Below are 57,671 nucleotides of genomic sequence, written 5' to 3'. Positions count from 1 at the left end.
GTTTTGACGATGCCGCGCATGGTGGCGTTGAGCGCCTGGCAGTCGCCGCCACTAGTAAGAAGACCGATTCTAAGCATGGTGAATCCTTCCGGGCAAGTTATAACATGCGCATAAGTTTACCCCCGCACACTGTTGATACGGGGGTAAAACGTGTTAGCTCAAATGTATGGAAATGTAAGCAACGTCAGGCCAGCGTAAGGACGACGGTGCCAGCTCCTTACAGCGCGAAGGCATCGATGTCGCCCCAGTGGCGGCGCAGCGTGATGGCGGCAGCGGGCTCGGTGTTGTCAAAGACGACCGACCACTGCGTGTTGCTGGTGATGTCTTCCGGATTGGGCTCTTGCGCCGCAGCGCGTAGGGCCTTCCAAGCGACTGCCTCGTTCTGGGCACCGACATGGGCGTCAAGGACATCGGCGATTGCGACGGCGCGCTCTTTACCATGGCCCAGCTCGCCATTCTTTTGGTTGGGCAGCACTTCGTCGCCATAGCAGGCATAGAAGTTCGTAACCTGGCGTACAGGAGTCGCTTTGAAAGCGCGGTCCGGATCGCGCGGATCCCACTCTACTACGCGCGCGTCACCGGCGGCGTCGTTGATAAAGAAGTGGTAATCGCGTCCTGCCATAGCGTGCATGTCGTAGGCGGAAAGCAGGTCGACAGCTTCTTGCGTGGTGGCGGCACGGTCGAGCACCAGGCGGATGGCGAGCGAGGTATTGATGGCGGGGCGTTGCGTGTCCTGGTCACAGGGCTTGGAATCCAGGGTGAGTACGGCAATGGACACGCCGCATTCGTTAACACCGTCGAGCTGGGCAAACGGGCCCATCAACGCCGCGGCGCGTCCGGTGATGGAGTCAAGCGGAGTGTTGGCGCCCAGGTTATTGAGGGCGGCAAACCCGATGGAAGCATAGCCGCCGCGTGGGTGATTGCGCACCAGCAGCGCCGAGGTGTCGTCTTTAAAGTCGTAATTGCGACCGGTGCGCACGCGGCCTTCGGCATCTACGGCGACAAAAGCGCTGCAGGCAAACTGGGGCGCCTGGACATGTACCGGCACACCGGGCAGCACCTGCGCCACCACGGCATCGATGTAGGCCTGGTCGTCGCGCACGCCAGCGGCGATGATGCGATCAAGATCGTAGTCGTAGGCGATGTCGATTGCGTACAGGTCATAGCCATCCGCGTAGCCGGTCAAGCGTTTGAGCGACGCGGCGGACTTGATTTGCTTGTGATAAACGATACCGGTGGCAGCGGCAAGGCCGACGGCGACTCCCGCGACACCGCAGGCGATGGCAATGTTACGTGGCTTCATGACGGCTCCTCTCGTCCTGTTAGCGCAATTGTCGCAAAGGGAGCGCGGGCATGAGGGCTCAACTTGGTGAGCGGCGCGGAATTAAGCATGGAATGAAGAGTGCGGCACTGGCGCGGCGGGGTATGCTGGAGGGGACCATCAGCCCAGCGAAAGGGGAGAGCATGACGGATCAGGAAACGCCCGAGCGCGTGCACGTGACGGCCGACGATATCGAGGCCGCCAACGACCTTATCGACTTTATCGAGGCATGCCCCAGCATGTTCCATACGGCGGCGACCATTATGGCCGAACTCGACGAGGCGGGCTTTACCTACCTGCCCGAGAACGCGGCGTGGGATATCGAGCCGGGCGGGCGTTATTACACGCAGCGCAACACTTCGAGCGTTGTTGCCTTTAAGGTGGGCGAGGACCTGGCTGCTACGTGGGGCGAGGACGGCGTTGCCGGCGACTATCATTTTCAACTGACGGCGTCGCACAGCGATTCGCCGACGTTTAAGGTCAAGGCCGTGCCCGAGCTCGATGGCGCAGGCGAGACGCTGCGCCTGAACACCGAGGCCTACGGCGGCATGATCGACTACACCTGGTTCGATCGCCCGCTGGCGCTCGCGGGCCGCGTGCTGGTGCGCGAGGGCGACCGTATTGAGAGCCGCTTGCTTGCCACCGAGCGCGAGGTCGCTATCATTCCGAGCCTTGCCATCCATATGAATCGTGGCGTCAACGAGGGCTTTGCGCCCAACCGTGCTGTCGACCTGTGCCCGCTCATCAGCGCCGGCGAGCTTAAGCAGGGTGACTTTGACGCCCTGATCGCCGAAGAGCTGGATGTTGAGCCCGAGCAGATCCTGGGTCGCGATCTGTTCCTGGTTAATCGTCAGGATGCGCGCATTTGGGGTTGGGCCGACGAATTTATCTCGACGCCCAAGCTCGATGACCTGGCCTGCGCCTACACCTCGCTGCAGGCATTTTTGGGTGCCGAGAACGCGCACGACGTCTCGGTCTTCTGCTGCTTCGATAACGAGGAGGTTGGCTCCGAGACCAAGCAGGGCGCCATGTCGACGTTCTTGGCCGACGCGCTGCGCCGCATTAACGGCTCGCTGGGCTTTGACGACGAGTCGTATCATCGCGCCCTTGCCGCATCGATGCTCGTGAGCTGCGACAACGCGCATGCCGTGCACCCCAACCACGCCGAGAAGTGCGATGTGCGCAACCAGGTGGTGCTCAACGGCGGCATCGTTATCAAGGAAGCTGCCAACCAGCACTACTGCACCGATGCCTTTAGCCGCGCGGTGTTTCAGGCTATCTGCGATGACGCCGATGTGCCCACGCAGGCCTTCGCCAACAAGAGCGACATGGCCGGCGGTTCCACCCTCGGCAATCTGTCTAATATGCAGGCGAGTATGCACGCCGTAGACGTGGGCCTGCCACAGCTGGCCATGCACTCGAGTTACGAGACCGGCGGCGTGCGCGACGTGATGTACGCCATCCGCGCCCTCACCGCCTTCTACGAGCACGACCTCCATATCAACGGTGCCGAAAGCGTGGAGCTCTAAACCTGCCAAAAAGGGATGTTAATTTTGGCAGGTTTTATCTGGGCGAATGCAAGGGGTAAAACCGAACTAGATTGGTGATACGTGGCCGCCGAGGTGCAGTGTGCCTCGGCGGCTTTTTGTGTACAGAGTACGGCTAATGCTTATAAATGCTATACATGCTTTACGTATCTACCATAGAGTTTTATGATAGTTTTGAAGTATTAAGGAGGGGTCATGACCACAACAGCCGCTCAGATCAACGTGCGTCTCGATGCCGATCTCAAAAGGAGTGGGGACGCCGCTCTCTCCAGGGCCGGTATGACGCCGAGCCAAGCGGTGCGAGCGCTCTGGCAGCTTGCAGCGTCGCTGGCCGATCGCCCCGGTGCGCTCGAGGATATCCTGCTGCCCAGTCGTGCCCGGGCGGAACAGCGCGAGCGCGAAAAGGCCGCCAAACGTAAGCTCGAGCTCATGGATCAGGGGTCGAAGCTATTCGCTGCCGCTTGCCGTGAGTCAGGAATCGATATGGTCAAGGCTCAGCCATCGGACGACGAAGAGCTCAAACGGAATGCCTATGCTGATCGCTATGGCGAGGAGATGAGCTGGCTCTATGAGTGAGAATCCTAAGCGTATCTTGGTTGACACCAACGTCTGGCTTGATTATTTCATCCCTTCACGACGCGGTCGTTCGGCGGCAATTGAGTTTTTGCGTGATGCGTGTACGGCTCAGGCTGAGCTGATGTATGCGGCGACATCGTCCAAAGACCTGTTCTATTTGATTTCGAGTGAACATAAGGCGTGGTATCGGCGAGAGCACGGTTCGCTGTCTCAAGATGCCGCTTCGGCGGCGACATCACTCGCATGGGATTGTCTTGATGTGTTGTCGCAACTTGCTACGCCCGTGCCCTGCGACCTGAGCGACATATGGATGGCGAGTAAGCAGCGTGAGCTCCATGGCGATTACGAAGACGATTTAATCATCGCGGCAGCGATGCGCGCAAAGACAGACCTTCTGGTCACCAACGATGTCAAGCTCTGCTCACACGCACCAGTCGCCGCAATGAGCGTAGAAGACGCAAAGAATTACTTAGCAACGCTCTAACAATTTGAAGACCCCACAGGTTGAACAAAAGTCAGCGAGAGCTCGCCAGAGCGAGCAAGGTGACGTGAAAGAGGAGGGCATTGGCCTTTTGGCCATGCCCGACGATTGAACGCCAGATTGCCGCTCTGGCGGGCTCGTAGCGTCGAGGGGTTCCGGCGTTTGGTAAAACGCCGGAACCCTAATGTTCGATCCAGCAGCGAAGCGTCTCGCCGGCCTGCAGATGACGCAGATTCTCCGCGGCGATGTCTACGACATTGTTGAGCGTGGCTGCCAGGTGGAACCATCCGGAGACGTGCGGTGTGACGAGCATGTTGGGCGCATCCCACAGGGGGCTTGTCGCAGGCAGCGGCTCGGGGTCGGTGACGTCGACCGCGGCGCCGGCAAGGTGTCCGGACTCAAGAGCGGCAACCAGATCGTCGGCAACAACAAGGTCACCGCGGCCGCCATTGGCAAAGAAGGCGCCCGGTTTCATCGCGGCGAAGAACTCGGCGTTCGCCAGGCCGCGGGTCTCGGGCGTGCTCGGCATAAAGGATGCGACGACGTCGGCTTCGGCCAGGCGCTCGGGCAGGGCATCCATGCCGTCCATGTCCTCAAATACAATGGGGTAGACGAGCGGATGGCGCTTGATGCCGCGGACGTGCGCACCCATGCTGCGGCAGAGCGTGGCAAAGTGGCCGCCGATATCGCCTGCGCCCAGCACCAGCACATTGGCGTTTTTGAGCGAGGTAACCGGCCCCAAATCCTCCCAGCGATGCTCACGCTGCAGATCGTGATAGCCGGGCAGGCGCTTCATCATGGAAAGGACCATGGCAAACATGTGCTCGCTCACGGCTTGGCCGTAGGCGCCGATTGAGCAAGACAGCTTGGCGTCGGCTGGCACGGTACCGGCGGCAAGGTAATCGTCATAGCCGGCAGTCTGCAATTGCAACAGCTGGAGATGTTCGCATGCCGTGAGCATGTCAGGGTCGATGTTGCCCAAGATCACGTCGGCGTTGGCGACCTGCTCGCGCGTGGCGGCGTCGGCACTCGTGTAGAAAAAGTCCTCGCCCGGAGCACTCGACTCAAGAATTGCGCGATGACGGTCGTTGACGGGCAGCAAAACCAGGATGTTCACAAGCAGTCCTCTCCGCTCGACCTGCCAAAAAGGGACAGGTTTATTTTGACAGGTTTTATCAGGCAAAACGTTCAAATAAAAACGCCGGATGCAAGACGAGCGTGCCCGTCAGCATCCGGCGTATCTACAGCTACCAGCTCAGCAGCTCGTAACCATCCTCGGTCACCACGAGCTGTACCTCGCACTGGGCCGAATCGCTGCCGTCCTTGGTGCGCACGCACCAGCCGTCGCCCTTGCTAATCTTGATGTCGGGTGCTCCGGCGTTGACCATGGGCTCGATGGTAAAGACCATGCCCGGAGCCATGATGGTGTCCACATCGGGCGCCTCGGTGGTAAAGCCCACAAATGGGTCCTCGTGGAACTCTTTGCCAATGCCGTGCCCGCCGTACTCGCGCACCACGCTAAAGCCGGCGTCCTCGACGGTCTTTTGCACAGCCTCGGCCATAACGGAGAGCGGTAGCCATGGCTTGACGGCTGCCAGACCCGCCTCCACGCTGGCACGGGTGACGTCGACCAGGCGCTGGCGCTCGGCCGAGACCTCGCCGATGCAGAACATGCGGCTCGAATCACTAAAGTAACCGTCCAAGATCGTGGAGCAGTCTACGTTGATGATGTCGCCCTCGTGCAGCACATCCGCATCGCAGGGGATGCCGTGGCAGACGACGTCGTTGATCGAGGTGCACACGCTCTTGGGATAGCCCTCGTAGTTAAGGTCGGCCGGCGTGCCACCGTGCTCGACGGTGTAGTCGTAGATCATCTGGTCGATCTGGTTGGTGGTCATGCCTGCGGCGATATGCTCGCCCACATAATCGAGCACGCCCACGTTGATGGCTGCCGAGCGCTTGATGCCCTCGATATCGGCGGGAGTCTTGTAGAGCGTACGGGGCAGAACCTCCCAGCCTTCTTCCCACAAGCGCTCGAGGCGCTCATCAAAGGCGCTATGGCATTTCTTGTATTTCTTGCCGCTGCCGCACCAGCAAGCGTCGTTGCGGCCGGGCACGGGTCCTTTGTCATACATGGCTAACTTCCTTTCATTCGCAGCTAGTATAGCCCACCCACGCGGCCATAAAAGTTGCAGTGATATAGTTCCGATTTAAGCGGTTTAACAGCACAAACAGGAACTATATCACCGCAACTGATGGAGCGGGGTGGCGGGCACTAGCTGCTGCGTGGTTTTGCTAGTAGCTCACCTGGCAGGGAATGCCGAGGGCGCGCACGCGCGCGGCAATGGCGTCGAGCACCTCAGGCGCCGCTTTGGCAAGGCCGGCGATCGGTGTCTCGCGCGCCACCGTGTAAATGGTTGCTTCTTGTGGACGAATGCGCTCAAGCGCCACGAGCCAGGGGGCAACGTACTCCTCGCCGGTGTTGTCGATGGGCTTGCCCTGATACTCACCGGTCAAAAAGATCGTCTGGATAATAACGTGACCGTCAAAGCTTTCGAACGTCTCAATCTGGTGCTCGACGTCGTAGGGGCCAACAGGCTGGTCGAGCAGCTGGATAAACGCCGGGTCGACGGTATCGAGCTTAAGAATGTTGTCGTCGACCATCATGAGCGCATCGTGTACCTGGGGACGGTCGGCGCGTGTGCCGTTGGAGAGCACGGCGATCTTGGAGTTTGGGGCAAGCTCGTCGCGCAGCGCGACGGCGCCGGCGATGGCCTGCGGAAACTCCGGCGCGGCGGTGGGCTCGCCGTTGCCTGCGAAGGTGATCACATCGGGGAGCTCGCCCTCGGCTGCCATCTCGCGCAGCTTTGCCTCGAGCGCGTCGAGTACCATGGCAGCTGTGTTATACGGCTCATGGCAGGGGCGCTCGGCGTTGAGGCCGTTTTCGCAGTAGATGCAGTCGAACGTGCAGATTTTGCCGCTGGCCGGCATCATGTTGACGCCGAGCGAGAGGCCAAGGCGACGGCTGCGAACGGGCCCAAAGATAGGGCTGGCATTCAAAAACGTAGACATAGGCATATGCTCCTCAAGACAATTGTGCCTAAGCATAGCATCGGCTCCAAAGCAAGGTGCGGGCTCTTGCTTTACAAGTTTCGTTTTTTCACGTCGCTCATTATGCCGTGCCATGAAAAGCCTCGGGTCGGGTAAAGTTAATCTGTTAACAAGGTGTAAAGCAATGCGGGTCCATCCAATCGTGCTGACGTGCAACTGGATGAGCATTGATGATGGGGGCACAACATGGATTTTACGGTCGAGAATGCGGGCACCACGATTGCCTGTCGCGAATATGCCGGCCCGGATGTGTCGCCTGATGCTCCTGCCTTGGTGTGCGTGCACGGCGCTTGTGTCGACGGCACATTTTTCGACGGCATCGCTTGTGAGCTCAGTCGCAACTACCGCGTAATTGCCTACGACCGCCGCGGCTGTGGTGGCAGCAGCGAAGCGGCAGACGGCAGCTATGATCTTGCCGCTCAGGCCGCCGACCTGCAAGCCGTGATCGAACACGTTGGCGCTTCGGCAAATGTGCTTGCGCACAGCGCCGGTACGTTGGTGGCGCTGGAGCTTCTTCGCACCGAGCCCCATCTCGTCGCCCGTGCGATTCTGCATGAGCCGGCTGTGTCGGCCGAAGGCGTCGGCATGGGCGCAGCTCCGGTTTTGCTCGATATGATTGCGGCTGGAAAGGTTTCAAGGGCGCTCCGGCTTTTCTTGGGAGCCCTCGGCGACTTGGACCCCGAGGCTCCTGGAACGACCGAGGCAGAAGCCAAGCATGCCCTGCGCAACGGCCGCAGTTTCATGGCAAACGAATACGGGATTACTATGACCTGCGTTCCCGATTGGGATAGCGTTCGCGCGTCGAAAACGGTGGCCGCCGTGCTCCTAGGCGAGCTCTCGATTGGCACGCCCCGCGAGGCTGGCACGCGAGCGGCTGCCGAATATCTCGATTGCCCTCTCGTGACGATCCCGGGCGCGCATAACGGTCTGCGCGATCGCCCGGCAGCGGCTGCCCGGGCTGTCCGTGGCATCCTGTGGCTCTAGCATCTGCAATAGCCAAAGCAGGCTTCATCCGCAAACGTTTCGGCCGTATTAACAAACGTGCTCAAAACCTCGCGTCTGCGGCTTCAATCGCGCCGTCTGCCAACTCATAAGAATGTGGCAGCATTCACGTACTTACCTGCATCGACAAGGTGTTACCCTTGTAACATTTGGAACCCACCGCTACCATGCGAAACTATCGAAAGGGCCCCATATGCTCAATAATCACGAGGTCAATCTAACCGACGAGGAGGCCGCCGCTGAGGTCGCCCGCGTCGCGAAGACCTACCCCGTGGTACGTTTGCTGTCGGCCGATCAGATTAAGAGCGAACCTAACTGCCTGCTCGCCGGCGATCGGTGTCCTTGTTTGCGCCAGTCGAGTCTTGAGGCTTTGGCAGATTCCGATGAGGTGTCGGAGCAACTGCTCAATGATGGGACTGAGTACCGCGCCCGTCTACGCCCTCTGAAGGTCGAGGGCGAGCCTCACGTCTTGCTGATGGTGCGTCCGATTGATGAGCAAGAGGCCGCAGAAGAGGACCTTGTCTACACCGACGTGCTGACGAGCGTGCGCAATCGCCGATATTACGAGGAAAAGCTCCGTAGCGCCCGCATGAATGCCGGCGTTGCGATGATCGACGTTGATGATTTTAGGGCCTTCAACGATACGTGTGGCCGTCATGCCGGCGACCTTGCGCTCGGTGCTGTGGCGACAGCCATACGCAGCGGAATTCGTTCGACTGACGAGCTTGTGCGCTATGGCTGCGACAAGTTTGTGGTTGTCATGCCCAATATTCCCTCCGATGACTTCACCCGTCGCCTGCATCAGGTGTCCGATGCCGTTCATTCCACGATTATTCCGGGCCATGAGTACGTGAGCTTGACGGCATGTGTTGGTGGCGTTCGCATTCATGGCGAGACGGTCGATGAGGGCGTTGGCCGCGCTGCTCAGTTACTGAGCCGCGCTAAGGCAAAAGCCGGTACGGTCGTGACCGATGCCGATTCCATCGAGGCCTTCCAAAGCGAAAAGCCTTTGGTGCTTATCGCCGATGACTCCGAGATGAACCGAGCCATTCTCAGCGAGATGCTCAAGGACGAGCATTGCATCCTCGAGGCCGATAACGGTCGTGCGGCGCTCGACATGGTCGACCGCTATGGCGATGAGTTGTCGCTCGTGCTGCTGGACATTGTGATGCCGGGCATAAGCGGCTTTGAGGTGCTGGCCGATCTGTCGCGCCGATCGGGTATCGATAATCTGCCTGTCATCATGATTTCGAGCGAAGATTCCGATGATGCGGTTCTGCGCGCGTACGAGCTGGGCGCCTCGGACTATATCAACCGCCCGTTTGACTCCCGTATCGTGCGCCGCCGCGTAAGCAACACCATCCGCCTGTACGCCAAACAGCGCCGCCTGACGAGCCTGCTGTCCCAGCAGTACAACGAGCGCGTCAAGAACAGTCGCATGCTCATCGACATCATGGCTGGCGTCATGGAGCTGCGCAATGGCGAGAGCGGCAGGCACGTCACGAACATCGAAAAGCTGACCGAGCTGCTGCTTGGCTGCCTGGTCCAGCGTAGCGGCACGATCTCCCTCGACAATGAGGAACGCTCCACGATTGCCCTGGCTTCGGCGCTGCACGATATCGGCAAGATGTCGATTGACGATGCGATCCTCAACAAGCCCGGACGCCTTACGCCCGATGAGTTCGAGATTATGAAGACGCATACCACGATCGGCGCCGACATGCTGCTTGAGCTGGGTAGCCATCACGCCGGTAATGCGCTTATGGAATATGCGTACCAGATTGCGCGTTGGCACCACGAGCGCTGGGACGGCAAGGGTTATCCCGATGGCCTTAAGGGCGACGATATCCCCATCGCCGCGCAGGTGGTTTCGGTGGCCGACGTGTACGATGCGCTGACGAGCGTGCGCGTATACAAAGACGCTATCCCGCACAAGGAGGCAATCCAGATGATCCTGGACGGTAAGTGCGGCACCTTTAACCCGCTGTTGCTCGACTGCCTGCTCGAGGTGCAAGACCGTATTGCCGAGACGTTGGCACGCCCCGCCGACGTTGTCGCGTTTCCCACGATTTAGTTTGACCAAAGGAGCTTTAATCCATGATTTCCATGCGTGAGGCGTATGAGAAGATCGGCGCTAATTATGATGACGCGTGCGCTCGGCTGATGGGCGAGGAAATGCTTGCCCGCTTTGCCCTCAAGTTTTTGGATGACGAGAGCATGGACAAGCTGGAGGCCGCCATGGCGGCAGGAGACGCCGAAGGTGCGTTTATGGCAGCGCACACGCTCAAGGGCGTGAGCCAGAACCTGGGATTCGATAATCTGTACGAGCCGGCGGTCGTGGTGACCGAGGCGCCGCGCGGCGCCGATGCCGTTGACGGCGCTCGCGAGGGAATGCATGCGTTGCAGCAGCAATATGCGGCTACGATGTCGGCCCTGCGCGAGGCGGCCGAGTAAGAGGCTGTGAGCCTTGATGACTATGAGCGTGGATAATCTCCCGTTTTAGGCCCGGTGGCGGCCTCAAAGTGGGAGATTATCCACGCTCGTTCGGTAAGTGTCCGAAAATCCACGCTCACCCCTTCTGATTAGTGAATGGCCCATGCGCACTGGCGGGGCTTTCCGCATGCAATCCATATCGTTGTTCGATAAACTGTTCGAATAACGATAGAGTCGATGAGGGTGAGTTATGTCCAACAACGTTCAGCGTATGGCCAAGGCGGGCGAAAATATCAGGAAGCTTGGTTTTTGCATGGCAGCCGTTTTTGCAGGGATGCTCGTCGCTTTTGCCGCGTTGGTTGTTTACGTGATCTGGTATGCGGTTGCAAACGTTGTTTCTGTCGATTCTTTCGGTGTCGTGACGCTTCTCAATGGCGGGAGCATCGTTATCCCAAGCGGGCTGTGCCTGGCACTCGCCGTGGGTGTTTCGCTTGTCGTTTTGTGCGGAATCAGCCATAACATCTCTCGGGGCGTCTCGCCCTTTACCAAGGCGCATGTGCGGCTTATCCGTGTTCTCGCGCTTGCCTTTGCTGTTAACGCCGCGGTTTCGCTTGTTGGTGCCTATGGATCGGTCAATCTCACCATTGGCGGACTGGAGCTTTACATTGTGCCTCATTCCTTCGTTATTGAGATTTGCCAAGGCGCTACCTTTGATGCGGGGTCGTTTATCGGCGCAGTTGTCTGTTTGTTTATCTCGGCGATCTGGAGTTATGCCTCGCTGCTCCAAGAGCAGTCTGACGAGCTTGTGTAGGAGGAAACATGAGCTATCTCATCATCGAGCTTGAGACGCAGCTGCTTAAGACCGGAAAGACCAGCGCTGATCTGATTCGGGCGACGGGGCATACTCCGGCTAATATTTCAAAGCTTAGAAACGGAAAGATAAAAGCTATTCGCCTAAAGACGCTTCTCGATATCTGTGATGAGCTTGATTGTCAACCGGGAGATATTATTCAGCGCGTGAGCGAGAAAGAGCTTGAGGAGCTTATTGTCGAGCGTGCAAAAAACGTTGTGAGGCAGATGCGGGACGGCGGAGGCAATGAGGCGTCGCTTCCGACATCAGTCTTTGCTGTCGATTTGAGCGACGAGTAGCTTAGGGCGAACAACTAAAACGAAATATCAGCGTGAAGGGACCCGTGTCTAACACGGGTTCTTTCTTTTAGATTATCTTGACAAATATGAGTTATCGAAAAACAATAATAACTATGGAAAACGATAAAGTAAAGAAGGAACGATATGAGCGGTTTTGCTATCAAGCGGAACGGGAGGCCGATGAACGCATCAGCGATAAAGCTATCAAAGGTGTCAAAGCGCTATGGGAAACGGCGTGTGTTGCAAAACGTTTCCTTCGAGGTACACCAGTCTGAGCTCTGCGCCCTTGTTGGTGCAAACGGTGCGGGCAAAAGCACGCTTATTAAAATCGTCTTGGGCCTCTGCGAGCCATCGTCGGGGAGCGTGGAGCTCTTTGGAGGCAAATCAAAAAAAGAGCTTGGTCTGATGCGGACGCGTGTCGGCTATGTGCCAGATTCCAGCGGAACATACCAATCTCTCAACGCGGTTGAGAATCTTCAAATCCGATGTGCGGAATGGGGACTTGATGAGAATCGTGAGATTCCTCGCGTTTTGAGCCTAGTCGGGCTGGACGTCGATGAAAAAAAGAGCGTAAGCAGTTTTTCTCTGGGAATGAAGCGGCGGCTGGATATAGCTACGGCTTTGTTGGGTGACACTGACTTGCTAGTTTTCGATGAGCCAGCAAATGGATTGGACCCGCTGGGCATCGAGAGTATATGGACCCTTATCGGCCGATTGAATCGAGAGCAGGGTAAGACCATGCTCATCTCTAGTCATGATTTGGATGAGTTGGCATCGGTTGCAACAAGTTGCCTGTTTATTCATGACGGTAAACTGCTGAAAAAGGAATCGATGGATGTCATAAGGGACGAGGCGCCGTCCCTAAAAGAATATTACAGGCGCTTGATGAAGGCGGTCTCGCTATGAAGCGGGCGATTCATCCCATAAAGGCGGACATGATACGTTTACACAGGATGTTTCCGGCGAAGTTTGGTCTTGCGCTTATGCTGGCGTTCGGCCTTCTCTTCGGCATCTTTCTAAAAAACGGAACAACGTTGCTCGCCTTTGGCAATAGCGTTTTTGGGGAGGATATTGGCTTCTGCTGGAATGTAATCGATCCTTCTGCACCCGATGAGTCCCTTGTGCGTAGCGCCTTTGCCGGCACATCTCTGCTTGTGCCGCTCATCGTTTGCCTGGTAATTCTACAGGAGCGTGGCTATGAAGAGGGCTGCCGAATTTCTTTGGCAAGAGGTCTCAACCGCTTTTATGGGGCTCTAGCCCATGCATTTTCGTCTGCTTTAATAATTGGCGCAGCATATAGTGCGCTTTGCCTTCTTCTTTTTGCAATAGCCATAATACGTGGAGGGCATAACTACTCGCACGACATGCTAACTGTATTTTTGCCTGCAATGATAGTCAACGCCGTATTGGTGATATCGGTTGCGTTGGAGACGACGACCATCTATCGGATTACAGGCAGCGCCGTATTGAGCGGGGCTGTGGTAATAATCGGATTTGTCATGAGCTTGACGCTCTACGGAACTTACCTTCAGACGCCCATACCGTCCTTGCGATGGATCTTCTTTCTTCCGGGGCCGTACCTTGGAGTCGGATGTGCCCTTGGGTATAGCGATATGGGGCAGCTGACGCTTCTGGGATATGGCGCGGCAGCCAGCTGTCTATCGGTATTGATTTACGCTCTCGTGAGCTTTCGTGCTGGGGGTGTGCTCAATGGCTCGTCAGACTAGAAGATTCCTTCATTCAGAATTGAAGCATGTGAGCAAATGGACGTACGCCTTAATCCTGGTAATTTATTCGTGCATGGTGGTATTGCAGCTTAGTTCTTTCCCGATGTGGTTCTGTAGCCTCCGTGAGAACAGTTTCTTAGGCTTTTTCCCAGACCCGACGCTTCGGCTATCGGCAGAGGATGTCCTTCTATTTGGTAATGCAGAGGTTTTTCGCGGTCTGCTGTTCAACGTAGCCCCGTTGGCTCATGCATTGTTCTTTCCGTTCATCGCGGCTTGCATTGTGCCGCGCTTTGTCAGTTCGGGCTTTATTGAGGAACCGTGGGGGTTGTCGGAGGCTCGGGGAGGGAAGCGTGTGTGCGCTATCGTTGCGCGAGTGGTGCTGTCTTCTTTTGCCCTTTTGGGCGCGTTTATCCTGTCGAGTGTCGTTTTGTACTGCCTTAACTGCGCGATCGTTTTAGATGCTCAACAGTATTTCAACCTGAATATTTTTTGCTATCGACTTCTTCTGGCGAGTGTCGTCTGCCTTGCATACGTGGTCTCTGGCGTGATTGCCGTTTCCTATTTTGGATCCGGCTTCGGTCCGATTGGCATGCTGCTGCTTGTCAACGTTGTAGCGATCTACATACAGCTCGGGGCCAATTCCATACTTCCGCTTCCGTCCTCGATGCTCATGTGGATTTGTGGCGTGACCCCGTTGGGGAATAGTCAATGCATTTCGATTCTAATTGACTGCCTAATAAACGTAGCAAGCGTTTTTGCCATTTGCTTTGCCGTCGACCGATTGCGGTCGAGATTTCTTTGATTGTTTGTGAGGGATAATCATACCGAGCATACCAAATACAGGGGGGCGCGGGCACCGTGGCTGATGTCCGCCCCCCTCGGCATGGAAGGTTTAAGCCTGTGTGATTCGCGAGCTATCGCGCCTGCTTAACCTTTGCCGCTGCCTCGACAAACGACTTCCACAGGTTAAAGTCGGTCTCGAGCGTCTTCCACGTGTACTCAGGGTGCCATTGCACGCCCAGGCAGAAAGGCTGGCCTTCGACTTCGATGCACTCGGGAACGCCGTCGGTTGCCTTGGCGACCAAGCGCGTGCTTTTATCCAGACGATCGACGCAGCAGTGGTGTGCGGAGTTGGTCTGGATCAGCCTGTGCCCGCCAACCGCGCGTTCGAGCAGCGAGCCCGGCACAACCTCGACGGGATGCACGGGATCGTTGAGCACGTGGGTATGGCGCCACTGCGTGCGGCCCTCGCGCGCACCCAGGCTCGGCACGTCCATGCACAGGGTGCCGCCGGTGGCGACATTGAGCAACTGCGTGCCGCGGCAGGTGGTAAAGAGCGGCTTTTTGGCGCGAAGTACCTCGTTAACCAGCTTAAACTCAAAACGGTCGCGAATCTCGCAGCACAGCGTGGGGTCGTAAGGACGCTCGTCGCCCCAGCGTTTGGGGTTGACGTCCGGACCGCCGGGAATGGCGATGCCGTCGGCGATTTCCACGTAATGACGGATAACGTCGACGTCTTCGGTAATGGACATCTGCAGCGGCAGACCGCCGGCGGCAAGAATGGCGTCGACAAAGACACTTGCGATTTCTTCGTTGGGGGAGAGCATCTCGGTTAAAAACGGCTCTGCCTCTTCCCAGCGCGGCGCGACGAGGATGAGCGGACGGTCGGCGGGGGCGACGTCGACATGTGGGGTGTAGGACGATGAAGTGCGAGTTCCGATCATAGGTGTAACTTTCGAGTTTGGATGGGCATGGCTGGCGGGTGGGCGGTCTGGCTAGTGACCCTTGATGGAGTTGAGGAAGTCCTGGGCGCGCTTGGTCTGGGGGTGGTCGAAGAACTCGTCGGGCGTGCCGGTTTCTACGATCTGGCCGTCGGCCATAAACACGACGCGGTCGGCCACGCGGCGGGCAAAGTTCATTTCGTGCGTGATGACAATCATCGTCATGCCCTGCTGGGCCAGACGGACCATGACCTCGAGCACCTCGTTGATCATTTCGGGATCGAGGGCGCTTGTGGGCTCGTCAAAGAGCATGGCCTTGGGTTGCATGGCAAGCGAGCGGGCGATGGCTACGCGCTGCTGCTGGCCGCCCGAAAGCTGTGCGGGCACCTTATCGGCCTGCTCGGCAACGCCTACGCGGCTCAGCAGGTCCATGGCGCGCTCACGGGCCTCATCCTTGGAGACGCCCAACACGTCGACCGGCCCCAGCATGACGTTCTGCAGTACGGTCATATGTGCAAACAGGTTGAACTGTTGGAACACCATGCCCAGTTCGGCGCGCATGCGGGCAAGGTCCTTGCCTTCTTGCGGCAGGGGCTCGCCTTCGATGAGGATCTCGCCCGAGTCGATGGTCTCCAAGCGGTTGATGGTGCGGCACATGGTCGACTTGCCCGAGCCCGAGGGGCCAATTACAACAACGACCTCGCCGCGGTCGACCGAGAGATTGATGTCGTTGAGGACATGTAGATCGCCATAGTGCTTATCGACGTGTCTGAGCTCGATCAGCGGCTGATTGCCGGTTGAAGAGGTGCTCTGTGCCATGGTGCTCGGCTCCTTATGATTCGAAATGGTAAAGCGTTAGCGGATGATGGTCGCGCCGGTCTTGTGCGAAACGTAGACAGCGGCCTTGTTGATCGCGACGTTGATGAGGATGTAGATGACCGCGATAACCAGGTAGACCGACACGAGGGCGTCGTAGTTGGTAATGAGCACGCGGGCGTTTTGCATGAGGTCGGGGTAGCTCACCACGTAGGCGACGGTGGTGTCTTTGACTACGACCACAAGCTGCGAAATCAAGGATGGAATGATAAACCGAATAGCCTGCGGCAACACGATTTTAAAGGTGATTTTAGCCTTGGAGAGACCGAGTGCCTGGGCCGCCTCGACCTGGCCGCGCGGCACGGCGTTGACGCCGGCGCGGAAGATCTCGGCCAGCACGCCGGCGGCAGCGAGCGCGACGGGAAGCGTGAGCATCCAAAACGACGGCAGCGCAATTTTGTACTGGGGCAGCACCAAAAAGAAGAAGTAGATGAACAACAGGCTCGGTACGCCACGGAAGAAATCGGTGAGCACGCGGCAGACCAGCTGCAGCGGCTTAATTTCGCTGGTACGGCCGAGCATAAGGGCTAAGCCCAGCACCAGCGCGATGGCGCCGGCGGTGAGTGCGACTTTAACGGTGCCCTCAAAGCCGGCAAGCAGGAACTTCCAGGTGGTGAGGTGCGTAAAGAAATACCAATAGTGGACCGAAAGCTGACCGGTCACATAAAAGCGCTGCAGTACCAGGATGGCGAGCGCGGCGACAGCGACGAGCGAGATGGCGGTGCCGATGCGAATCTTGGCGCGCATCTTGGGGCCGGGAGCCTCGTAGAGTGCATCGCGCATGGTGAGTGCAGGGGAGGAATGCTTGCTCATCGGAGGATCCTCACCTTCTTATCGATGTAGTTGCCAATGTGGCTCACCACAAAGGCCGTGCCCAGGTAGCCGAGCGCCGAGATAAAGAACGCGGCGACGCCGCCGAGCGAGCGTGTGTTGATGTAGCTCACCACGCCGGTGAGCTCCTGCGGTTTAAGCGGCACCTGGCTGCCGAGCGCGGTGGTGAGCATGACGGCGATAAAGAGGTTGGTCATGGGCAGCACGCTCGAGCGCAGTGCCTGCGGAATCACGATCTTGGCGAGGATGCGGTTAAAGCTCATGCCGAGCGAACGGGCGGCTTCGACCTGGCCGACGCCGACGGTGTTGATGCCGCTCATAAAGTTCTCGGAGCCAAAGGCCGAGCCCAAAAGGACTGTGGCGACGATAACGCAGGTGCGATAGGGCAGGACGACCTTGAGCGGCGGTAGCGCATAGACGACAATGATGAGCAGCGCGATGCCGGGGATGTTACGGAAGACTTGGACATACAGGTCGCCAAAGACGCGCAGCGGCTTGAGCGGCGACACGCGCATCACGGTGACGGCGACGGCCAGCACCATGGCGATGGCAAACGACTCAAGCGTCATGCCCCAGGTCGCTAGCAGCGCGTCGATATAGTTCTGGCCATAGAGCGACCAGAGTTCGGAGAGACTCATGCGGACCTCCTGCCGATAAGGAAAGGGGCTCCCGTGTGTACGGAAGCCCCGACAACTCAGTGAGGAAACAGTTTACCGCAATAAAGCGCATCATGCGTTTCCATATGGTTTCGTTGCGGCCGTTACCAGGCTCGCTGCCTAGGCGCCGATCTCGGGCAGCTCGGGAACGTTGGTGTCGCCCGTACGGTCGCCGATGCAGATCTGCCACAGCTCAGTCCAGGTGCCGTCGTCCTCGATCTTCTTAAGGAAGTCGTTGACAAAGGCGACGCCGTCGGAATCGAGCGGCAGACCGATGCCATAGGGCTCCTTGCTGCCGAAGGGCTTGCCGGCGATCTTGTACTTACCGGGCTCGCGGACCAGGGCGCTCTGCTGCATGTTGTTATCGATGACGTAGGCGTCAACGCGGCCCTGCTGGAGTGCCTGGCGGGCCTCCTCGTCGGTCTTGAACTCCTGCTGGCTGGCCTTGGGGGCGAATTCCTCCAGGATGGCGGGGCCGTTGGAGCCGGACTGGACGGCGACGTTCTTGTCGGCCAGGTCGTCAACGCTCTTGATGTCGTCGTTATCGGCGAGCACCAGGATGGCCTGCTGGGTGTAGTAGTAGGGGCCGGCAAAGGAGACGAGCTTCTTGCGCTCGTCGGTGATGGTGTAGGTGGCAAAGACAGCGTCGACCTGGCCGTTCTGCAGGACGGACTCGCGCGTGTCCGAGGTCACCTGGGTGATCTCGACCTTGTTCTCGCCCAGGATGTAGTTGGACAGAAGCTGCGCGATGCCGGCATCGAAGCCGCGGGTCTGACCGTCTTTCTCGTTGAGGAGGGAGAAGAGCGTGGAGGTCTGAACGCCACCGATCTTAAAGACGCCGGCGTCCTTGACGGCCGTCGCCCAGGTGCTGGCGGCGATGGCATCGTCATCGGCCTTGGGGCCGTTGTCGACGAGCTTGTCGAATGCCTTAGCGTCGAGCGTGGTGGAAGCCTCGGTATCCTCGGAGCCCTTGGAGGAGCCGGCGGCGGAACCCTTGTCGGCCTCGGCGCTGGTGTCGGAGCAGCCGGCAAGACCAAGGCCGGCGACGGTTGCGAAGGTGGCGGCAACGAAGCCGCGGCGGTCGAGAACGACCTGCTGGGAGAGGTTCTTGCTCATGGTAGAACACCTTTCTCAATAAAATCCCTAGCGGTTGAGTAGAGTTATACCCTATCGCGCTCAAATGGGTCAACACGAAATAACTCAGAAACATACTTACCTTATGGGTAATTCTATCTACCAAAAAGGGACAGGTTTATTTTGGCAGGTTTTATCTGGGAAAACGTCAGTTATTGCAGCTGAAATAGCGTTTTGCAGACGGCATGATCGCTCACAGCGGTCGCTATAATGGCGGCAACGAAAACCACCACAAAGGTGCCTGTCCCCTTTGTGGTGGTTTTCTCTAGTGCTGATTGAGTAGTCTTACGGCTTCGGCGGCCATGTTCTCGACCGTCATGCCGTTCTGTGCGAGCAATTCGTTGGGGTCGTAGCGGTCGGGGAAGCCCTTGGCGATGCCGAAGGTGCGCGTGCGCAACGGCGTGCATGCCAGATAACATGCCACGCGCTCGCCCCAGCCGCCGTCCAAGATGCCGTCCTCGAGGGTGACGACGACGCGATGCTCGGCGGCAAGGCTGTCGAGGAACTCGCGGTCGAGCTCGGTTGCGAAGCGCGGGTTGACGAGCGTGGCCTCGATGCCGTACTCGGCAGCCAAGCGGTTTGCCACGCGCTCGCCCAGCTCAAAGAAATCGCCAAGCGCGAGCACGGCAACGTCGCGGCCCTGACGCACCACGTTGTAGCGAACGGCGCTGTAGTCGGTGTCTTCGGCGGGCGCCAGATCGGGACGGCTCACCAGGCCGATGCCCGGTACGCGGATCGCCACGGGATGCTCGCGATGGTCGAGCGACCAGCTCAGCATGGACAGATATTCCTCCATGCAGACCGGCGCTAGGTAGCGCATGTTGGGAAGAGCGCCCAGCATGGAAATATCGAAGAACGAGAGGTGCGTCTCGGATGTGGTGCCAAAGATCGACGCGCCAAACACCAAGATGGTTGCGGGGGCATCGTTGAGGCACAGGTCGTGCCACAGCTCGTCGTAGGCGCGCTGCAAAAACGTGCCGTACACACCAAAGACTGGCTTGGCGCCCGAGCGCGCAAGCGCGGTGGCAAAAGTTACGGCGTGCTCCTCGGCAATGCCCACGTCGACAAACTGTTTGCCGGCGGCAGCGCGAAGCTCGGGTGTAAAGCCCATGATGTAGGGCGTGGCGGCTGTGATGCCCACGACCTGCGGATCGCGCTCGATGGCGGCGCTGAGCGCCTCGCCCGTGATATCGGCATAGGTGCGCGGTGCGGGCTCGCTCGGATGGCCCGGGCAGAGCTTGCGGCCGGTCGCCATGTCAAACGGACCCACGTGGTGCCAGCGTTCCGGGTCGCTCTGGGCCGGCTCAAAGCCCTTGCCCTTGGCGGTCGAGACGTGCAGCACGATGGGGTGGTCGATGTCGCGCAGCTCCTGCAGCGCGTCGACGAGGGCCAACACATCGTTACCGGCGTCCAGATAGCGGTAGTCGAGCCCCATCGCGCGGAAAACGTTGCGCTCACAGGTACCGTTGCTGGCGCGCAGCTCGGCCAGATTGCGATACAGGCCGCCATGGTTCTCGGCAATGGACTGGTCGTTATCGTTGACGATGATGATCAGGTTGCTATCGAGTTCGGCGGCATTGTTGAAGCCCTCAAACGCCAGGCCGCCCGAAAGCGAGCCGTCGCCAATGATGGTGATGACGTTGTACGCATCGCCCGCCAGGTCGCGCGCGTGGGCAAGGCCGCAGCCCAGGCTCACCGACGTGGAGGTATGGCCCATGGCGAACAGGTCGTGCTCGGACTCGTCGGGATTGGCAAAGCCAGAAGCCTCACCATAACGCTTCGGATCGATATAAGTGTACGCGCGCCCCGTCAGCGCCTTGTGGGCGTAGGTCTGGTGCGAAACGTCAAAGACAATCTTGTCGATGGGGGAGTTAAACACGCGATGAAGCGCAACCGTAAGCTCAACGACGCCCAGGTTGGGGGCAACGTGCCCGCCGACGGCGGCGGAGCTTTCGAGGATTGCCTGGCGGATCTCGCCGCAGAGCTGCGGGAGCTCGGCGCGATTAAGAGCCTTGACGTCCTCGGGCGTTGTCGTTTGCGTAAGCAGCATCGTTGTGGGTTACTCCATGCGAATCGAGCGCCGGCGCTCCCTCGGCCGGCACAATTGCACAAAACAGTCTCGCACATTTTGGCGTTTGATATGTGACGGCGGCGCGGTAATTCGCCAACCGGCGGGGCAAAACGTTTTGTCCGATGCCATACTGATAGATTCGATGATGATTTTATTTCATGCGTGTAGGCCGTGGCTTGCCGCCGTGAGCCGCTGGAAGGAGGCAGCATGTCCGATGCCGTTCGTGCCGAGAAAATCGCGCACGAGGTCGACGATGCCGCCCGCCAGCTCGCCCAGGTGGGCCGCTTGGACCTGACGCGCGAGTTTATCCAGCATGGCGACGTGACGGTCTATGCACATGTGACTTCGGTAGCGCGGGCGAGCCTGTCCTTTGCCGAGCGCTTGGGCCGTGCTGGCATTTCGGTCGACCGTGCCTCGCTGCTGCGCGGAGCCTTGTTACACGATTACTTTCTCTACGATTGGCATGACCCCGACCCGAGCCATCGACTGCACGGATTTCGGCATCCGTTTTTTGCCCTAGCGCGTGCGGAGGAAGATTTTGAGCTGACGTCGCGCGAGCGGAATATTATCGTGCGGCATATGTTTCCGCTGGTGCCGGTGCCGCCGACGTGTCGTGAGGCATGGATTGTGTGCCTGGCAGATAAATGGTGCGCGCTGCGCGAGACGGTCGCCGGCCGTCTGTCGCGCAAGGACGAGGCAGACGATGGCGTGAGCAGCGAATCGAGCGAAAAGAGGAGGGGGTAGACGGTGGGAACCGCGATTGATATGGCTTTTGGCGGCGCGACGCTTGCCGCCTGCCCGCTCTCGGCGCTGGTGCTTTCGTTTGCCTTCTACGGTTTTTGCGGTTGGGCATGGGAATCGACGGTCTGCGCCATGCTCAACCACGGACGCTTTGCCAACAGCGGCTTTTTGCTGGGGCCGTGCTGCCCCATCTATGGTGTGGGCGGCACGGCCTGCTGGCTTTTGCTGCGCGGGATTCCGGATGCCTCGAGCCAGTTTGTCGCCGCGGCGCTTGTATGCAGCGTGATTGAGTACAGCGTAGGCGTGCTGCTGGAAAAAACAACGGGGGCTCGCTTTTGGGACTATTCGCACCTGCCGTTTAACCTACACGGACGCATCTGTCTGTACTGGGCATGCGCGTTTGGCTTGGGTGCGTTGTGCATTTGCCGTTTAGTGGAGCCGGCATTGTTGGGGCTGCTTGGCCATCTGCCGGTGCTGATTGTGCGGCTGTCCGCCTTTATCGTCGCGGTTGCGATGATGGTCGACGCGGTGTGTTCGTTGGCGAGCTGGCGGCGTCTGTCCGATCAGCTGGAGCGCGTCCGGGCCGACCTTGCCGACCGCATCAACGAGTCGCTCGCCGATGCGTCCGACTCCATGCTCGAACGTATTCCCGATTCGGCGATCGACTCGGTGGCACAGACGCATATCCGCAGCCGTGCCGTTAACGCGTGGCTGGCGGAGCTGGGCGATGCGACGCTCGATGCCCTTCGTGAGAAGGCTTCGATGCCGACGTTTATCTCGGATGGTGCTCGCGGCCTGGCGCTCGCTGCCCGCCGCGTGGCCGATGCCGCGCCGAGCATGCCGCGTCCGTCGCTCAGCCGTCGCCTTGCCGGTAAGCGCATGAGCCGTCCGGTACCGAGCGTGTCACTCAGTCGTCGTGACCTGCGCTTTTTCAATGCCTTCCCGCGTCTGCGCATCAATCGCTACGAGGGCGTCATCCGAGCTACCGACCTCCGCGACCGAGCCCGCGAGCTGTTCCGCCACTAGCCGGGATGGGCGCGCTCACGGCTCCCTTGCTCGCGTATTTCCCGTTCGTTTCGCGTCCGTTGCCGCGCCGTTTCCAAGATTGCGGCACCGTTTCCATTCGACAACGCAGCGTTTAACAACGCCGTATCTGGTCTATACCAGTTGCCCCTCGGCCGCATTATGGGCGCCGACAACGTTCATGTGACTAAGGGGGAGCGAATGTACGATACGGGATCGACAACGTTTATGCTCATCTGCACCATGCTCGTGTTTTTAATGACACCGGGTCTGGCGTTTTTCTATGGCGGCCTGTCCAGGCGCAAAAATGTCATCAACACCATGCTCATGTGCTTTGGCGCCATTGGTCTGGTTGGTGTGCTGTGGATTGTTGCCGGCTGGTCGCTGGCCTACGGCGGCGACGGTTCCAGTCCGTTTATTGGAGGCCTTGACCAGCTGATGTGCCTGCCGGTGCTCAACCAGGTGCTGCAGGCGGCCGAGGGCAATGCCGCGGACGGCGCCGTCTACCCTCAAATCATCAACATCGCCTTCCAAATGGCGTTTGCCATGATCACGGCTGCTATCGTCACGGGCAGCCTGGCCGGCCGCGTTAAGTTTGGCGCCATGACGGCCTTCCTGGGCATTTGGCTGCTTGTAGTCTATGCGCCGCTTGCCCACATGGTTTGGGGTGGCGATGGCTCCTTTATCGGCGACATCATCGGCGCACTCGACTTTGCCGGCGGCGACGTGGTGCACATTTCGTCTGGTCTTACGGGTCTGATTCTCTGTTTAATGCTCGGCCGTCGTCGTGGCTTTGGCATGGTGAGCTACCGTCCGCATAACGTGCCGTTTGTGGCGCTGGGCGCCGGTCTGCTTTGGTTTGGCTGGTTTGGCTTTAACGGCGGCAGCGAGTTTAAGGCTGACGCCGTGGCGGCGCTCGCCATCCTCAACACCGTGACGGCCAGCGCGGCGGGTATGGTCTCGTGGCTTGTCGTCGAGCGCGTGCATACCGGTCGCCCCACGCTGGTGGGTGCCAGCACCGGTCTGGTTGCGGGCCTTGTGGTGGTCACGCCCGGCGCGGGCTTTGTCGAGCCGTGGGCGGCGCTGGTCATGGGCCTGATCGTCTCGCCCGTTTGCTACCTGGCTATCAGTCATCTCAAGACCAAGTTTGGCTATGACGATGCGCTCGACGCGTTTGGCTGCCATGGCGTCGGCGGCATCTTGGGCGGCGTGCTCACGGGCCTGTTCTGCGTGCCGGAGCTTTCGTGGACCGGTAAGGGCGGGCTGTTCCACACGGGCGATGTGTCACTGCTCATCTCACAGATCTTGGGCATTGTGGTGACGGTCGCTATTGTACTGGTACTCGATTTGGTGATCGCTGCGGTGGTCAAGGCGCTGTTCCATGGCAGCCTGCGCGTGGATGAGGCCGACGAGGCGTTGGGCCTGGATGCGAGTCAGCACGGCGAGAGCGCGTATCCCTCCTTCTCGGGACTCGATTAGCAGCTTCCCCAGGCTCCGCACCTCGCCGTTCAATCGTCGCGCGGCTTTCCCAGGCACCCGAGATTGCCCCTCAAACCGTCGCTTGCGTACCGAAGTACGCGGCGCTCCTCTTTCGGGGCAATCTCGGGCACCTCGAAAACCCGCGTCATTGAATGGCAATTCATTTCTTTATTAAAGAGAGGAATTCATTATGAAAAAGATCACGGCTATCGTGCGCCAGGAAAAGCTTGAGGTTCTTAAAGATGCGCTGTTTGCTGCTGATGTTCGTGGCATGACCATCAACCAGGTGCAGGGCTGCGGCGCGCAGCATGGCTGGAAGGAATACGTGCGCGGCAACGAGTTGCTTGTCAACACGATCCCTAAGGTACAGTTCACCCTTATCTGCGCCGATGAGCATGTCGACGGAATTGTCGAGATTATCTGCAATGCTGCTCGCACCGGTGCCGTTGGAGACGGCAAGATTTGGGTCGAGCCGGTCGAGGAGGTCATCCGCATCCGTACCGGCGAACACGGCCCCGCCGCGGTGTAGGACAATCTCTCGCCTGACGGGCGCGCCTCTCTTGGGGTGCGCCCGTTCTCGTCTACAATATCGTGCAGACGAAGGAGAGGCATGTCCATGATCAAGATGTTTGCGAGTGACTTAGACGGAACGCTGCTGAATGCCCTACACGAGGCCGACGGAACCATCCGCCGCGCCATTCGCGAGCTGACCGAAGCCGGGCTGCATGTGGTTCCCGCGACCGGACGCTCGACGCTGCCGATCGGCGAGCATGGCTTCACAGGTCTGGCACTCGACGCCTGCTGCTCCAACGGATCCATCGTGCGTGACAGCCATGGTGAGGTGCTCAAGACCTGGACCATCGACCCGCAGGTTACCGAGGAGCTGCTCAAGGCGTTCCCGGACATTTGCTTCGACTGCTCCACGCCCGACGGCATGTTCTCGAGCGGTTCGTTCGAGATGCACCAGGCGGGTTTTAAGAAGGACAGCCCTATTAAGCGCATCGTGATGCGTGGCATGCGCGCGCGTGGCGGGTATCACGAGGAGCAGTATTTCGATCAGTCGATTGGCGACATCCTGCGCCACGATGTGTGCAAGATCAACTGCCGCGTGACCTCGCCCGAGCTGGAGCGCGACCTTAAGGCATATTTGGCCGAGCGATCGGACCGCGTGGTCAACGCGCCGTTCGATCCGGTGATGTTCGAGATCACGGACGTGGCGTGCAGCAAGGGCGAGAGCGTGGCCTGGCTGGCGGGCTACTACGGTATTGCCGAGGACGAGGTCGCGGTTTACGGCGACGGCGGTAACGACATTGCCATGCTCAAGCGTTTCCGCCACAGCTACGCAACCAAAAACGCAAGCGATGCAGCTAAGGCCGCCGCGAGCGCGACCATCGGCAGTTGCATGGTCCACGCCGTCCCCAAACACATGCTCGCCACCATGCACAAGCAAAACTCCCGCACCGTCATCGAATAATGTGACAAGGGGGCAGTCCCTGTCACATCCAAAATATTGCCTTTACGTGTTGATGCACACGGTGTGCAATAATACTCGCACTGTGCAATAGCGCACAGGCTGAGTAACAAGGAGGACGTTTGTCCCAGCTCGAGAAATGCGATCGCCGGTCCCTTCGCTCGCAGCGTGCCCTTCGCCAGGCACTTGCCAGCGAGCTTGCCGAAAGCGGCGACCTTTCGCGCATTAATGTCGCGTCGCTCACCGAGCGCGCTGGCCTTACGCGCCGCACGTTCTATTCGCACTACCGCGATATCCCCGACTTTATCAATCAAATCGAGGACGGCTTGCTGGCCGAGATCCGTGAGCGCATTGAGCTCATCACCGCAGCTCAGCTGCCCGATCTCTATCACAACATCGATGAGCTCGAGCCGGCACCCGGTTCGGTTGAGTTGCTGCGCTACCTTGCGGCCAACCGCGATTTAATCGGATCGCTGCTGGGCCCGGGCGGCGACCCCGCCTTTATTAAAAAGATCATCGATACCGCACGCGAGGCCGTGGTGCCGCGCGCACAGACGGGCATTTTGGGCTTGGCGCTGGGCACCTTCTTTGACTACTACGTCACCTATGTCGTGAGTGCCGAGGTCGGCATGATCCAGCGTTGGTTTGAGCGTGACCTTTCTGAATCGCCCGAGACCATGGCGCGCATTATGACGGTTATCGCCTTTGTGCGCCCCGGCGACCTGTATGGCCAACCCATCGATATCAACGTGCCGGAATACGGCATGAAGCTATTGAACTTGCAGCTCGAGGACGCGGTCGACACCGCCGCAACCGTCGAGTCCAACAACTAAGAGGAGAGACAGATGAGCAAACTCGTCGAGGGCATTAAGGACCGTGTGGTCGCTGCCGCACGCGAGGCCGCGCCCGCCGTGGCGGATGCCGCGCAGAAGGCTGCGGCCGCTGCTGCCGAGAAAGTCGCTGAGGCAGTTGCCGATGCCAAGAACGCGGCAGGGGAGGCGTCCGTCGCTAGCGAGCCCGCCACCGCCGCTGAGTCCGTAGCCGCCACTGGCGCCCACGCCCCCGAAGGCGCGATCTTCAACCCCGAGAACGCTCGTGGCAACCTGCACTTGGGCATCGACGTGGGCTCCACCACCGTTAAGCTCGCCGTGCTCAACGACGACAACCAGATTGTCTACGCCAAGTACCAGCGCCACCACACCGACGTCCGCGCTTGTGCCCGCGACCTGTTCGAGGGTGCTGCGACCGTGCTGCCGACGGCCCAGATGACCTGCGCCATTACCGGCTCGGGCGGCCTGCTGCTGTCCCAGTGGCTCGACCTGGAGTTTGTCCAGGAGGTCATCGCCAGCAAGCGCGCCGTCGAGACCCTCATCCCTGCCACCGATGTCGCCATCGAGCTGGGCGGCGAGGACGCCAAGATCATCTACTTCGACAACGGCATCGAGCAGCGCATGAACGGCACCTGCGCCGGCGGTACGGGCGCGTTCATCGACCAGATGGCAACCCTGCTGCACACCGATGCCAGCGGCCTTAACGAACTCGCGGCCAACGCCACCACCATCTATCCCATCGCCAGCCGCTGCGGCGTCTTTGCCAAGACCGACGTGCAGCCGCTGCTCAACGAGGGCGCCCGCCTCGAGGACGTGGCTGCCTCCATCTTCCAGGCCGTCGTGACCCAGACCATCTCGGGCCTGGCGTGTGGCCGTCCCATCCGCGGCAACGTTGCCTTCCTGGGCGGCCCGCTGCAGTACCTCTCCGAGCTGCGCCACCGCTTCTACCTCACGCTCAACCTGGACGAGGAGCACCGCATTGTGCCCCAAAACGCCCACCTGTTTGTGGCGAGCGGCGCCGCCATGGCGCACGAGTCCAACAAGCTCAGCACGTTCCCGCAGCTCATCGAGGCCATCGACAGCTTGGGCGACACGCAGGGTGCCGAGGTCGAGCGTCTGGATCCGCTCTTTGCCACCGACGAGGACTTTGCCGAGTTCAAGACCCGCCACGACACCGAGGTCGTCCCCAAGGGCAAGCTCGAAGGCTACACCGGCCGCGTGTTCATTGGCATCGACGCCGGTTCCACTACCATGAAGGCCGCGCTCGTGGGCGAGGACGGCCAACTGTTGCACACCTGGTACGGCAACAACAACGGCGACATCCTGGGCACGGCCAAGGTCATCATGGCCGATTTCTACAACCACATCCCCGCCGGTTGCACCATCGGCCACGTGACCACCACGGGTTACGGCGAGGCGCTGCTCATTGAGGCTCTCAAGGCCGATTCCGGCGAGATCGAGACCGTCGCGCACCTGCGCGGCGCCAAGGCATTCCTGCCCGGCGTCGAGTTTATCCTGGACATCGGCGGCCAGGACATGAAGTGCCTGCGCGTCAAGGACGGCGTTATCGAGCACATCATGCTCAACGAGGCTTGCTCGTCGGGTTGCGGTAGCTTTATCGAGAGCTTCGCCGTCTCTATGAACATGGACGTGCGCGCGTTTGCCGACGCCGCCATCCATGCCAAGGCCCCGGTCGACCTGGGCAGTCGCTGCACGGTCTTTATGAACTCGCGCGTCAAGCAGGCGCAAAAGGAAGGCGCCACGGTGGGCGACATCGCGGCCGGCCTGTCCTATTCCGTCATCAAGAACGCTCTGTTCAAGGTCATTAAGCTGCGTGACCCCAAGGAGATCGGCAGCCAGGTGATCGTTCAGGGCGGCACCTTTATGTCCGATGCCACGCTGCGCGCGTTTGAGCAGCTCACCGGCGTTCATGCCGTGCGTCCTGATATCGCCGGCTGCATGGGCGCCTATGGCGCTGCCCTGCTCGCCCGCGATCGCGCCGGCGCCGACGGCACCTCGACCATCCTCTCGGCCGAGGACATCGCGCACCTCACCGTGACGCAAAAGCATGTCCGCTGCGGCCGTTGCTCCAACAACTGCCAGCTTACCGTCAACGACTTTGGCGGCGGCAGGCGCTTCATTACCGGCAACCGCTGCGAGAAGGGCGCCGGCCACAAAAAGCAGAAGACCGAGGCCCCCAACCTCTTCAAAAAGAAAAACGAGCTGCTCTTTAACCGCGAGGTGCTGAGCCCCGACGAGGCCCCGCGCGGCACCGTCGGCATCCCGCGCGCACTCAACATGTACGAGAACTACCCCTTCTGGCATGCGTTCTTTACGCGCCTGGGCTTTAGCGTGCAGCTGTCCGACCAGTCGAGCAAAAAGACCTACCAGGCGGGCATCGAGTCCATGCCGTCCGAGAGCGTGTGCTACCCGGCAAAGATGAGCCACGGCCATGTGATGAACCTTATCGACCGCGATGTCGACTTTATCTGGATGCCGTGCGTGCGCTGGGAGCGCAAGGAGGACCCGACGGCCGGTAACTGCTACAACTGCCCCATCGTCATGAGCTACCCCACGGCGCTGGCGCTCAACATCGACGAGATCCGCGAGCAGAACATCGAGTTCCTGTATCCGTTTGTGCCCTATCACGACAAGACCGAGCTCAAGCGCCGTCTGTACCAGGTGCTCGCCGTCGACCGCGTGGCCGATGCGCAAGCCGGTCGCGGTCGCGTGCGTGGACCCAAGATCACGCGCTCCGAGGTCGATGCCGCCGTCAACGCTGCCTTTGAGGCCGATGCGCGTTTCCACGAGGACATCCAGACCATGGGCGAGGAGGCTCTTAAGTGGGTCGAGGACCACGGCGGTCACGGCATCGTGCTCGCCGGCCGTCCCTACCATAACGACCCCGAGATCAACCACGCCCTGCCCGAGCTTATCTCGAGCTTTGGCTTTGCGGTCTTTACCGAGGATTCGCTCGCGCATCTCGTGAAGCCCGAGCGTCCGATTCGCGTCGTCGACCAGTGGATGTACCACAGCCGCCTGTACGCCGTCGCCCGTTTTGTGACGATGCGCAACGACCTGGACCTGATCCAGCTCAACTCCTTCGGCTGCGGCTTGGACGCTCTGACCACCGACCAGGTGCAGGAGATCCTGGAGGCCAGCGGCAAGATCTACACCGTGCTCAAGATTGACGAGGTGTCCAACCTGGGCGCCGCGCGCATCCGCATTCGCTCGCTCATGGCCGCGCTCAAGGACCAGGAGGCCGAGCGCCTGGCCGATGCCACGGCCGCGGGCGAGGCCTACGAGCAGGGCGATGCCGCGCCGGTGGCTCCCTCCACGGATGCTCCCGCGTTTGCGAGCCGCAAGTACACGTTCGAGGCGCAGCGTGAGAGCGCTTCTACCGCGTGGCCCAAGGTGCCCTTTACCGAGCAGATGCGCGAGGAGGGCTACACCATCCTGTGCCCGCAGATGGCGCCGATCCACTTTGACCTGGTCAAAGAGGTGTTCCGCGGTGCCGGCTACAACTTGGAGCTGCTGCCCTCGACCGATCACGACGCCGTCGAGGCCGGCCTGCGCTACGTGAACAACGACATCTGCTATCCGTCGATCCTGGTGACGGGCCAGATTATGGAGGCCATCGAGAGCGGTCGGTACGACCTGTCCAAGACGGCTGTGGTCATCAGCCAGACCGGCGGCGGCTGCCGTGCCACCAACTACATCGCACTCATCCGCAAGGCCCTGCGCGAGAGCGGCCACCCCGAGATTCCGGTGATCTCGCTTTCGGCCGTGGCGCTCGGCGAGGACAACCCTGGCTTTAAGATTACGCCGGCGCTGCTTAAGCAGGCCGTCTACGCGGTACTCTTTGGCGACGTGATGATGCAGATGCTCTACCGCTGCCGCCCGTACGAGGCCACGCCCGGTGCCGCCAATGCGCTCTACGAGGAGTACATGGCGCGCGCCCGCAAGCTGGCGCCCAAGTTTAACCGCCACAACTACACCAAGCTGTGCCGCGAGGCCATCCGCGCGTTCGACACCATGCCGCTCGTGGGCGAGGGCACCAAGCCACGCGTGGGCGTGGTCGGCGAGATCTTGGTCAAGTTCCACCCTACGGCCAACAACCACGTGGTCGACGTTATCGAGCGCGAGGGCTGCGAGGCCGTGGTGCCGGGCCTGCTCGACTTCTTCCTGTACTCCATGAGCAACGCCGAGCTGCAGAAGGACGAGCTGGGAAGCTCTGCTACCACGCGCGCTGGTATGCAGGCGCTCATCAAACTCGTGGACTGGATGCGCACGCCGGTGGAGGAGATGCTCGAAAAGTCCCGCCGCTTTGAGGCGCCCGAGCGCATCGGCACCATGGCCGACAAGGCCCGCACGGTACTTTCGGTGTGCAACAACATGGGCGAGGGGTGGCTCCTCACGGCCGAGATGCTCGACCTGATCGACCACGGTGCGCCCAACATCATCTGCACGCAGCCCTTTGCGTGCCTGCCTAACCACGTGGTGGGCAAGGCCGTGATCAAGGAGCTGCGCCGTCAGCACCCCGAGAGCAATATCGTCGCGGTGGACTACGACCCCGGCGCGTCCGAGGTCAACCAGCTCAACCGTATTAAGCTCATGATCAGCGTGGCCAAGGAAAACATGCGCGCCGGCAAGGGCTTTAAGCTTGAGAAGGTGGCGCCGCTCGCGATGGATGAGGTCACCGGCCAGATGCGTGCCCACGATGGCTGCGTGAGCTGCGGCTCGGTCGACGAGAGTGCCGTGGCGTCGGTCGCTGAGCGCCTGGGACGCGGCATTAAGAAGTAGACGGCCCGCTTTGAGCCGGATATGAGACAAACGGGTGGTAGTCGTACCGGCTACCACCCGTTTTTGCTGGACATATGTTGCGCAAATGATCTCGCTGCAGCCTTCCGTGGGCTCGTATTTCAGAAGTGCGGTGAAAAACGCGAACCTCCCGAGCACACCGCCTTTTTAGACTCCCGCGACCTGCGGTTTTGTTGTCAAAAAAGCCGATCTGGTCGGCGAAACCCGATTTTTCCCCGCACTTCCGAAAACAGCGGTTCAGCAGCGCCAAAAAATGGCCTCAAAATCGAGAGTTAATGAACAAATGTAGCCGTTCGCCGCGAAATACCGTCCGTTTATAGAACCCGCCCTCGGCTCGCGGCCTCCTTACGGTTGAATAAATACACATCTATGGAATTACGTAAGAGAGGACCGTCCCATGAGCTACAAGACCGTTTGCGTCGCCGGCGGTGGCGTGCTGGGAAGCCAGATTGCCTTTCAGGCTGCCTACTGCGGCTTTGATGTAACGATTTGGCTGCGCAGCGAGGGCAGCATCGGCCGCACCCAGCCCAAGATCGATCATGTGCGCGAGGAGTACATCGCGGCAATCGAGGGTATGGCGGACGGCACGGGCGAGTGGTGCTCCGGTATCGCCGATAGCGGCAAGCCCTTCGACAAAGAGGCGGCACTCGCCGCCGTTGAGCGCGCCTACTCCACACTCAAGCTAGAGCTCGATCTTGCCAAGGCAGTGGCCGACGCCGATTTGGTCATCGAGTCTATGGCTGAGGATACCCAGGCAAAGATTGACTTCTACAAGAAGCTCGCCCCGGTCCTTCCGCAAAAGACCGTCGTCGTGACCAACTCCTCCACGTTACTGCCGAGTACCTTTGCCAAGTACACTGGCCGCCCCGAGAAGTACCTGTCGCTGCACTTTGCCAACTCTATCTGGAAGAACAACATGACCGAGGTCATGGCACAGGACCAGACCGACAAGCGCTACTTCGATGAACTCGTCGACTTTGCCAACGACATCCGTATGCTGGCGTTGCCCGTCAACAAGGAAAAGAACGGTTATCTGCTCAACTCCATGTTGGTACCGTGGCTGCTTTCGGGCCTTGATCTGTACGTCTCGGGCGTGAGCGATCCCAAGAGCATCGACCTCGCGTGGACGCGTGGCACCGGCGCTCCCAAGGGCCCGTTCCGCGTATTCGACACGGTGGGTATCCAGACGGCCTACAACATCGTCATGCAGTATCAGAAGGTGCCGGGCCTGGTGAGCCCGCTGCTCAAGAAGATGATGATGCCCTACAACTTTAAGGCCATGGCCTCCGTCCTCAAGAAAATGCTCGACGAAGGCAAGCTGGGCGAAAGCTCGGGCGAGGGCTTCTTCAAGTACTAAGAACGATCCCTCGGGGTCGGAGGAAAACGGATCATTTTCGGCCGCCAGCAGTGAGAAGATGGACCCAGAAATAGAAAGGAGTGGCAATGGGCTGGCTCGGGCTTTGAAGACAAGTTATTGCAGGCCCAGGGCGATTTCTCGCTCAATGCAGGCCAGCACAGCGTGACGTATCTGCCGAGTTCTGACACGGCAGCGACTGGTCGCTACCAGGTGCTGCTATACGACAACAACTTTGGTGCGACCGAGCGCTATCCCAAGTTCGACTGGGGCCAGCTGGGCGCCGCGGTGGTGACCGACTACAGCAAGGGAACGCATTCGTTTGGGCGCATCTTTACGGTGGACGAGGCCGCGCGCACCTACGAGCTTGTGGACCAGATCGCAGTGCCGTTCTCGGGTTATGTGAGCAGTGCGCAGCGCGTCGGCGGTTCGAATAGCACGCTCGCGGCATCGGGCATGGCCAAGACCTTTGCCGAGTACGATCGCTATGGACTGCCCATCGCCACCTACGAGATGGAAGCCGAAAAGTACATCTACCGCGTGTACAAGTACGAGCTGTAGGGCCGCGCTTAGGTTTGACCAATGGAGTATGAAAACACGCCGTTCGCCGATGCCCCCTCCGCGAGTGGCAGCCATATGGTTTGATGTCAGAAACATATAGTTGTCGCCAGCCTGCTGGCGACGTTCCCCCTGATATCGGAGGTTCCAGGTATGTTTCACGCTCCGTTAAACAACTATCGGTTGGGCTAACATGGGTCGCCGTGCTATTTCGATAACCCTTGCAGTGGTCTGTCTAGCTGTGCTCCTAGGCGCTACAGGGCTGTTTGCTATAAGCCGAGAAACGTCCTACATGCAGAAATGCGCTTCCGAAGGTTTTGCCATTGACGGTTACTATCGGGACGACAAGACGAGTCTGGAAACCCTGGCCTTTCTTGAAGAGGATAACCATCGGTGGCAACTGGTCGACAAAGACGGCAGCTGCGTTGACGGGCAGTTTAAGCGTACGGATGACCCCAACATCCTGATATTAAAGAAGGAAAACGGCGAAGAATTCGGTACGGTCCACGTGGCGTATATGTCACGCCGACGCGAGCAGGGCCAGCTCTATCTATTTAGAGATAGCAAAGTGCCCCGATTTTATCTGGTGAGCACCAAACCTGCGTTTACGGTGGAGTCTGGCGATGTCGATCTGGACAGTTGATTCACGGCAATAAAAAAGCGAGCGGGGCGCGGGTGTGAACTGCACCCCGCTATTTGCTCGTGTCCGTATCGCGCCTGCGCCTCGTCGCAACTTGCGTCCGTGCGAGCATTCATCCCGCGCTCTGCATCACTTCACATCGAACTCCACGCGATCGAGTTCGGGTACGTTGAGGTCTATGAGCTTGCGGGCGACGTGGCGGTCGTGCGCCCCGAGCGCCACGCTTGTCGTCACGTGGGCGACAATCTCACGCTCGACGATGCCCTCCTCCTCGCCTTCGGTAGCCGAGGTCTCGACGGCGACGGTGTAATCCTTAAAGCCCGGCAGCACCGCGGCAAGCTCGCGCGTGGTCTCGGTGACGCCGTAGCCGTCCTGCACGCCGGCCTGCGCCGAGCCAATGGAGCCTGCGGTCATAACGATGCAGGGGATGGCAAAGATGACCGTTCCCACGATGATGCGGCGGCGCACTTTGCGTGACAGCTCGTTGACCTCGGCGTTTTCCTCGGCGGTCACAATACCGTCGCCGTTCAGGTCGCGCTTGAGCGGCACGCGCAAAAGAAGCAGCACGGCTTCGGCAGCCAGTGCGATAAAGACCACGTTGATGCCAAACTCGTAGAGCGCCGAGAGAAACAGCGATCCGCTTGCGATGGCGATGCCGTAGCCCGCCGCGCACAGGGGTGGCATCAGCGCGGTCGCCACGGCCACGCCGGCGATGAGCGTGGCGGGTTCCTGGTCGCGCGAGTTGCCCAGGCCGCCCGCAAAGCCGCCCGCGAGCGCGACGGCAAGGTCCCACACAGTCGGTGTCGAGTTGTCGATGATGGCGGCCGTGGTGGTGCCAAGGGGCGAGAGCTTAAAGTACAGCGTGGACGTGACCAGGCAAAAGGCCATCTGCAGCGCAAGGCTGGCGACGGCTTCGACGGTAATCTCGCGGTCGAGCGTGGCAATACCGTATGCCATGGCAAGGACCGAGCCCATAAGCGGGCAGATGAGCATGGCGCCCACGATGGCAATGTCCGAATCGATATCGAGGCCGATGCTTGCGATGAGCATGGCGATGATGAGGATACACAGGTGAGAGCCAGTCAGACGCGCCCCGTTTACAAAACGCTTGCGGATCACGTGATAGGGCGCGCGTCCCTCGCGAATGTTGAACGCGCGCTTTAAAAAGCGACCAGCCTGCTCGGCAGCCTCACTATGGGCAGGGCGGATGCCGTGGCGCCGGTGATGGCGTTCGCGTAGTCGCTTGATCTGTTGTTTGTCGAGTTCCATGTCCACCTCGTTCCAGCGCGGTCCGCGCAACGCGCCCGTTGTCCTAACTCTACACCGTGGCGGGCGGGGTGTCTGTTGGATGCGGAATCCGATAGGGCGGATGACGCGGGAGCAAATGCAAATCACAGGCTCAATTCCATCCCGCAAGAATATGATGCACCAGTTCCTTCAAATGTGACGAAACTGTGAAGCACGAGAGCGTGAATTTCAAAAAATACGCTGGTCGCCAATGTTGCGCAACAGAATTCAAAAATCGACAGCTACCGTTTGATACGTATGGATACATCCGTGTCAAAGGGAGAAAGCCATGGCAAACTACAGTCCACAACACTTTGAGCCTCGGGCCAAGGCCGTCAACGTCAAGGGCGTTGCCAACCGCGCCGTCGCAACCGTTTTGACGGCGGGCCTCATCGCTCAGCCGCTCATGTCGCCGCTGGCGGCAATCGCCGCACCGTCAACCGATAACGGCGATTCTGTTCAGGGGGGGGGTAGTTCTGTAGAGAATACCGTTGCCGCCGGTAACCAAGCGGTCGTAAAGACGGCTGCCCAGCTGGCCGAGGAGTCGGCAAAGCAGCTCAAGGACGCTCAGGCCGCCTACGATGCCGCCCAGAAGAAGGCCGACGCGGCGGGCCAGTCTCAAAAGCAGACGCAGCAGCAAAAGAATCAGGCCTCGCAGGCTGTGAGCGACAACGAAATCGAGCAGAACGCAGCAGAAGTCGCCGCGCTCCAGGAGAAGATTGACGAGCTCAAAGCCGCCGTCGAAAAGACCGAGCAGCAGCAGAAGAAGCTGGGCGACCTGAACGATCAGCTCGATCAAGCCAACAAGAGTGTCGAGGATAAGACCCAGGCGCTCAAGGACGCCAAGGCAAAGCAGGATGAGGCCAAGAAGGCCCTCGATGATGCCCAAGCTAAGCTCGAGGCCATGGGTATGGACGAGTACGAGGCCGCCAAGAAGGCCGTCGAGGACGCGCAGGCCAAGCTCAATGCGGCGAATGCCGATGTGAAGACGGCCGAGGGTGAGCTCGATGCCGCTAAGACCGCCGCCGACAATGCTGAGCAGGCAAAGAGTGATGCCGAGTCTGCTCTGACGACTGCCCAGGCCAAGAAGCAGGAGACTGCCGCTGCGCTCGCAGCCGCAACCACCGCGCGCGATAACGCCCAGCAGAAGTTCAACCAGGCGCAGGCCGCGCTCGATGCTGCCGTCTCGGGTACGGGTGTCGACCTGAGTGCGCTTGAGGCCGCCAAGATCGCTGCTGCTGGTGAGCTCAAGACCGCGCAGGCGGAGCTCAATGCCGCGACGGATGCCGACGCCACCGCACAGACAAATCTGCAGGCCGCCCAGGCTGCCGTCGCTGCCGCGCAGGAGAAGGCCAACGCCGCCAACGCTGCTGTGGCATCTGCCCAGTCTGCATACGATGCGGCAAACAAGGAGTACAAGGACGCGGCCAGTAAGCGTGACGCCGCGAAGACGGCATACGAGCAGGCCCAGCAGACTGAGGCCGACAAGAAGGCGGAGTACGACCGTCTCGTCGAGGTCCGTCAGCAGAAGCACAGCGAGTGGGAGACGGCATGCGCCGCTTCGAACGCCGCGGAAAAGGCTTATGACGCTGCTAATGCCCAGGTTGAGGCTCTTGAGCAGCAGATTGCAGACCTAAAGTCCAACATGACCGTTGACCAGGAAGTCATCAGTCAGGGTATGTTCGGCTTCATGAACTACATCATCGGCGGCAGCCAGTTCACAGCAACGCAGAAGAAGAACGCCCAGGACGCCGTATCGATGCTGACAGGTGTCGATGACAAGGCCGAATGGTATGACAAGTACGTCGATCAGGACATGTCGCGCGACACCAACCCGCTTTCCTTGGAGCAGATGCGTAACGCCCTGACCTACCTCGATACCCAGAACAACCTCCGCAAGGCGAATGGTCAGTCGGCACTCAGCGTCAGCCTCCGCATGACTGTGGCAGCCGCCCTTAATACATCATATTCATCGAACATCTGGGGACACTCGAACTGCTACTTCGACAACGGTGAAAACCTTGCTGGCGGAGGCGGCGCATATACCGGCGGCGAGACCGAGGACACCCTCGGCTGGCCCTATACCGGCCTCTACACCCAGGAGAAAGAGGCATTCGATAAGTACGTCGCGCAGTATGGCGACGAGCTCGGTAGCCACCGATATGATTCCTACTATATCTACCAGCACTACAACAGCATTTATCATGAGTGCGGGCATTATCTCAACATTATCGATGCCGGTGCGAAGGCTATCGGCATCGCAACCGGTAGCGGTAAGAATACCGATTCCGAGGTAACCATCTTCGATTACAGTGCTGATGACACTCAGGCTGATTTCACTGTCCCCGAGTTCAAGAAGCTCCTCAACGACTACATCGATTCCGCCTACAATGCAGGCGGCACACAGGAGCAGAAGGAGCAGCTGAAGCAGCTTCAGAACAAGCTGGCAGATGCGCAGAAGACGATGGGCACGGCCGATACGGCATATCTCGCCGCTCTCAATAACCAGAAGGACGCGCAAGACGCCTATACCGCGGCCGACACGAACGTGAACGCCGCCAAGGGCGAGTACGAGAAGGCCAAGTCCGGCACAGCCGCCGCGAAGACGGCATACGACGCAGCGAAGGACGCACTCGGCGGAATCGACATCGAGTCCCTCAAGCAGAACCTCGATGCCGCAAAGAGCAAGGCCGCTACTGCCCAGGCAGCTCTCGATAAGGCAAACGCCACGCTTGCTGACAGCAAGACGAAGGCAGCCGATGCCGCTGCTCGAAAGGCGAAGGCTCGCAGCGCCCGCGATGCCGCCAAGGCAAAATCCGACCAGGCCAATGAGGCGTATGGCAACGCTACCGCTTCGGTCAAGGACCTTGCCGCCAAGCGCGATGCCGCCCAGGCGGACCTTGCGAATAAGCAGGGCTCGCTTGACGATGCCAAGAAGGCCGACGATGCCGCCCAGACTGGTGTAGACAAGGCCCAGGCCGCAGATGTCCAGGCCGCGACCGCTCTTTCGGGCGCCAAGCAGGCAGTTGCCGCCAAGACGCAGACCCTGTCCGACGCACAGGCGAAGGCCAAGGCCGCCGAGGGCGAGCTTGCCACCGCAAACAAGGCCTTCGAGCGCTTCGCCGGCGCTCAGAAGGCGGTCGACGACGCCAAGGCCGCCTATGACGCTACCGTCGCCGGTGTCGCCGATGCCCGGAAGCAGCTCGAGGCCGCCAACGGAGCCGTCGTCGATGCGAACTTCGAGATCGTCAAGGCCAAGGCCGAGCTTGCCAACGACGAGGCACTCAAGGCCGATCTTGAGGCTGTCGACCACAAGGCATCCCTTGCCGCGGGCACGACGGGCAACGAGAAGCTGGTCAAGCTGAACGCTGCCTACGCCCGCTATAAGGCCGCCGTCGATGCCGCCGCTGGCCTCAAGGCTGCTCTGAGCGATGCCGATGCCAAGCTGTCCGATGCCAACGACGCCTATGCCGCCGCGCTTGCCGAGCTTGGCGATGCCAAGGATGCCCTGGCTGCCGCGCAGGCCGAGTACAACAAGTATCATCCCAAGGCTGAGCCGCAGGCCAAGGCTCAGGTTGCGCAGGCTGCTGCAAAGGCCCCCGTTGCCAAGAAACAGGCTGCGCCTGCCGCGCTCGCCCAGACCGGTGATGACTCCGCGCTTGCGGGTGAGGTGTTCGTCATCGGTGGCATTACGCTCGTTGCCGCGGGCGTGACGCTGGGTGATCGTCGTCGCAAGCACATGTAGTGATTCGGGCGTCGGCTCTGCAACGAACTTCAATTCATAACGGGACCGTCTCGTTAGCCAAACGATAAGGCCGGCGCGCTGTTAAACGCAGCGCGCTGGCCTTTCTTTGTTTCGATATCAAAAAGCCCGGTCGGTAGCCGCGAAAGCTACCGACCGGGCAGGCCGTAGGCAATATGGTTGCTGTCGAGCAGCTGCTCGACTTAGCCCAGCAGGCTTAAGCCCACGGAGACAAACGCCAGGATAACGCCGACGATGGACTCGCCGCCGAGCAGGCCGCTGGCAACGACCAGGCCCTGTTCCTGGAAGGCGGCATCCTTGGCAGCCCTCTCCTCGTCAGAAAGACCAGCGGTGGCGTCGCGGTGGGCGGACCACTTATCGTAGGCGAGCTTGATGCAGGAGCCCAGGAATGCCGTGAGTGACATGTAGAACGGCAGGTACACGCCCAGGCCGATCATCATGGCCGGAATGCCGAGCCAGTACATGACGATGCCGGCGATAAAGCCGCCAACGAACCACGGCACGCTCGGGATGCCCGAGACCATGGTGGCGACGACGCTTGCCTGCGCGGCAACAAAGCTCTTGTCGGGACCAAAGGCGTCCGGGCCATAGGCGGTGACGAGCGCGACCATGACGGCTGCGGCGACCAGGGCGCCCACGATGCCGCCGATGGCCTGGCCGATCCACTGCGCACGCGGGTTGGTGCCCAGCACGGCGCCGGCCTTAAAGTCATTCATGACGTCGCCCGCAAGGCCGCACGCCACGGCAACGATGCCGGCGATAAAGAACAGCTTGACCTGAGCGATCTGTGCAAAGGCAGCCACGATGAGCATAACGATGAGGCCAAAGATCTCCATGGGGTCGATGCCCGTCTGGCCGCAGCTCTGTGCGCTCATGATGGTGGTGACAAAGGTGAACAGCGTCACGATGACGGCCGGAACGGGGCCAAGGTCGAGCACGATGGCGACGATCACGGCGATGGCGGCAGCGCCCAGGCCGATGATGCCGGCGTCGAGCTTAAGGGAGCCCGAGATGAGCGACTGCTCGTCGGTGTCGGTGGAGCTGTCGGCGGCAAGACCGCGGACGATGCCGGCGACCTGTGGCAGGATGTCCTTGAGGACGACGGCGACGCCAAAGCCCATCATGAGGCCCATGCCCAGGGACTTGACGATGCCCTGTGCAGTCACAACGTCGAACAGACCGGCAGCGGTGCCGCCCACGATGATGCCAAAGTTGCCCAGCAGGGCGCCGGCAAACCAGAAGGCGACCGGGGCGAAGCCCACGAGGAAGCCGACGGAGAGCAGCATGGGCGAGTTGTAGATGCCAAAGGTCACGCCGGGGATGTTGAGCGTGCATAGCATGCTGGGCACCACACCCAGGGCGTCGCGCAGCACGCTATAGATGCCGGCGATGGCCATGGAACCAAAGAGCTGCTTGCCGGTTTTGCCGCCAGCCTCGGTCGCGCGCAAGGTCTGAGCTGCGGCGTTGCCGGTGGGGAACTCAAGCGCGGCATCCACGATAAAGTGACGGTGGATGAGCGCGGTGGCCAGCAGGCCCAGGATGGTGCCGGCGAGTGCCACGATAAACATGTCGAGCCAGCTGATCTGGTCGGCATAGCCCAGCATCCAGGCGCCCGGGATGGTAAACGCCAGGCCGCCGGCGACCATGGCGCCTGCGGACATGATGGTGTGGGTGACGTTTGCCTCGTTGAGGCTGGCGTTACCCATGAGCTTCAGGAAGAACAACGAGATGACGGCAGCGAAGACGATCGGCCAGGGGAGTGCGCCCATCTTGAGGGCGGTGTAGGCCGAGCTTGCCGTGATGATCACGCAGCCAAGGACGCCGATGACGACGCCGCGCAGCGTGAGTTGCCCGCGCATCGAAGCGCGGTTCGAGGGATTGCTCATATAGAACTCCTTTGCGTATATCCGCTTCCCCCGGGAGCGCCGCTACGGATACGGCGCGGGAAGTCGGGTTACCAAGGGCCGCCGCGTGAGCTCGCGCGCGACCGCGCACCAGTATAGCCGCAAGCTAGTCATTTTGGGATGACTGGTTTAGGTAGGCGATATACTGCTGGGCAGACGAAAGGAGCGCCGACGATGCTTAATGGGTGCGCATATATATTGACGGTCGACGTGGGTAACACGTTCATTCGCTTTGGTCTGTTTGCCGAGGATTCGGCCGCGGCGCAGGAATGCCCGCTTGCGACGTGCGAGATCACGACGCCATCGAGCATTACGGCCGACGAAGTGCGTATGCGTCTCGCTCAAGTCATGGCCGCGCTGGCGGCCGATGCGGGCATGCCCGGCGCGCTCGTTCCCGCGGGCGCAGTGCTGAGTTGCGTGGTGCCGGCGCTCGAGCGCCCGTGGAAAGCGGCGCTTTCCCGCACCTGCACGGGGCGCGTGCTCACCGTGGGGCCGGGCCTCAAGACCGGCATACCCGTGCACTACGATGACCCGGCCGAGATCGGTCCTGACCGCATCGCCGACGCCGTGGCTGCCCGCGCCGTCTACGGCTCGCCGTGCATTGTGATCGACCTGGGCACGACGACCAATATCGAGGTCATCGACGCATGCGGTACCTTTGTGGGCGGCGTCATCGCGCCGGGTCTGGCGCTCGGTGCCCGCTCGCTTTCGGCCGCTGCGGCGCGTTTGCCTCAGGTCGAGCCCTCGGCACCGACGCATGTGATCGGCCGCAACACGCGCGAAGCCATGCGCTCGGGCGTGGTCTTGGGCGAGGTAGCCCGCATCGACGGCATGCTCGACATGGTGCTTGCCGAGATGCGCGCGACCAAGGCGGCGGGGGAGGGCAGCGTGCCCATTGTCATCACCGGCGACGATGCCGAGGCGCTCGCGTCGCTGGTCGGCCACAGCCTGACGGTAGACGACGCACTGACGCTGCGGGGTCTCGCCGAGCTGCACCGCATCAACCAAAAGCCCCGCCGCGTGTAAAAGTGAGGGCGCCGGTGGGACAAACGCCTCCACCTTTCACCTGCTACAATGGGTCAAACTATTGCGATTACGGAGGTGTCTGCCATGTCGGACGATCTTCATCAAACTTCGTCAGGCAAGCGCCTGGACGTCATTAGCTGGGACGAGTTCTTTATGAGCGTGGCCATCGCCGCGCAGCGCCGCAGCAAGGACCCCAACACGCAGGTGGGTGCGTGCATCGCCAACACCAACCACCGCATCCTTTCGGTGGGCTACAACGGTACACCCTCGGCGCTCAACGACGACTTTTTTCCGTGGGGTACGAGCGACGACCCGCTGCAGGACAAGCACAACTACGTGGTCCATGCCGAGGCCAACGCCGTGCTCAACTACCGTGGCTCGCTCAAGGACCTCGAGGGTTCCACGGTCTACGTCACGCTGTTCCCGTGCCACGACTGCGCCAAGATTTTGGCTCAGGTGGGCGTGGGCGAGGTCGTCTACCTGGACAACAAGTACGCCGACACCGATGACGGACGCATCAGCCGCCGCATCCTCGACTCCTGTGGCATCAGCTACCGCCAGGTTATCGTCGATGTTCACATCGGCACCGAGGGGCGGGCTCAGCAGTAGCGGCGGCGTGTACTAGCGCCGGGCGCCGACAAAAGCAGCTAAAAAGCCCCGTCCCAAATTGACTGCTCGTGAAAGTCGTGTCCGCGCGCATGGACGGCTCGTGAGCGGGTACACGGCTGTAGTAACATAGCTCTGTCCGCGGGCGCGCCCGCGTTATTGTGAGAAAGGAGCCCCTGTGGCTGTTAACGAAGAGCTGCTTAAGAAGGTTCTTGAAGAGATTCGCCCCAACCTACAGGCCGACGGCGGCGACATGGAGTATATAGGCGTTGATGACGAGGGCGTCGTCAAGCTGGAGCTTCAGGGCGCCTGTGCCGGTTGTCCCATGAGCGCCCTGACGCTTTCCATGGGCATCGAGCGTATCCTCAAGGAGCACGTGCCCGGCGTTACGCGTGTCGAGCAGGTCAATGCCTCCGGCGAGACCGATGACCTGTACGACGAGTATGCGCCGTTCTAAGAAGTGAAAGCTGCGGGCGATATGCTCCGCATAGACGTCACGCCCGAATATGCGGCTGCGAGCGCAAGGCCCGCGGCCGCATTTGTATGTAGGGAGCAGGGGGACCGATATGCTCAACGACCTCTACCATATGCTTGATCCCGTCGCCATCTCGGCGGGGCCCATCACCATCTACTGGTACGGCTTGGCCTATGTGGTCGGAGCTCTGCTCACGGCGGTCGTCATGTACCGCACGCAGCGCCGTTGGGGTTTTGACATTACGGTCGACGACCTGACGAGTGTCGTGGTCGGCGTGGTCTTTGGCCTTATCATTGGCGCCCGCCTGTTCTACGTCATCTTTTACGGCGACGGCTACTACTGGGCGCATCCGCTCGAGATCTTTGCTACCAATGAAGGCGGCATGAGCTTCCATGGCGGCCTGGTGGGCGGCATCATCGGCGGCGTGCTCGTGTGCCGCATGTACAAGCTCGACGCCTGGACCATCGCCGACCTTGCCGTTATCGGTGCTCCGCTGGCCTTATGTCTGGGACGCTGCGCCAACTTTGTCAACGGCGAGCTGTGGGGCAAGCCGACCGATCTGCCCTGGGGCGTGATCTTTGGCGGCACCGCGGGCGATATGCCGCGCCATCCCTCCCAGCTCTACGAGGCATTCCTCGAGGGTATTGTGCTCTTTTGCATTCTGCAGGTGCTCAGCCGCAAAAAGCCGCTACTGCCCCAAGGCACGTTTATGGGCGTCTTTGTGATGGGTTACGGCATCGTTCGCTTTTTGATTGAGTTTGTGCGTGTGCCCGATGCGCAGCTGGGCTATCTGCTGGGCGGCGTCATCACCATGGGCCAGTTGCTGAGCCTGCCCCTCGTAATCGCGGGCCTGGCGCTCATCATCTTTGCTCGTCGCCGCAACCAGCCCCAGCGCGTCTACCTGGACGCCTAACCACCAAAACCACCACAAAGGGGACAGGAACCTTTGTGGTGGTTCGCTGGGCAACGATGACAGAACCGTAACGTTTCCCCAGATAAAACCTGTCAAAATAAACCTGTCCCTTTTTGGCAGGTTTCTAGAAAGGCTCTTTGGACTGTGAAGGATTCCGACCTCTCCACAACGGCTGCGCGCGACGCTGCCCGCATCGTCTGGTTTAAGCGCTACCCCGCCAAGCAGACGCTCATCGCATTTTTGCTCGCGCTGTTGGCGACCACGGCGTTTTCCATCGATCCCGCCCCGGTGTCGAGCAACGCAGTCTTGGCGATTGACCCCAAAGCCTCGGGCATGCTGTACGTGTGCTACGAGGTGCTCCTCTCGTTTGCCGGCCATACCGACGCGGTCATGCTGCTTGCACTTGCCTGCCTGCTCACCTTGCCGTTTCGCTACGTGTTCTTTGGCCGTGGCGACACCTGGCGTCCATCGATCATTCTGCCGTCGCTGTTCTTTGCCATCTGCATGGTGTTCGGCCGCAGCTACGATCTCACCGACTCGGCCGAGATCGTCCTTGGCGACAAAGCCCGCATCATCTGCGCCTGGATTGGCGGCGCGGGCTGGATGCTCTTAGCGATCGTGGCCTTCTATTTGGCTTTTGAGTGCCTGGATTGGCTGAGCTCTCGGCGCATTCCGTTTTCCGAAGCGCACTTTGGCCGCGTATGGCGTGTGACTCACGCCGTGCTCTCGGTCCATCCCTTTGCCGGCCCCTTCCTGGTGCTTATGATCGCCTGGGCGCCCACGCTTATCGCTTCGCTGCCCGGCCTTTTTATGGGAGATACGGGTGCGCAGATTCGCCAGTGGTTCAACTACCCCAACGGCACGAGTGACTACCTGCGTCTGCTCAATCCCAATGTGTTGCTCAACGGGCATCACCCCGTGGTGCACACGGCTATCATCGGTTCGTGCGTCCAGCTGGGGCTTTCACTGTTCAACAGCGCCAACGCAGGTCTTGCCATCTACACCTGTGCTCAGTTCGTCATCACGGCCGCCTGCATGGCCTATTCCATTTCGTCGCTGCGCAAACTGGGCGTGAGCCTGCCGGTTCGCGGTGCGATCCTGCTGTTCTTCGCGTTTATGCCGATGTTTTCTAACTACGCGGCGTTGCTCACCAAAGATGTGCTCTTTGCCGACGCGTTCTTGGTGCTGCTGGTACAGACCGTCAAGCTCGTGGCATGTGGCTTGCCCCGTCGTGATGCCAATGTCGAGCGAGCGGGCGAGAAAGCCCCCGTGCTCTTTGCTCGCCACGACTGGCTGCTGCTCGCTCTGGGCGCCATGGGTTCCACGTTTCTGCGCAACGGCGGCCTGGTGTTTCCCCTAGCGGCATGCGTAATCGCGGCGGCGTTTTGCGTATGGGACGTGCATGTGGCTCGTCGTGCAGCCAAGCAGACTGGCGCTGCGCCTTCGGGCGCCATCCCGCGTTTCCGCTGGGTTGGCGTTCTCGCGGTGCTCGCGCTCTGCCTTGCCTCTAATATGTACTTCACCAAGGTTTTTATGCCGGCGCACGATATCACGCCTGGTTCCAAGCGCGAAATCCTTTCGATTCCGTTCCAGCAGACGGCTCGTTTCGTCCAAAAGCACGACGGCCTCAACTCGGGCGTCAACCCTACGGTTAAGGAGGACGGCACCATCGTGGAGGCACCCTGCGACGGTTTGGTGACCGACGAAGAGCGAGCCGTGATCGACCGGGTGCTCAAGTACGAGAACCTGGGCCGCCGTTACAACCCGGATAAGTCGGACGCCGTCAAAAATTGCTTCAACGAGTACGCCTCGCAGGAGGACATCAAGGCCTATTTTGAGGTGTGGTCCCAGATGTTCAAAAAGGACCCCGGGTGCTATATCTCGGCGCTCATCAATAACTACTACGGCTACTTTTATCCGAGCGCTCGCGACGCATGGGTCTACAGCACGGCGCGCAGTGCCGAGATCATGGCGAAGCCCGATAACCTCAAGTACTTCGACTTCCATCCGGTCGATAGCAAGGTTGTGCGCTGGTGCGACCACCTGATTAATTTGTACCGTGTGGCGGTGCAGCGTGTTCCCTTTATCTCGCTCACCATGAGCTCGGCCACCTATGTGTGGATCATGATCGCCGTGGTGGTCTACTTGCTGCGTCGTCATTCATGGCGTGCGCTGGCGATCTGGGTGCCGCTGTTGGGCGTGCTCGCCGTGTGCCTGATTGGCCCGTGCAACGGCTCGACTTACATGCGCTACCTGTATCCGGTCATCGCCTGCATGCCCTTCGCCATCGGCGCCACCGTCACCCGCAGCGACTTCCTCTGGGCCTAAACTGGTGCATTGGGGTCAGGTTACTTTGCACCAAAGGGGACATCATCACGACGCCTTCATTTTGGGGTTTATCTCGCAGGCCAGTAGGTATATCATAACGACGTTTGTTTATATTGCCCGAGCATCTGCGCTGGGCTTTAGGTCGAAACCGATAGGAGACACGTATGTCCGGACACTCTAAGTGGGCCACAACCAAGCATCGTAAGGGCGCGCAGGACGCCAAGCGTTCCGCCCTCTTCTCCAAGCTCAGCCGCAACATCACCGTTGCTGCCCGTCTCGGCGGTGACCCGCTGCCCGAGAACAACGCCAGCCTCGCCGCTGCCGTTGCCAAGGCCAAGGCTCAGTCCATGCCTAAGGACAAGATCAAGTCCGCTATCGACAAGGCTTTTGGTTCGGGTGCTGACGCTGCCGTCTACGAGAACATCGTGTACGAGGGCTACGGTCCCGCCGGTGTCGCCGTCTACGTCGACTGCCTGACCGACAACCGCAACCGTACCGCCGCTGATGTCCGTTCCGCCTTCTCCCACGCTGGTGGCAACCTGGGCACCTCCGGCTCCGTCGCCTTCCAGTTTGAGCGCAAGGGCCAGATCGTCGTCGCCAAGGAGATCCTGGACGAGAACGCCAAGAAGGAGACCATGATCGCCAACGGTGCTGCCGGTGACGAGGATGAGTTCATGATGGCCATCGCCGAGGCCGGTGGCGAGGACTACGAGGACGCCGGCGAGGAGTGGATCGTCTGGACTGCTGCCAACGACGTTATGGCTGTCTCCAAGGCGCTCGAGGAGCAGGGTGTCCAGGTCAAGGGCTCCGAGACCACCATGGTCCCGACCACCCCGACCGAGGTCTCCGGCGCCGACGCCAAGAAGGTTCAGCGCCTCATCGACCGTCTTGAGGAGCTCGACGACGTCCAGGATGTTTACAGCACCATGGACATGACCGACGAGGTCATCGCTGCCCTCGAGGAGGAGTAGCGCCCGCACGGGTTAAGCCGTGCATATCTGGGCATAATGAAGCGAGCATGCAAGTCTCGTGGAATAGATGAGCCGGATCCGCGTGCGTAGAGCACCGGACCCGGCTCTTTTATAATGATGCGAACCGTTTTGCATTTCGAGAGCCGAGATTTGAAGGGAGCGCCACGTGCGCGTACTCAAACGAGCCCTAGCGATTGTGTATCTTGCCGCCGCCATCGTGGCGCTGGGTACGCTTGTCTGCCAGTTTTGGGGGCCGTATACGTATCGCCTTATGCTGCTGATGCGCGACCCCATGCCGCGCATTGTCGTGACGGCATGCGGCGGAGTTGTGGCGATCGGCGTGCTGATAAGCTTCTTCCGCCTGATGTTTGCTCGTCGCGAGCCGTCCTGCGTGCATCCGGCGGGGGAGCGCAATATCGAGGTTACCCTTGCGGCGCTTTCTTCGTGCGCCAGGGCCGCTGCCGAGCGCGACGATCGCGTGATGATCGAGCATGTCGAGGCCCGCGTCCAAGGTTCCGACGATTCGCACGTCCGTTTTAAGGTCGAGGCTATCGCGCTTGACGATAAGGACGTGGCATCTCTGGCTACCGCGATGCAGCAGCGCATCGAGGAAGCTTGCGACACCATGCTCGGCACGCCGGGTACGACCACGCGCGTCCGTTTTTTGCCGTCCAAGACTACCGTCCAGACCGTGGAGGTTTCCGGTGAGTGATACCAATCAAGATAAGACCGCTCGTACGCCGCGCCTGACGATTGACCAGAGCGCCACGCCGGCGAGCGAACCTGTTGATTCCAAAGCAGAGGCAACCGAGTTACAAGACGCGGCAGCCGTGGATTTTGACGAGGCTATGGGTCTCATCAAGGGTACGGGCGCTGCCATCTGGAGCTATGCTGTGCGTCATCCCAACACCACGCTCGGTGCCGCCGCTGGCTTTATCCTCGCCGTGTTGGTGCTCACACTCGGCCTGTGGGACACGCTCGTCATTGCATTCTTCGTGCTGATCGGCGCTGTGATCGGCCAAATTCGCGACGGCGAGAACGGGATCGTCAACTTCTTCGGCCGTCTGTTTAGCGGCCGCTAATATGTATTCGACTGTCGCATCTGCGGCAGGCATAAGGAGGAACCATGGCTTTTAACACGAAGGTCGATGTAGCCGATACCGAGCTCGAGGAGAACGAGGCGGTCGTCGCCGAAGCCGAGGATGTGACGCTCGAGGACGAGGCTCTTGTCGAGGTCGAGTCCGATGAGGATGAGGACGACGAGGAAGCGGACGAGTCCGAGGACTCGCTGACCTATTCCAACGGTGTGATCGAGAAGATCGTTGCCATGGCCACCCGCGAGGTTCCGCACGTTCTGGGCATGAAGGGTAACCTCATGCACTTTGTGCAGGAGCAGTTTGGTGCCGAGAATCTGACCAAGGGCGTGACGGTCGAGGTCACCGATGACAATCGCGTGGTCGTCAACATCTCCGTCATTATCGAGTACGGCGCCTATGCGCCCGCGATCTTCGACGATGTCAAGGCACGTGTCACCGAGCGCCTTGCCGCGATGACCGGCCTTGAGGTGGCGGGCGTCAACCTGCGCATCGAGGACGTCATCACCCCCGAGGAGTACGAGCACCGCACCAGCCAGCACGAATAACCTTCCAAAAAGGGACAGGTTTGTTTTGGCAGGTTTTATCTGCGAAAACATTAAACGGCCGACCGCGCAAGCAAAAGCGTGGCCGGCCGTTATTTGTATGCCCCCCGATGTGGGCATACCGCTCGTCTAACTAGGGGTTGCAATCGTCGCGTTCCGCGTTACCCTAATGGGCGCATTGTTTCCAAATTGTTAACGAGGGGTTGCCGTAATGGCCGACGAGAACGAAACAGAAAGCAAGGCATGGGCGATTGAGGCCGCCGCGGCAGAGGCGGCATCGCGTGCTGCCGAGGAGGTGCATCGTCCTCCCGTGGTGCCGATGGAGCGCGTGGTTGATCGCACCGATATCGAGCGCGGCGAGCGTGCCGGTCAAAAGCGCAGCCAGGAGCCGGGCTTCCCGCGCTTTTTTGCCGAGCTCAATCTGGGCCTGATTCTTACGGCCTTCGCCATCGTTGCGTTTAAAACCCCTAATCACTTTGCTTTTGGCGGCACCTCGGGCGTGTCGGTCATTCTGTCCACGCTGTTCCCGACCCTGCCCGTCGGCGTTTTTATGTGGATTATCAATGCGGTTCTCGTCGTCTTGGGCTTTATCTTTTTGGAGCGCAAGGCAATCCTGTGGAGCGTCTTCGCCTCGTTTGCGCTGTCCGCCTATGTTTCGCTGTTTGAGCTCTTTATTCCGACCGATGTCTCTCTGACGGGTGATATGTGGCTCGACCTGTGCTTTGCCGTCATCTTGCCGGCGCTCGGCAGCGCTATTGTCTTTGACATCGGCGCCTCGACGGGTGGCACGGACATTCTCGCTATGATCCTCAAACGCCGCACCACGCTCGAGATTGGTCGCGCACTGCTGTTGGTCGATATCGGCATCGTGGCCATCGCGGCCTTTTTGTATGGCCCGCGTGTCGGTCTGTATTGCGTGCTCGGCCTGTTTGCCAAGACGCTTGTGGTCGACAAGGCCATCGAGAGCATCCATCTTCGTAAGGTCTGCACGGTCATTTGCTCCGAACCCCTTAAGGTCGAGGAGTTTATCGTCAAGCATCTCAACCGCACAGCGACCATCAGCCGCGGCTACGGTGCCTTCTCGGGCAAGTGCGTGACGGTGATCATGAGCGTGCTGAGCCGTCGCGAGGCCGTGCAGCTGCGCCGTTATGCGCGCGAGGTCGATCCGGGTGCCTTTATCACGATCGTCGACAGCTCCGAGATTGTCGGCAAGGGCTTCCGCGGAACGAACTAGCACAGACATATTCAACGAACCGCCTGCTGGCGCCGCGTACCTTGCAAATCGGTCATCTTTGAGTATTTGACCCCACATTGGGCAATAATGATGCTAAAGACATCGTTTGCGATCCAAGTGATTCGTTCAAGATACGAAGGGATGATTCTATGTTCTGCTCGCAGTGTGGCGCCCCCATGGGCGATAACGACAAGTTCTGCGGCGTGTGTGGTGCTCCTAATGCCGGTGCCTCTGGCCCCGCTCCCCAGGGACAGCCTCAGCCCCAGCAGTTTGTTCCGCAACCGCCCGTGGCGAATGCGCCAAAGGGCTGTGTGGCTCAGGCGTTCCAAGATATGACTAAGACTCCGGGCGTACTTCAGCGTGTATGCCAAATCGCGTTTTTGCCGGCGCTGATTTGCGTTGTGTCGGTGCTCGTGTTGTTTATTCCCGTTATTGGCGGCATTGCGGCTGCCATCGGCTTTTTGGCAGCTTGCATTGCGAGTGTGTGCGGTTCCGGCTTCGGTATCGAGTGGGGCCGTGATCTGTCGCTCAAGGTCGATGACGGCATGGACCGTCCACTCATGCGTTCCACGTCGTTTGGTCTCGGAGTCTTTTCGAGCGTTATTTCGGTCGTGCTCGAGGTTATCGCTGCCATTCCCGTTATCGGTGTAGTGCTTTCGCTGGTGGAGGGCGTGGTAATTGGCGCCGCGAGCTCGTATTCTTATTACGGCTCTTATGCGCTCGAGGCTGCGCTGTTCGGTTCGCTCGGCCTGCTTGTCCTGGCGCTAATTGCCTCGGCGATTCTGGGTGTCTTCTTTAAGATGTTCGCCGACATCGCCGTGATGCACTTTGCGGTGACCGGGCGTGTCGAGAGCGCGTTTTCGCTCGATAAGGTCTGGGCGGCGTTTAAGCACAACAAGACCAAGCTGTTCTGTGCTTCGTTCCTTCCCGAGTTTTTGACGGGCCTGGTCGCCAACGTTGTCACATGGATCTTGACGGCCGTCTTTGGCGCCATTGCCTCTGTCGGTATGTATAGCTACTACTATCGTCCTACGGGTATTGAGGCAATTGTTACCGGCGGTGGCGTCACGCTCGCGCTGTTCTTGGTGCTGGTCGCTTTCGTCACCGTATTTCTTACGGTCTTTGGCAAGATGCTCAAGCACCGTGCCGTTGGCTATTGGGCCGCACGCTATGCAAGCGAGTGGGCCGATGAGGATAAGGACGACGTCCTGACTTTTGTATTGCCCTTCGAGAAGAAGTCCGCTCCTTCGGGTTACGGTGCTCCGGATGCTTCGCCGGCACCTGCACCCGCTCCCGCGACCGAGCCTGAGCCGGCGCCCGAGTCTGAACCGGCGCCCGAGCCTGAGACGGCATCTGAGCCCGAGCCTGCGCCTGAGCCTGAGCCGGCACCTGCACCTGAGCCGGCGTCCGAGCCAAGCTCCGACGAGGAGCCTCAGGACGAGTAGCCACGCCGCCTGCTATTTGGGGACGGGGTAGAAATGGTAGAAATAGCGCTTGAAGAATGAGCGGGGGGCGGACGTTTCGATACGTCCGCCCCCCGCTCTGCTTTAGCCAGGCTGTTATGGATGGGTGTGACGACTACTCGTCGTGCTTCTCCTCGCGGCGTGCAGCAGCGCGTGCGTCGTGGATGCCCTTGATCGCGGCATGGCGAGCCGTTCGGGCATCATGGATGGCGTCGCGAGCCTCGGCGGTCGTCGCCTTGGCAGAGCGCAACTTGGCGGCCAGATCGGGGTTGGTTTCGGCGACCGCGGTAATCGCGGGGCCGTCGAGCTCCTCTTGCGTGGGCTCGGCCAAAAAGTCGATAGCATACTGGGCGGCCACCATGGAGCCCTTTGCCAGCACGGTCTCGTCGATCTTGTAGAAGCAGGAATGTTGGGCGTACGTGGCGCCAATCTTGGGGTTGCGCGTACCTACAAATGCGAGCACGCCCGGTACGCGACGCAGGTACTCCGAAAAATCCTCGCCCGAAAGCGTGCCGCGATAATGGCCTTGGCCGGTGGGGCCCAGGCACTTGATTACAGCCTGACGGCAGCGCTCGCTCGAGGCGGCGTCGTTTTCGACCTTGTAGTTGGCGATGGTGTAGTCGGTGAGCTCTGCCTCGGCGCCCAGAGCTGCCGCGGTATGCTCCACGATGCGGCGCATGAGCTCCGGCATTTCCTCGTGGGTCGAATCGCCGTAGGTACGCACTGTGCCGGCGAGGTAGGCCGTGCCGGCGATAACGTTGCGCGCGGTGCCGCCGTGCAGCTCGCCGACGGTGATGACAGCCGGCTCGTAGGGGCTGATCTCGCGCGAGACGATGGTCTGCAGGGCGTTGACGATCTCGGCGGCCACCATAACGGCGTCGTGACCTCGCTGGGGCATGGCGCCGTGGCACGAGGTGCCGCGTACGTCGATACGGAACCAGTCGGTATTGGCCATGCGCGGTCCGGGCTCGCAGCTCACGGTGCCGGCGTCAACCTCGCTCCAGATATGCGCGGCGTAGGCGCCATCGACGCCGTCGAGCACACCCGTGCCGATCATGAGCTTAGCGCCCTGGCCGTTTTCCTCGCTGGGCTGGAAGACGATGCGGACCTCGCCGTGGATGTCGTCGGTCATATGGCGCAGGATTTGCAGCGTTCCGAGCATCATGGCGATATGGCAGTCGTGGCCGCAGGCGTGCATGCAGCCCTCGTTGACGCTGGCGAACTCCTCGCCGGTCTGCTCGGTGACGGGCAGGGCGTCGATGTCGGCGCGCAGCAGGATGCGGCGGCGTGGCGTGCCGTCCTCGCGGTAGGCATCCGGCGCGGTACCGCGAAGCGTTGCCACCAAGCCGGTCTTGAGCGGACGCTCGTAGGGGATATTCATGGCGTCGAGCTGGTTGGCGATGTCGGAGGCCGTGCGCTCCTCGGCAAGGCTCAGCTCCGGGTGCTTATGGAAGTGCCGGCGCTGTTTGATGATATATGGTTCAAACTCGGTAGCGATATCTTTGATGGCTGCGGTGACGTCGTCAGCCGCGCGAGCCTCGGTCGCCGCCATAATCTGCTGTGCCTTGGTCTTCGTCATGGTCGATTTGCTCCTTGCTGGGTTGATCGCAAAATCGTACAGGCTCTCTCCAGTATGCCACCTGCCGCTAGGGCTGGTAAAGTTGCCGTTTGCCGCTTGGGGTTTTGTTACAAGGGCGGGGGAGTACACTCGGGGGTGTTGAATTTCCTGCCAGAGATGGGGATGCCCATGCAACATATCGATCGGATTATCCGCTCCAAGAACGTCTTTACCGCGCAAGACGGCATCGATACCGCCCGCGAGCTGGCGATTGCCATCGCAGGCGACCGTATCGTCGCAGTCGGTGCGCCGGATGACGTGATTGCCGCCGCGCCTGCCGCCACGCCGGTTATCGACTACGGCGAGCAGTTTGTCTGCCCCGGTTTCCATGACGCTCATCTGCACTTCTTCCATACCTCGGTCGGTTCCTCGCCGTACATGCTCATGGATATGGGCACGTCCGAGGCGGCGCTGGTGCAACATGCGCTCGAGTTTTCCCAGGATCTGCCTAGTGACGCTTGGGTTGTGACGCAGGGCTGGCGCGATTACCGTTGGGATCCGCCCGAGCATCCTACCAAGGCGTCGCTCGATGCGGCATTCCCCGATCGTCCCTGCGTTATGTATTCGGGCGACGGGCACACGCTTTGGCTCAACAGCCGCGCACTCGAGGCGCTCGGCGTCACGCGCGACAGCGAGCCGCCAGCGGGCGGCAGTTACGACAAGGATGCAAACGGCGAACTCACGGGTATCGCTCACGAGGCGGCTGCCATGCAGCTGCTACCGCGCTGCCTTGAGTGGCTGGGGGAGGATCGCATCGCAAGCGCTTACGCCGATCAAATGAGGCGTATGGCCGAGCAGGGCATCACCTCGATCTGCGATATGTCGCTCATGCCCATGCCGGGCTGCGATTTTATCCGCGACGACGTCTACGACAAACTGCAGGCAGCCGGCAAGCTGGGCATCCGAGCCCATCTGTTCCCCACGCTGCTGGATGACCAGTCGCGCTTGGAAGAGCTGCAGACCCGCTACGCGAACAACGCGCTGCTCTCGGCGCCTGGTTTTAAGCAGTTTTTCGACGGCGTGTCGAGCGAACACACGGCCTATCTCACCGAGCCCTATACCAACCCGCGCTTCCCGGGCGACCAGGGCCGTCTGACGGTTCCTGCCGAGCGTATGCGCAAGCTGGTCCTCGCTGCCGCGGAGCGCGGTCACACCGTGCGCATCCACGTCATCGGCGACGGTGCCATCCATGCCGCGCTCGATATCTTTGAGGAGGCCGCGGAACTGTACGGCCTGCCCCAGCACGGTCATAACACGCTCGAGCATCTGGAGAACCTCTTGCCCGAGGACATTGACCGCCTGCGCAAGCTTAACGTGGTTGCTTCGAGCCAGCCCTGCCACATTACACTCGACCCGGGCGGCCCCGAGCGCGACCTGGGCCTGGAGCGCAGCCGCATCATGTGGCCGTTCGCAACCTATAAGCAGCGCGGCATTCGACAAGCCTTCGGCACCGATAGCCCCATCACAGCTGTTACCAGCATGAACGTGCTCTACACGGCTATCACGCGCCAGGATCCCAAAAGCCACTGGCCCGAGGGCGGCTGGTTACCGAGCGAGCGCATCGATGCAGCAACAGCCCTGCGCAACTACACCCTGGGCAGCGCCTATGCAGCGGGCGACGAGCAAAACCTCGGCAGCTTGGAGCCCGGCAAGTATGCCGACCTGGTAGTCCTGGACCAAAACCCGCTCACCATCGACCCCCAAGAACTCCAAGCCACCAAGGTTCAGGCCACCTACCTGGCAGGTAACTTGATTTACGAGCGCTGACGTTCATACCGCACCGTTAAACGCGGCTCGGGCAGTCTATTTTGGGATGGCGCTCGAGCCGGATTTGTTTGCCGATGGGGGTTCGTTAGGAGCGTCCCCGCTCTGCTGGATTTGGGCGCGGGGTTGAGGTGCTGCTGCCTCGTGCGCTCAATTTGGACATCAGCAATGCTGTCTCTTGGTGTTTTGCATACTTCCCATTACAGATTGCATAAAAAGGCTGGGATGTTCTTCCTGATCCTGATGTACCCCCGCCCGTGCCGTGCAAAAAACGGAGTATTCAGCACCACGAGCTCTGCCGGTGCCGCGGCGGCTGAGTAACGTTGCGGAGATTGACGTCATTTTGAGGTCCGGCGCGGCGCGAAGCATGCCTTTTTGTCCTGGCGGGGTTTGCCTGCCGACTCAAATCGCCGGTCGAAGGCGTCCTTGGGACCAATATGGTGTGTCCGGCGTGTATGCAGCCGTCCTGGCTTGCTGAATACTCCCAAAAATGCACGGCGCTCCCCAGGGGACCCGTACGCGCAGCGAAAACCATGCCCATGTCGCTATCCGCATCGCCATTTTGCTGCACTGACTTTTCTGAATACCGGGCTCGAATTAGTTAACCTAGCTCCCGGGGCGGACCGGAGGGCATGAAGTTTGTCGCGAGTTCCGCACGCAAAGGAAAGCACTTAATGTGCTTTCCGTCTTGCGCAGGACTGTAGAGCAGCAAACTTCATGCCCTCCGGTCCGCCCCGGGAGCCACTGCTAAGTTATCCTCCGGCATTCAGAAAATCTAAGTGCCAAAAAATAAGATTTTTTGACTCTGTGTTGTATAACCCGCCATTCGTGGGTACCATTCAACGCGTACGCAAACAAAAAGGGTTAATTCGCGTGGTATAACCGCGCGGCCCAAAAAGGAGGAGACAAGCATGTCGTCTTTGAAGCCGCTTGCAGATCGTGTTCTGGTCAAGCCCGACGAGGCCGAGCAGAAGACCGCTTCTGGTCTGTACATCGCCAGCAACGCCCAGGAGAAGCCGCAGCGCGGCACCATCGTTGCCGTGGGCGCCGGCAAGGTCAACGACAAGGGTGAGCGCATCCCCATGGACGTCAAGGTCGGTGACGTTGTCATCTACGGTAAGTTCGGTGGCAACGAGGTCAAGGTCGACGGCGAGAAGTATCTGCTGATGCGCGCCGACGACATCTACGCTGTCGTCGAGGCCTAGTCTCGTCAGAATCTCTGATTCGTCTTTGAACGCGCCCGCCGCATAGGACTCGGAAGCGGCGACGCGAGTCACATTTCTTTTGGAGGATTACCTACCATGGCAAAGAACATTACGTTCAACACCGATGCCCGCGCTAAGCTTGCCAAGGGCGTCAACACTCTGGCCGACGCCGTTACCGTCACCATGGGCCCCAAGGGTCGCTACGTTGCGCTGCAGCGCACGTTCGGTGCCCCGACCATCACCAACGACGGCGTTTCCGTCGCCAAGGAGATCGAGCTCGAGGATAACATCGAGAACATGGGCGCTCAGCTGGTGAAGGAGGTTGCCACCAAGACCAACGACACCGTGGGTGACGGCACCACCACCGCAACCCTGCTCGCTCAGGCCATCGTCAACGACGGTCTGCGCAACGTCGCCGCTGGCGCCAACCCGCTGGCCATCCGTCGCGGCATCGACAAGGCCGTCAACGCCGCCGTCGCCGAGATGAAGAAGCAGGCCAAGCCTGTCGAGACCAAGGAGCAGATCGCTTCCGTCGGTACCATCTCCGCCGGTGACCCCGAGGTCGGCGAGAAGATCGCCGAGGCTATGGAGGTCGTGGGCAAGGACGGCGTCATCACCGTCGAGGATTCCCAGACGTTCGATATCACCATCGACACCGTCGAGGGCATGCAGTTCGACAAGGGCTATGTCTCCGCTTACTTCGTCACGGACAACGACCGCATGGAGGCCGTGATGAAGGATCCGTACATCCTCATCACCGACCAGAAGATCTCCAGCGTTCAGGACATTATGCCCGTTCTCGAGGCTGTCCAGCGCGCTGGCCGCGGCCTGCTCATCATCGCTGAGGACATCGACGGCGAGGCTCTGCCGACCCTGGTCCTCAACAAGATCCGTGGCGCCCTCAACGTCTGCGCCGTCAAGGCCCCGGGCTACGGCGATCGCCGCAAGCGCATTCTCGAGGACATCGCTGTCCTCACCGGTGGCCAGGCTGCCCTGGACGAGTTGGGCGTGAAGGTCGCTGACATCACCGCCGATATGCTCGGTACCGCTAAGTCCGTCACCATCTCTAAGGACAACACCGTCGTCGTCGGCGGCGCTGGCTCCAAGGAGGCCATCGACGCCCGTATCGCTCAGATTAAGGGCGAGATGGAGAACACCACCTCTGACTTCGACCGTGAGAAGCTCCAGGAGCGCCTGGCCAAGCTCTCCGGTGGCGTTGCCGTCATCAAGGTCGGCGCTGCTACCGAGTCCGAGCTCAAGGAGATCAAGCACCGCGTCGAGGACGCCCTGCAGGCAACCCGCGCTGCTGTCGAGGAGGGCATTGTCGCCGGTGGCGGCGTCGCCTTCATGGACGCTGCTCCTGCGCTCGACGCCGTTGAGCTCGACGACCCCGAGGAGAAGATCGGTGTCGACATCGTCAAGAAGGCTCTGACCGCTCCGGTCGCTACCATCGCCAAGAACGCTGGTTTTGAGGGCGCTGTCGTGGTCGACAAGGTTGCCGAGCTGCCTGCCGGCCAGGGTCTCAACTCTGCCAACGGCGAGTGGGGCGACATGATCGAGATGGGCGTCCTCGACCCCGTCAAGGTCAGCCGCGTCACCCTGCAGAACGCTGCTTCCGTCGCCAGCCTGATCCTCATCACCGAGGCCACCGTCTCCGATGTGCCCAAAAACACTCAGCTTGAGGACGCTATCGCTGCTGCCACCGCTGGTCAGCAGGGCGGCGGTATGTACTAAGGCCGACAAGGTCTAGAACTCCCACCGGGAATCCGGGGGCGTGACGGGGGTTTCTCTCCGGAACGTCCTCGGACATGCAAAGAGGCTCCGCATCGCGCTTCGCGCTGCGGAGCCTCTTTGCGTCCTGACGCTCCTATTTGGCAAGGTGTTTTTTAGAATCCATTTTGCGCTCGGCCTCGAAGGCCTGC

49 protein-coding genes and 1 pseudogene (1 of these 50 running past the window's edge) are annotated in these 57,671 nt (G+C 60.3%); 36 read left to right on the top strand and 14 right to left on the bottom strand.

Features of this window, described 5'->3' with window-relative positions; all coding sequences use genetic code 11:
* Positions 1-77, bottom strand: the 5' end (the start) of a protein-coding gene (locus AAAX77_RS06960; protein ID WP_349105494.1) for an ATP-dependent 6-phosphofructokinase. The gene continues 1,003 nt to the left of window position 1, outside the view; the window shows 77 of its 1,080 coding nt (coding positions 1-77); the start codon lies at positions 75-77; the stop codon falls past the left edge of the window.
* A gap of 140 nt (positions 78-217) precedes the next feature.
* Positions 218-1,303, bottom strand: coding sequence for a carcinine hydrolase/isopenicillin-N N-acyltransferase family protein (locus AAAX77_RS06955; protein ID WP_152067604.1), 1,086 nt, complete (start codon positions 1,301-1,303; stop codon positions 218-220).
* Between the two features lie 161 nt (positions 1,304-1,464).
* On the opposite strand from AAAX77_RS06955, the gene AAAX77_RS06950 reads away from it, so the two are divergent.
* From AAAX77_RS06950 to AAAX77_RS06940, 3 genes are all read left to right on the top strand, one after another.
* Positions 1,465-2,850, top strand: coding sequence for a M18 family aminopeptidase (locus tag AAAX77_RS06950; protein ID WP_349105491.1), 1,386 nt, complete (start codon positions 1,465-1,467; stop codon positions 2,848-2,850).
* A gap of 213 nt (positions 2,851-3,063) precedes the next feature.
* A complete protein-coding gene (locus AAAX77_RS06945) occupies positions 3,064-3,444 on the top strand; it encodes a translation repressor RelB (protein WP_124786494.1) in 381 nt (126 codons plus the stop codon).
* The gene (locus AAAX77_RS06940; RefSeq protein WP_349105489.1) at positions 3,437-3,928 is read left to right on the top strand and encodes a PIN domain-containing protein; all 492 of its coding nucleotides are present in this window, start codon (positions 3,437-3,439) and stop codon (positions 3,926-3,928) included. Before AAAX77_RS06945 ends, AAAX77_RS06940 begins: the two co-directional genes overlap by 8 nt.
* Before the next feature lie 178 nt (positions 3,929-4,106).
* Here the strand turns inward: AAAX77_RS06940 and AAAX77_RS06935 are convergent, their stop codons facing one another.
* The 3 genes from AAAX77_RS06935 to AAAX77_RS06925 all read right to left on the bottom strand — a co-directional run bounded on the left by AAAX77_RS06935 (position 4,107) and on the right by AAAX77_RS06925 (position 6,997).
* Entirely contained in the window at positions 4,107-5,042 is a 936-nt protein-coding gene (locus AAAX77_RS06935; RefSeq protein ID WP_349105487.1) for a D-2-hydroxyacid dehydrogenase, read from the bottom strand.
* Positions 5,043-5,172: 130 nt separating this feature from the next.
* A complete protein-coding gene (gene map, locus AAAX77_RS06930) occupies positions 5,173-6,060 on the bottom strand; it encodes a type I methionyl aminopeptidase (protein ID WP_035137617.1) in 888 nt (295 codons plus the stop codon).
* 160 nt (positions 6,061-6,220) lie between these two features.
* The gene (locus tag AAAX77_RS06925) at positions 6,221-6,997 is read right to left on the bottom strand and encodes a radical SAM protein (protein ID WP_349102934.1); all 777 of its coding nucleotides are present in this window, start codon (positions 6,995-6,997) and stop codon (positions 6,221-6,223) included.
* 225 nt (positions 6,998-7,222) lie between these two features.
* Between AAAX77_RS06925 and AAAX77_RS06920 the strand changes: the two genes are divergently transcribed.
* The 8 genes from AAAX77_RS06920 (at position 7,223) to AAAX77_RS06885 (ending at position 14,149) form a co-directional block, all read left to right on the top strand.
* Positions 7,223-8,020, top strand: coding sequence for an alpha/beta hydrolase (locus AAAX77_RS06920; protein WP_349105485.1), 798 nt, complete (start codon positions 7,223-7,225; stop codon positions 8,018-8,020).
* 211 nt (positions 8,021-8,231) lie between these two features.
* A complete protein-coding gene (locus AAAX77_RS06915) occupies positions 8,232-10,112 on the top strand; it encodes an HD domain-containing phosphohydrolase (RefSeq protein ID WP_349105483.1) in 1,881 nt (626 codons plus the stop codon).
* Between the two features lie 23 nt (positions 10,113-10,135).
* Positions 10,136-10,492: an Hpt domain-containing protein gene (locus AAAX77_RS06910; RefSeq protein ID WP_349105481.1), complete on the top strand. Its 357-nt coding sequence runs from the start codon at positions 10,136-10,138 to the stop codon at positions 10,490-10,492.
* A 229-nt stretch (positions 10,493-10,721) separates the two neighbouring features.
* A complete protein-coding gene (locus tag AAAX77_RS06905; protein WP_349105479.1) occupies positions 10,722-11,282 on the top strand; it encodes a hypothetical protein in 561 nt (186 codons plus the stop codon).
* Positions 11,283-11,290: 8 nt separating this feature from the next.
* Positions 11,291-11,620 carry a helix-turn-helix domain-containing protein gene (locus AAAX77_RS06900; protein ID WP_089572320.1) on the top strand — a complete coding sequence of 110 codons (330 nt, stop codon included), beginning with the start codon at positions 11,291-11,293 and terminating at the stop codon, positions 11,618-11,620.
* Positions 11,621-11,764: 144 nt separating this feature from the next.
* A complete protein-coding gene (locus AAAX77_RS06895; protein ID WP_349105478.1) occupies positions 11,765-12,526 on the top strand; it encodes an ABC transporter ATP-binding protein in 762 nt (253 codons plus the stop codon).
* Positions 12,523-13,347 carry a hypothetical protein gene (locus tag AAAX77_RS06890; protein ID WP_349105476.1) on the top strand — a complete coding sequence of 275 codons (825 nt, stop codon included), beginning with the start codon at positions 12,523-12,525 and terminating at the stop codon, positions 13,345-13,347. Before AAAX77_RS06895 ends, AAAX77_RS06890 begins: the two co-directional genes overlap by 4 nt.
* The gene (locus AAAX77_RS06885; RefSeq protein WP_349105475.1) at positions 13,331-14,149 is read left to right on the top strand and encodes a hypothetical protein; all 819 of its coding nucleotides are present in this window, start codon (positions 13,331-13,333) and stop codon (positions 14,147-14,149) included. Before AAAX77_RS06890 ends, AAAX77_RS06885 begins: the two co-directional genes overlap by 17 nt.
* A 112-nt stretch (positions 14,150-14,261) precedes the next feature.
* Here AAAX77_RS06885 and AAAX77_RS06880 read toward each other — a convergent pair whose 3' ends face one another.
* The 6 genes from AAAX77_RS06880 to AAAX77_RS06855 all read right to left on the bottom strand — a co-directional run bounded on the left by AAAX77_RS06880 (position 14,262) and on the right by AAAX77_RS06855 (position 20,615).
* Positions 14,262-15,071 carry a gamma-glutamyl-gamma-aminobutyrate hydrolase family protein gene (locus AAAX77_RS06880; protein WP_349105473.1) on the bottom strand — a complete coding sequence of 270 codons (810 nt, stop codon included), beginning with the start codon at positions 15,069-15,071 and terminating at the stop codon, positions 14,262-14,264.
* A 51-nt stretch (positions 15,072-15,122) separates the two neighbouring features.
* Positions 15,123-15,887 (bottom strand): amino acid ABC transporter ATP-binding protein, encoded by a 765-nt coding sequence (locus AAAX77_RS06875; protein WP_006234892.1) that lies wholly within the window; start codon positions 15,885-15,887, stop codon positions 15,123-15,125.
* 36 nt (positions 15,888-15,923) lie between these two features.
* Positions 15,924-16,757 carry an amino acid ABC transporter permease gene (locus AAAX77_RS06870; protein ID WP_349105471.1) on the bottom strand — a complete coding sequence of 278 codons (834 nt, stop codon included), beginning with the start codon at positions 16,755-16,757 and terminating at the stop codon, positions 15,924-15,926.
* Entirely contained in the window at positions 16,754-17,413 is a 660-nt protein-coding gene (locus AAAX77_RS06865) for an amino acid ABC transporter permease (RefSeq protein WP_006234894.1), read from the bottom strand. Before AAAX77_RS06865 ends, AAAX77_RS06870 begins: the two co-directional genes overlap by 4 nt.
* 138 nt (positions 17,414-17,551) lie before the next feature.
* Positions 17,552-18,547 carry a glutamate ABC transporter substrate-binding protein gene (locus AAAX77_RS06860; RefSeq protein WP_349105469.1) on the bottom strand — a complete coding sequence of 332 codons (996 nt, stop codon included), beginning with the start codon at positions 18,545-18,547 and terminating at the stop codon, positions 17,552-17,554.
* Between the two features lie 283 nt (positions 18,548-18,830).
* Positions 18,831-20,615 (bottom strand): 1-deoxy-D-xylulose-5-phosphate synthase, encoded by a 1,785-nt coding sequence (locus tag AAAX77_RS06855; protein ID WP_349105468.1) that lies wholly within the window; start codon positions 20,613-20,615, stop codon positions 18,831-18,833.
* 228 nt (positions 20,616-20,843) lie between these two features.
* Here AAAX77_RS06855 and AAAX77_RS06850 point away from each other — a divergent pair, with 228 nt between their 5' ends.
* The 10 genes and pseudogenes from AAAX77_RS06850 (at position 20,844) to AAAX77_RS06805 (ending at position 33,556) form a co-directional block, all read left to right on the top strand.
* The gene (locus AAAX77_RS06850; RefSeq protein WP_349105467.1) at positions 20,844-21,380 is read left to right on the top strand and encodes an HD domain-containing protein; all 537 of its coding nucleotides are present in this window, start codon (positions 20,844-20,846) and stop codon (positions 21,378-21,380) included.
* Positions 21,381-21,383: 3 nt separating this feature from the next.
* Positions 21,384-22,403: a putative ABC transporter permease gene (locus AAAX77_RS06845; protein ID WP_349105466.1), complete on the top strand. Its 1,020-nt coding sequence runs from the start codon at positions 21,384-21,386 to the stop codon at positions 22,401-22,403.
* Positions 22,404-22,601: 198 nt separating this feature from the next.
* Positions 22,602-23,879, top strand: a complete 1,278-nt coding sequence (locus tag AAAX77_RS06840) for an ammonium transporter (RefSeq protein WP_349105464.1) — start codon at positions 22,602-22,604, stop codon at positions 23,877-23,879.
* A gap of 190 nt (positions 23,880-24,069) precedes the next feature.
* Complete coding sequence (locus AAAX77_RS06835) at positions 24,070-24,408, top strand: P-II family nitrogen regulator (RefSeq protein ID WP_089572298.1); 339 nt, start codon at positions 24,070-24,072, stop codon at positions 24,406-24,408.
* Between the two features lie 87 nt (positions 24,409-24,495).
* Positions 24,496-25,353: an HAD family hydrolase gene (locus AAAX77_RS06830; RefSeq protein ID WP_349105462.1), complete on the top strand. Its 858-nt coding sequence runs from the start codon at positions 24,496-24,498 to the stop codon at positions 25,351-25,353.
* A gap of 119 nt (positions 25,354-25,472) precedes the next feature.
* The gene (locus tag AAAX77_RS06825; protein WP_349105460.1) at positions 25,473-26,183 is read left to right on the top strand and encodes a TetR-like C-terminal domain-containing protein; all 711 of its coding nucleotides are present in this window, start codon (positions 25,473-25,475) and stop codon (positions 26,181-26,183) included.
* A 12-nt stretch (positions 26,184-26,195) separates the two neighbouring features.
* The gene (locus tag AAAX77_RS06820) at positions 26,196-30,983 is read left to right on the top strand and encodes an acyl-CoA dehydratase activase-related protein (RefSeq protein WP_349105459.1); all 4,788 of its coding nucleotides are present in this window, start codon (positions 26,196-26,198) and stop codon (positions 30,981-30,983) included.
* 415 nt (positions 30,984-31,398) lie between these two features.
* On the top strand, positions 31,399-32,358 hold the full coding sequence (locus AAAX77_RS06815; protein ID WP_271758444.1) for a 3-hydroxyacyl-CoA dehydrogenase: 960 nt from the start codon (positions 31,399-31,401) through the stop codon (positions 32,356-32,358).
* 96 nt (positions 32,359-32,454) lie between these two features.
* Positions 32,455-32,916, top strand: a pseudogene (locus AAAX77_RS06810) (aryl-sulfate sulfotransferase); the annotation flags it as partial.
* A 289-nt stretch (positions 32,917-33,205) separates the two neighbouring features.
* A complete protein-coding gene (locus AAAX77_RS06805) occupies positions 33,206-33,556 on the top strand; it encodes a hypothetical protein (RefSeq protein ID WP_349105457.1) in 351 nt (116 codons plus the stop codon).
* A gap of 126 nt (positions 33,557-33,682) precedes the next feature.
* Here the strand turns inward: AAAX77_RS06805 and AAAX77_RS06800 are convergent, their stop codons facing one another.
* Positions 33,683-34,822: a DUF389 domain-containing protein gene (locus AAAX77_RS06800; protein ID WP_349105455.1), complete on the bottom strand. Its 1,140-nt coding sequence runs from the start codon at positions 34,820-34,822 to the stop codon at positions 33,683-33,685.
* A gap of 307 nt (positions 34,823-35,129) precedes the next feature.
* Between AAAX77_RS06800 and AAAX77_RS06795 the strand changes: the two genes are divergently transcribed.
* Complete coding sequence (locus AAAX77_RS06795; protein ID WP_349105453.1) at positions 35,130-38,585, top strand: CAP domain-containing protein; 3,456 nt, start codon at positions 35,130-35,132, stop codon at positions 38,583-38,585.
* 200 nt (positions 38,586-38,785) lie between these two features.
* Here AAAX77_RS06795 and AAAX77_RS06790 read toward each other — a convergent pair whose 3' ends face one another.
* Positions 38,786-40,489 carry an OPT/YSL family transporter gene (locus tag AAAX77_RS06790; RefSeq protein ID WP_349105451.1) on the bottom strand — a complete coding sequence of 568 codons (1,704 nt, stop codon included), beginning with the start codon at positions 40,487-40,489 and terminating at the stop codon, positions 38,786-38,788.
* A 192-nt stretch (positions 40,490-40,681) separates the two neighbouring features.
* Between AAAX77_RS06790 and AAAX77_RS06785 the strand changes: the two genes are divergently transcribed.
* From AAAX77_RS06785 to AAAX77_RS06735, 11 genes are all read left to right on the top strand, one after another.
* Complete coding sequence (locus AAAX77_RS06785) at positions 40,682-41,533, top strand: type III pantothenate kinase (protein ID WP_349105450.1); 852 nt, start codon at positions 40,682-40,684, stop codon at positions 41,531-41,533.
* Positions 41,534-41,617: 84 nt separating this feature from the next.
* A complete protein-coding gene (locus AAAX77_RS06780) occupies positions 41,618-42,142 on the top strand; it encodes a dCMP deaminase family protein (protein ID WP_161115098.1) in 525 nt (174 codons plus the stop codon).
* A 175-nt stretch (positions 42,143-42,317) separates the two neighbouring features.
* Positions 42,318-42,596 carry a NifU family protein gene (locus AAAX77_RS06775; RefSeq protein ID WP_022094472.1) on the top strand — a complete coding sequence of 93 codons (279 nt, stop codon included), beginning with the start codon at positions 42,318-42,320 and terminating at the stop codon, positions 42,594-42,596.
* A 109-nt stretch (positions 42,597-42,705) separates the two neighbouring features.
* Positions 42,706-43,527, top strand: coding sequence for a prolipoprotein diacylglyceryl transferase (lgt, locus tag AAAX77_RS06770; RefSeq protein ID WP_349091340.1), 822 nt, complete (start codon positions 42,706-42,708; stop codon positions 43,525-43,527).
* Between the two features lie 144 nt (positions 43,528-43,671).
* Positions 43,672-45,855 (top strand): DUF6020 family protein, encoded by a 2,184-nt coding sequence (locus AAAX77_RS06765; protein WP_349105448.1) that lies wholly within the window; start codon positions 43,672-43,674, stop codon positions 45,853-45,855.
* Between the two features lie 164 nt (positions 45,856-46,019).
* Positions 46,020-46,826 (top strand): YebC/PmpR family DNA-binding transcriptional regulator, encoded by an 807-nt coding sequence (locus AAAX77_RS06760; protein ID WP_117734266.1) that lies wholly within the window; start codon positions 46,020-46,022, stop codon positions 46,824-46,826.
* A gap of 166 nt (positions 46,827-46,992) precedes the next feature.
* Entirely contained in the window at positions 46,993-47,538 is a 546-nt protein-coding gene (locus AAAX77_RS06755) for a hypothetical protein (protein WP_349105446.1), read from the top strand.
* Entirely contained in the window at positions 47,531-47,908 is a 378-nt protein-coding gene (locus tag AAAX77_RS06750) for a DUF2273 domain-containing protein (RefSeq protein WP_349105445.1), read from the top strand. The genes AAAX77_RS06755 and AAAX77_RS06750 overlap by 8 nt, the downstream gene beginning before the upstream one ends.
* 44 nt (positions 47,909-47,952) lie before the next feature.
* Complete coding sequence (locus AAAX77_RS06745) at positions 47,953-48,468, top strand: Asp23/Gls24 family envelope stress response protein (RefSeq protein ID WP_161115101.1); 516 nt, start codon at positions 47,953-47,955, stop codon at positions 48,466-48,468.
* 208 nt (positions 48,469-48,676) lie between these two features.
* Positions 48,677-49,699: a YitT family protein gene (locus AAAX77_RS06740; RefSeq protein WP_349105444.1), complete on the top strand. Its 1,023-nt coding sequence runs from the start codon at positions 48,677-48,679 to the stop codon at positions 49,697-49,699.
* A gap of 149 nt (positions 49,700-49,848) precedes the next feature.
* On the top strand, positions 49,849-51,144 hold the full coding sequence (locus AAAX77_RS06735; RefSeq protein WP_349105442.1) for a zinc-ribbon domain-containing protein: 1,296 nt from the start codon (positions 49,849-49,851) through the stop codon (positions 51,142-51,144).
* A gap of 133 nt (positions 51,145-51,277) precedes the next feature.
* Here the strand turns inward: AAAX77_RS06735 and AAAX77_RS06730 are convergent, their stop codons facing one another.
* Positions 51,278-52,741, bottom strand: coding sequence for a M20 family metallopeptidase (locus AAAX77_RS06730; RefSeq protein WP_349105441.1), 1,464 nt, complete (start codon positions 52,739-52,741; stop codon positions 51,278-51,280).
* A gap of 162 nt (positions 52,742-52,903) precedes the next feature.
* On the opposite strand from AAAX77_RS06730, the gene AAAX77_RS06725 reads away from it, so the two are divergent.
* The 3 genes from AAAX77_RS06725 (at position 52,904) to groL (ending at position 57,483) form a co-directional block, all read left to right on the top strand.
* Positions 52,904-54,547, top strand: a complete 1,644-nt coding sequence (locus AAAX77_RS06725; RefSeq protein WP_349105439.1) for an amidohydrolase — start codon at positions 52,904-52,906, stop codon at positions 54,545-54,547.
* A gap of 908 nt (positions 54,548-55,455) precedes the next feature.
* Positions 55,456-55,749, top strand: coding sequence for a co-chaperone GroES (gene groES / locus AAAX77_RS06720; protein WP_022094351.1), 294 nt, complete (start codon positions 55,456-55,458; stop codon positions 55,747-55,749).
* Between the two features lie 96 nt (positions 55,750-55,845).
* Positions 55,846-57,483: a chaperonin GroEL gene (gene groL / locus AAAX77_RS06715; protein ID WP_022094352.1), complete on the top strand. Its 1,638-nt coding sequence runs from the start codon at positions 55,846-55,848 to the stop codon at positions 57,481-57,483.
* Positions 57,484-57,671: the final 188 nt, after the last annotated feature.

This window comes from Collinsella sp. CLA-ER-H6 (assembly GCF_040092305.1).
Lineage (GTDB): Bacteria > Actinomycetota > Coriobacteriia > Coriobacteriales > Coriobacteriaceae > Collinsella.
The sequence above is the reverse complement of the archived record's forward strand: the minus strand, read 5'-3'. Positions and strand labels throughout refer to the sequence as shown.

What these genes read in the sequence shown, in the direction of transcription:
- AAAX77_RS06800 (WP_349105455.1), bottom strand. Translation starts at nt 34,822, where the DNA reads ATGGAACTCGACAAACAACAGATCAAGCGACTACGCGAACGCCATCAC.
- AAAX77_RS06830 (WP_349105462.1), top strand. Translation starts at nt 24,496, where the DNA reads ATGATCAAGATGTTTGCGAGTGACTTAGACGGAACGCTGCTGAATGCC.
- AAAX77_RS06725 (WP_349105439.1), top strand. Translation starts at nt 52,904, where the DNA reads ATGCCCATGCAACATATCGATCGGATTATCCGCTCCAAGAACGTCTTT.
- AAAX77_RS06790 (WP_349105451.1), bottom strand. Translation starts at nt 40,489, where the DNA reads ATGAGCAATCCCTCGAACCGCGCTTCGATGCGCGGGCAACTCACGCTG.
- AAAX77_RS06865 (WP_006234894.1), bottom strand. Translation starts at nt 17,413, where the DNA reads ATGAGTCTCTCCGAACTCTGGTCGCTCTATGGCCAGAACTATATCGAC.
- AAAX77_RS06890 (WP_349105476.1), top strand. Translation starts at nt 12,523, where the DNA reads ATGAAGCGGGCGATTCATCCCATAAAGGCGGACATGATACGTTTACAC.
- AAAX77_RS06940 (WP_349105489.1), top strand. Translation starts at nt 3,437, where the DNA reads ATGAGTGAGAATCCTAAGCGTATCTTGGTTGACACCAACGTCTGGCTT.
- AAAX77_RS06730 (WP_349105441.1), bottom strand. Translation starts at nt 52,741, where the DNA reads ATGACGAAGACCAAGGCACAGCAGATTATGGCGGCGACCGAGGCTCGC.
- AAAX77_RS06815 (WP_271758444.1), top strand. Translation starts at nt 31,399, where the DNA reads ATGAGCTACAAGACCGTTTGCGTCGCCGGCGGTGGCGTGCTGGGAAGC.
- AAAX77_RS06785 (WP_349105450.1), top strand. Translation starts at nt 40,682, where the DNA reads ATGCTTAATGGGTGCGCATATATATTGACGGTCGACGTGGGTAACACG.
- AAAX77_RS06860 (WP_349105469.1), bottom strand. Translation starts at nt 18,547, where the DNA reads ATGAGCAAGAACCTCTCCCAGCAGGTCGTTCTCGACCGCCGCGGCTTC.
- AAAX77_RS06805 (WP_349105457.1), top strand. Translation starts at nt 33,206, where the DNA reads ATGCAGAAATGCGCTTCCGAAGGTTTTGCCATTGACGGTTACTATCGG.
- AAAX77_RS06850 (WP_349105467.1), top strand. Translation starts at nt 20,844, where the DNA reads ATGTCCGATGCCGTTCGTGCCGAGAAAATCGCGCACGAGGTCGACGAT.
- groES (WP_022094351.1), top strand. Translation starts at nt 55,456, where the DNA reads ATGTCGTCTTTGAAGCCGCTTGCAGATCGTGTTCTGGTCAAGCCCGAC.
- AAAX77_RS06905 (WP_349105479.1), top strand. Translation starts at nt 10,722, where the DNA reads ATGTCCAACAACGTTCAGCGTATGGCCAAGGCGGGCGAAAATATCAGG.
- AAAX77_RS06895 (WP_349105478.1), top strand. Translation starts at nt 11,765, where the DNA reads ATGAGCGGTTTTGCTATCAAGCGGAACGGGAGGCCGATGAACGCATCA.
- AAAX77_RS06780 (WP_161115098.1), top strand. Translation starts at nt 41,618, where the DNA reads ATGTCGGACGATCTTCATCAAACTTCGTCAGGCAAGCGCCTGGACGTC.
- AAAX77_RS06915 (WP_349105483.1), top strand. Translation starts at nt 8,232, where the DNA reads ATGCTCAATAATCACGAGGTCAATCTAACCGACGAGGAGGCCGCCGCT.
- AAAX77_RS06835 (WP_089572298.1), top strand. Translation starts at nt 24,070, where the DNA reads ATGAAAAAGATCACGGCTATCGTGCGCCAGGAAAAGCTTGAGGTTCTT.
- AAAX77_RS06760 (WP_117734266.1), top strand. Translation starts at nt 46,020, where the DNA reads ATGTCCGGACACTCTAAGTGGGCCACAACCAAGCATCGTAAGGGCGCG.
- AAAX77_RS06955 (WP_152067604.1), bottom strand. Translation starts at nt 1,303, where the DNA reads ATGAAGCCACGTAACATTGCCATCGCCTGCGGTGTCGCGGGAGTCGCC.
- AAAX77_RS06885 (WP_349105475.1), top strand. Translation starts at nt 13,331, where the DNA reads ATGGCTCGTCAGACTAGAAGATTCCTTCATTCAGAATTGAAGCATGTG.
- AAAX77_RS06840 (WP_349105464.1), top strand. Translation starts at nt 22,602, where the DNA reads ATGTACGATACGGGATCGACAACGTTTATGCTCATCTGCACCATGCTC.
- AAAX77_RS06740 (WP_349105444.1), top strand. Translation starts at nt 48,677, where the DNA reads ATGGCCGACGAGAACGAAACAGAAAGCAAGGCATGGGCGATTGAGGCC.
- AAAX77_RS06870 (WP_349105471.1), bottom strand. Translation starts at nt 16,757, where the DNA reads ATGAGCAAGCATTCCTCCCCTGCACTCACCATGCGCGATGCACTCTAC.
- AAAX77_RS06880 (WP_349105473.1), bottom strand. Translation starts at nt 15,071, where the DNA reads ATGATCGGAACTCGCACTTCATCGTCCTACACCCCACATGTCGACGTC.
- AAAX77_RS06910 (WP_349105481.1), top strand. Translation starts at nt 10,136, where the DNA reads ATGATTTCCATGCGTGAGGCGTATGAGAAGATCGGCGCTAATTATGAT.
- AAAX77_RS06875 (WP_006234892.1), bottom strand. Translation starts at nt 15,887, where the DNA reads ATGGCACAGAGCACCTCTTCAACCGGCAATCAGCCGCTGATCGAGCTC.
- AAAX77_RS06795 (WP_349105453.1), top strand. Translation starts at nt 35,130, where the DNA reads ATGGCAAACTACAGTCCACAACACTTTGAGCCTCGGGCCAAGGCCGTC.
- AAAX77_RS06745 (WP_161115101.1), top strand. Translation starts at nt 47,953, where the DNA reads ATGGCTTTTAACACGAAGGTCGATGTAGCCGATACCGAGCTCGAGGAG.
- AAAX77_RS06925 (WP_349102934.1), bottom strand. Translation starts at nt 6,997, where the DNA reads ATGTCTACGTTTTTGAATGCCAGCCCTATCTTTGGGCCCGTTCGCAGC.
- AAAX77_RS06855 (WP_349105468.1), bottom strand. Translation starts at nt 20,615, where the DNA reads ATGCTGCTTACGCAAACGACAACGCCCGAGGACGTCAAGGCTCTTAAT.
- AAAX77_RS06900 (WP_089572320.1), top strand. Translation starts at nt 11,291, where the DNA reads ATGAGCTATCTCATCATCGAGCTTGAGACGCAGCTGCTTAAGACCGGA.
- AAAX77_RS06950 (WP_349105491.1), top strand. Translation starts at nt 1,465, where the DNA reads ATGACGGATCAGGAAACGCCCGAGCGCGTGCACGTGACGGCCGACGAT.
- AAAX77_RS06920 (WP_349105485.1), top strand. Translation starts at nt 7,223, where the DNA reads ATGGATTTTACGGTCGAGAATGCGGGCACCACGATTGCCTGTCGCGAA.
- lgt (WP_349091340.1), top strand. Translation starts at nt 42,706, where the DNA reads ATGCTCAACGACCTCTACCATATGCTTGATCCCGTCGCCATCTCGGCG.
- groL (WP_022094352.1), top strand. Translation starts at nt 55,846, where the DNA reads ATGGCAAAGAACATTACGTTCAACACCGATGCCCGCGCTAAGCTTGCC.
- map (WP_035137617.1), bottom strand. Translation starts at nt 6,060, where the DNA reads ATGTATGACAAAGGACCCGTGCCCGGCCGCAACGACGCTTGCTGGTGC.
- AAAX77_RS06820 (WP_349105459.1), top strand. Translation starts at nt 26,196, where the DNA reads ATGAGCAAACTCGTCGAGGGCATTAAGGACCGTGTGGTCGCTGCCGCA.
- AAAX77_RS06735 (WP_349105442.1), top strand. Translation starts at nt 49,849, where the DNA reads ATGTTCTGCTCGCAGTGTGGCGCCCCCATGGGCGATAACGACAAGTTC.
- AAAX77_RS06945 (WP_124786494.1), top strand. Translation starts at nt 3,064, where the DNA reads ATGACCACAACAGCCGCTCAGATCAACGTGCGTCTCGATGCCGATCTC.